Annotated in this window: 57 protein-coding genes and 1 pseudogene (2 of these 58 running past the window's edge); 29 read left to right on the top strand and 29 right to left on the bottom strand. The window is 71.9% G+C overall.

All coding sequences use genetic code 11. The annotated features are described in order from the left end of the window. The 6 genes and pseudogenes from ABZ801_RS29980 to ABZ801_RS29955 form a co-directional block, all read left to right on the top strand. On the top strand, positions 1 to 800 hold the end of the coding sequence (locus ABZ801_RS29980; RefSeq protein WP_360704079.1) for an acyl-CoA dehydrogenase. It extends 1327 nt beyond the left edge of the window; only the last 800 of its 2127 coding nucleotides appear in the window; its start codon lies off the left edge, out of view; its stop codon occupies positions 798 to 800. Between the two features lie 84 nt (positions 801 to 884). Beyond that, positions 885 to 2558, top strand: a complete 1674-nt coding sequence (locus ABZ801_RS29975; protein ID WP_360704076.1) for a hypothetical protein — start codon at positions 885 to 887, stop codon at positions 2556 to 2558. Next, a complete protein-coding gene (locus ABZ801_RS29970; RefSeq protein ID WP_344954525.1) occupies positions 2558 to 2689 on the top strand; it encodes a hypothetical protein in 132 nt (43 codons plus the stop codon). The genes ABZ801_RS29975 and ABZ801_RS29970 overlap by 1 nt, the downstream gene beginning before the upstream one ends. A gap of 36 nt (positions 2690 to 2725) precedes the next feature. Further along, positions 2726 to 3538, top strand: a complete 813-nt coding sequence (locus ABZ801_RS29965; protein ID WP_344954527.1) for a glycosyltransferase — start codon at positions 2726 to 2728, stop codon at positions 3536 to 3538. Continuing rightward, on the top strand, positions 3535 to 4848 hold the full coding sequence (locus ABZ801_RS29960) for a glycosyltransferase family 4 protein (RefSeq protein WP_360704072.1): 1314 nt from the start codon (positions 3535 to 3537) through the stop codon (positions 4846 to 4848). Before ABZ801_RS29965 ends, ABZ801_RS29960 begins: the two co-directional genes overlap by 4 nt. 22 nt (positions 4849 to 4870) lie before the next feature. After that, a pseudogene (locus ABZ801_RS29955) lies at positions 4871 to 7387 on the top strand (alpha-(1->3)-arabinofuranosyltransferase family protein); the annotation flags it as partial. Between the two features lie 1657 nt (positions 7388 to 9044). On the opposite strand, the gene ABZ801_RS29950 reads toward ABZ801_RS29955, so the two are convergent. Together ABZ801_RS29950 and ABZ801_RS29945 are read right to left on the bottom strand one after the other, a co-directional pair. Continuing rightward, entirely contained in the window at positions 9045 to 10337 is a 1293-nt protein-coding gene (locus ABZ801_RS29950; protein WP_360704070.1) for an acyltransferase, read from the bottom strand. Beyond that, entirely contained in the window at positions 10337 to 11134 is a 798-nt protein-coding gene (locus ABZ801_RS29945) for a class I SAM-dependent methyltransferase (protein WP_360704066.1), read from the bottom strand. The genes ABZ801_RS29950 and ABZ801_RS29945 overlap by 1 nt, the downstream gene beginning before the upstream one ends. Before the next feature lie 183 nt (positions 11135 to 11317). Between ABZ801_RS29945 and ABZ801_RS29940 the strand changes: the two genes are divergently transcribed. Then, the gene (locus ABZ801_RS29940; RefSeq protein ID WP_360704063.1) at positions 11318 to 12490 is read left to right on the top strand and encodes a DUF3068 domain-containing protein; all 1173 of its coding nucleotides are present in this window, start codon (positions 11318 to 11320) and stop codon (positions 12488 to 12490) included. 97 nt (positions 12491 to 12587) lie between these two features. Beyond that, entirely contained in the window at positions 12588 to 13703 is a 1116-nt protein-coding gene (locus ABZ801_RS29935) for a nitronate monooxygenase family protein (RefSeq protein WP_360704060.1), read from the top strand. A gap of 37 nt (positions 13704 to 13740) precedes the next feature. Here ABZ801_RS29935 and ABZ801_RS29930 read toward each other — a convergent pair whose 3' ends face one another. From ABZ801_RS29930 to ABZ801_RS29920, 3 genes are all read right to left on the bottom strand, one after another. Continuing rightward, complete coding sequence (locus ABZ801_RS29930) at positions 13741 to 13998, bottom strand: hypothetical protein (protein WP_360704057.1); 258 nt, start codon at positions 13996 to 13998, stop codon at positions 13741 to 13743. Further along, on the bottom strand, positions 13995 to 14657 hold the full coding sequence (locus ABZ801_RS29925; RefSeq protein WP_360704054.1) for a DUF6247 family protein: 663 nt from the start codon (positions 14655 to 14657) through the stop codon (positions 13995 to 13997). Before ABZ801_RS29925 ends, ABZ801_RS29930 begins: the two co-directional genes overlap by 4 nt. A 261-nt stretch (positions 14658 to 14918) precedes the next feature. After that, complete coding sequence (locus ABZ801_RS29920) at positions 14919 to 15539, bottom strand: helix-turn-helix domain-containing protein (protein WP_360704051.1); 621 nt, start codon at positions 15537 to 15539, stop codon at positions 14919 to 14921. 66 nt (positions 15540 to 15605) lie between these two features. Here ABZ801_RS29920 and ABZ801_RS29915 point away from each other — a divergent pair, with 66 nt between their 5' ends. Both ABZ801_RS29915 and ABZ801_RS29910 read left to right on the top strand, forming a co-directional pair. Next, positions 15606 to 15875, top strand: a complete 270-nt coding sequence (locus tag ABZ801_RS29915) for a hypothetical protein (RefSeq protein WP_360704048.1) — start codon at positions 15606 to 15608, stop codon at positions 15873 to 15875. A gap of 70 nt (positions 15876 to 15945) precedes the next feature. Beyond that, positions 15946 to 17037: an acyltransferase gene (locus tag ABZ801_RS29910; RefSeq protein WP_360704045.1), complete on the top strand. Its 1092-nt coding sequence runs from the start codon at positions 15946 to 15948 to the stop codon at positions 17035 to 17037. Between the two features lie 134 nt (positions 17038 to 17171). Here ABZ801_RS29910 and ABZ801_RS29905 read toward each other — a convergent pair whose 3' ends face one another. Both ABZ801_RS29905 and ABZ801_RS29900 read right to left on the bottom strand, forming a co-directional pair. Next, positions 17172 to 17699, bottom strand: coding sequence for a VanZ family protein (locus ABZ801_RS29905; RefSeq protein WP_360704043.1), 528 nt, complete (start codon positions 17697 to 17699; stop codon positions 17172 to 17174). A 73-nt stretch (positions 17700 to 17772) separates the two neighbouring features. Then, positions 17773 to 18138 carry a hypothetical protein gene (locus ABZ801_RS29900; protein ID WP_360704040.1) on the bottom strand — a complete coding sequence of 122 codons (366 nt, stop codon included), beginning with the start codon at positions 18136 to 18138 and terminating at the stop codon, positions 17773 to 17775. 123 nt (positions 18139 to 18261) lie between these two features. Here ABZ801_RS29900 and ABZ801_RS29895 point away from each other — a divergent pair, with 123 nt between their 5' ends. From ABZ801_RS29895 to ABZ801_RS29880, 4 genes are all read left to right on the top strand, one after another. Continuing rightward, positions 18262 to 19074 (top strand): helix-turn-helix transcriptional regulator, encoded by an 813-nt coding sequence (locus tag ABZ801_RS29895; RefSeq protein WP_360704037.1) that lies wholly within the window; start codon positions 18262 to 18264, stop codon positions 19072 to 19074. After that, positions 19071 to 19265 carry a DUF397 domain-containing protein gene (locus ABZ801_RS29890; RefSeq protein ID WP_360704034.1) on the top strand — a complete coding sequence of 65 codons (195 nt, stop codon included), beginning with the start codon at positions 19071 to 19073 and terminating at the stop codon, positions 19263 to 19265. The genes ABZ801_RS29895 and ABZ801_RS29890 overlap by 4 nt, the downstream gene beginning before the upstream one ends. A gap of 117 nt (positions 19266 to 19382) precedes the next feature. Then, positions 19383 to 19577 (top strand): DUF397 domain-containing protein, encoded by a 195-nt coding sequence (locus ABZ801_RS29885; RefSeq protein WP_360704031.1) that lies wholly within the window; start codon positions 19383 to 19385, stop codon positions 19575 to 19577. Positions 19578 to 19749: 172 nt separating this feature from the next. Then, positions 19750 to 20331, top strand: coding sequence for a Uma2 family endonuclease (locus ABZ801_RS29880; protein ID WP_360704028.1), 582 nt, complete (start codon positions 19750 to 19752; stop codon positions 20329 to 20331). Between the two features lie 209 nt (positions 20332 to 20540). On the opposite strand, the gene ABZ801_RS29875 is transcribed toward ABZ801_RS29880, so the two are convergent. Further along, positions 20541 to 21725: an MFS transporter gene (locus tag ABZ801_RS29875; RefSeq protein WP_360704025.1), complete on the bottom strand. Its 1185-nt coding sequence runs from the start codon at positions 21723 to 21725 to the stop codon at positions 20541 to 20543. Positions 21726 to 21996: 271 nt separating this feature from the next. Here ABZ801_RS29875 and ABZ801_RS29870 point away from each other — a divergent pair, with 271 nt between their 5' ends. Continuing rightward, positions 21997 to 22248: a hypothetical protein gene (locus tag ABZ801_RS29870; protein WP_360704022.1), complete on the top strand. Its 252-nt coding sequence runs from the start codon at positions 21997 to 21999 to the stop codon at positions 22246 to 22248. A 5-nt stretch (positions 22249 to 22253) separates the two neighbouring features. Here ABZ801_RS29870 and ABZ801_RS29865 read toward each other — a convergent pair whose 3' ends face one another. Continuing rightward, positions 22254 to 22970 carry a hypothetical protein gene (locus ABZ801_RS29865; RefSeq protein ID WP_360704019.1) on the bottom strand — a complete coding sequence of 239 codons (717 nt, stop codon included), beginning with the start codon at positions 22968 to 22970 and terminating at the stop codon, positions 22254 to 22256. Between the two features lie 602 nt (positions 22971 to 23572). On the opposite strand from ABZ801_RS29865, the gene ABZ801_RS29860 reads away from it, so the two are divergent. Next, the gene (locus ABZ801_RS29860; protein ID WP_360704016.1) at positions 23573 to 23824 is read left to right on the top strand and encodes a hypothetical protein; all 252 of its coding nucleotides are present in this window, start codon (positions 23573 to 23575) and stop codon (positions 23822 to 23824) included. 208 nt (positions 23825 to 24032) lie between these two features. Here the strand turns inward: ABZ801_RS29860 and ABZ801_RS29855 are convergent, their stop codons facing one another. Genes ABZ801_RS29855 through ABZ801_RS29845 form a run of 3 tightly spaced genes read right to left on the bottom strand, consistent with a single transcriptional unit; the run spans position 24033 to position 26451 of the window. Then, positions 24033 to 24815, bottom strand: a complete 783-nt coding sequence (locus ABZ801_RS29855; protein ID WP_360704013.1) for an ABC transporter permease — start codon at positions 24813 to 24815, stop codon at positions 24033 to 24035. Further along, positions 24812 to 25777 carry an ATP-binding cassette domain-containing protein gene (locus ABZ801_RS29850; RefSeq protein WP_360704010.1) on the bottom strand — a complete coding sequence of 322 codons (966 nt, stop codon included), beginning with the start codon at positions 25775 to 25777 and terminating at the stop codon, positions 24812 to 24814. The genes ABZ801_RS29855 and ABZ801_RS29850 overlap by 4 nt, the downstream gene beginning before the upstream one ends. Before the next feature lie 11 nt (positions 25778 to 25788). Further along, positions 25789 to 26451 (bottom strand): DUF4097 family beta strand repeat-containing protein, encoded by a 663-nt coding sequence (locus ABZ801_RS29845; protein ID WP_360704008.1) that lies wholly within the window; start codon positions 26449 to 26451, stop codon positions 25789 to 25791. Between the two features lie 261 nt (positions 26452 to 26712). On the opposite strand from ABZ801_RS29845, the gene ABZ801_RS29840 reads away from it, so the two are divergent. Next, positions 26713 to 27495, top strand: a complete 783-nt coding sequence (locus ABZ801_RS29840) for a helix-turn-helix domain-containing protein (protein WP_360704214.1) — start codon at positions 26713 to 26715, stop codon at positions 27493 to 27495. Positions 27496 to 27682: 187 nt separating this feature from the next. Here the strand turns inward: ABZ801_RS29840 and ABZ801_RS29835 are convergent, their stop codons facing one another. Continuing rightward, entirely contained in the window at positions 27683 to 28192 is a 510-nt protein-coding gene (locus ABZ801_RS29835) for a hypothetical protein (RefSeq protein WP_360704005.1), read from the bottom strand. 263 nt (positions 28193 to 28455) lie between these two features. Here ABZ801_RS29835 and ABZ801_RS29830 point away from each other — a divergent pair, with 263 nt between their 5' ends. Next, the gene (locus ABZ801_RS29830) at positions 28456 to 29760 is read left to right on the top strand and encodes a hypothetical protein (protein WP_360704002.1); all 1305 of its coding nucleotides are present in this window, start codon (positions 28456 to 28458) and stop codon (positions 29758 to 29760) included. Positions 29761 to 29821: 61 nt separating this feature from the next. Here the strand turns inward: ABZ801_RS29830 and ABZ801_RS29825 are convergent, their stop codons facing one another. Further along, complete coding sequence (locus ABZ801_RS29825; protein WP_360703999.1) at positions 29822 to 30457, bottom strand: TetR family transcriptional regulator; 636 nt, start codon at positions 30455 to 30457, stop codon at positions 29822 to 29824. An 89-nt stretch (positions 30458 to 30546) separates the two neighbouring features. Here ABZ801_RS29825 and ABZ801_RS29820 point away from each other — a divergent pair, with 89 nt between their 5' ends. Beyond that, on the top strand, positions 30547 to 31485 hold the full coding sequence (locus ABZ801_RS29820; protein ID WP_360703996.1) for a zinc-binding dehydrogenase: 939 nt from the start codon (positions 30547 to 30549) through the stop codon (positions 31483 to 31485). 130 nt (positions 31486 to 31615) lie between these two features. Here ABZ801_RS29820 and ABZ801_RS29815 read toward each other — a convergent pair whose 3' ends face one another. After that, positions 31616 to 32419: a crotonase/enoyl-CoA hydratase family protein gene (locus tag ABZ801_RS29815; protein ID WP_344954576.1), complete on the bottom strand. Its 804-nt coding sequence runs from the start codon at positions 32417 to 32419 to the stop codon at positions 31616 to 31618. Between the two features lie 143 nt (positions 32420 to 32562). Here ABZ801_RS29815 and ABZ801_RS29810 point away from each other — a divergent pair, with 143 nt between their 5' ends. The 6 genes from ABZ801_RS29810 (at position 32563) to ABZ801_RS29785 (ending at position 39509) form a co-directional block, all read left to right on the top strand. After that, a complete protein-coding gene (locus tag ABZ801_RS29810) occupies positions 32563 to 34128 on the top strand; it encodes an acyl-CoA synthetase (protein ID WP_360703993.1) in 1566 nt (521 codons plus the stop codon). After that, entirely contained in the window at positions 34118 to 35047 is a 930-nt protein-coding gene (locus tag ABZ801_RS29805) for an OB-fold domain-containing protein (protein WP_360703990.1), read from the top strand. Before ABZ801_RS29810 ends, ABZ801_RS29805 begins: the two co-directional genes overlap by 11 nt. A 22-nt stretch (positions 35048 to 35069) precedes the next feature. Then, on the top strand, positions 35070 to 36125 hold the full coding sequence (locus ABZ801_RS29800; RefSeq protein ID WP_360703988.1) for a thiolase domain-containing protein: 1056 nt from the start codon (positions 35070 to 35072) through the stop codon (positions 36123 to 36125). Continuing rightward, positions 36118 to 37275, top strand: a complete 1158-nt coding sequence (locus tag ABZ801_RS29795) for a thiolase domain-containing protein (protein WP_360703985.1) — start codon at positions 36118 to 36120, stop codon at positions 37273 to 37275. The genes ABZ801_RS29800 and ABZ801_RS29795 overlap by 8 nt, the downstream gene beginning before the upstream one ends. 23 nt (positions 37276 to 37298) lie before the next feature. Next, positions 37299 to 38894, top strand: a complete 1596-nt coding sequence (locus tag ABZ801_RS29790) for an acyl-CoA synthetase (protein ID WP_360703982.1) — start codon at positions 37299 to 37301, stop codon at positions 38892 to 38894. A 117-nt stretch (positions 38895 to 39011) separates the two neighbouring features. Further along, positions 39012 to 39509 (top strand): MarR family winged helix-turn-helix transcriptional regulator, encoded by a 498-nt coding sequence (locus ABZ801_RS29785; protein WP_360703978.1) that lies wholly within the window; start codon positions 39012 to 39014, stop codon positions 39507 to 39509. On the opposite strand, the gene ABZ801_RS29780 is transcribed toward ABZ801_RS29785, so the two are convergent. The 14 genes from ABZ801_RS29780 to ABZ801_RS29715 all read right to left on the bottom strand — a co-directional run bounded on the left by ABZ801_RS29780 (position 39506) and on the right by ABZ801_RS29715 (position 52048). Continuing rightward, complete coding sequence (locus tag ABZ801_RS29780; protein ID WP_360703975.1) at positions 39506 to 40084, bottom strand: TetR/AcrR family transcriptional regulator; 579 nt, start codon at positions 40082 to 40084, stop codon at positions 39506 to 39508. The genes ABZ801_RS29785 and ABZ801_RS29780 overlap by 4 nt on opposite strands. Positions 40085 to 40115: 31 nt before the next feature. After that, positions 40116 to 42275, bottom strand: coding sequence for a YhgE/Pip domain-containing protein (locus tag ABZ801_RS29775; protein ID WP_360703972.1), 2160 nt, complete (start codon positions 42273 to 42275; stop codon positions 40116 to 40118). Then, a complete protein-coding gene (locus ABZ801_RS29770; protein WP_360703969.1) occupies positions 42272 to 42964 on the bottom strand; it encodes an ATP-binding cassette domain-containing protein in 693 nt (230 codons plus the stop codon). The genes ABZ801_RS29775 and ABZ801_RS29770 overlap by 4 nt, the downstream gene beginning before the upstream one ends. Before the next feature lie 173 nt (positions 42965 to 43137). Then, positions 43138 to 43785, bottom strand: coding sequence for a Uma2 family endonuclease (locus ABZ801_RS29765; RefSeq protein ID WP_360703966.1), 648 nt, complete (start codon positions 43783 to 43785; stop codon positions 43138 to 43140). 30 nt (positions 43786 to 43815) lie between these two features. Continuing rightward, positions 43816 to 43974, bottom strand: coding sequence for a hypothetical protein (locus ABZ801_RS29760; protein ID WP_360703963.1), 159 nt, complete (start codon positions 43972 to 43974; stop codon positions 43816 to 43818). 258 nt (positions 43975 to 44232) lie between these two features. Further along, positions 44233 to 44697, bottom strand: a complete 465-nt coding sequence (locus tag ABZ801_RS29755) for a hypothetical protein (RefSeq protein WP_360703960.1) — start codon at positions 44695 to 44697, stop codon at positions 44233 to 44235. A gap of 120 nt (positions 44698 to 44817) precedes the next feature. After that, complete coding sequence (locus ABZ801_RS29750) at positions 44818 to 45702, bottom strand: hypothetical protein (protein WP_360703958.1); 885 nt, start codon at positions 45700 to 45702, stop codon at positions 44818 to 44820. A 112-nt stretch (positions 45703 to 45814) separates the two neighbouring features. Then, entirely contained in the window at positions 45815 to 46585 is a 771-nt protein-coding gene (locus tag ABZ801_RS29745) for a hypothetical protein (RefSeq protein WP_360703955.1), read from the bottom strand. A 161-nt stretch (positions 46586 to 46746) separates the two neighbouring features. Continuing rightward, the gene (locus ABZ801_RS29740) at positions 46747 to 47439 is read right to left on the bottom strand and encodes a hypothetical protein (RefSeq protein ID WP_360703952.1); all 693 of its coding nucleotides are present in this window, start codon (positions 47437 to 47439) and stop codon (positions 46747 to 46749) included. 378 nt (positions 47440 to 47817) lie between these two features. After that, positions 47818 to 48282: a PPOX class F420-dependent oxidoreductase gene (locus ABZ801_RS29735; RefSeq protein ID WP_360703949.1), complete on the bottom strand. Its 465-nt coding sequence runs from the start codon at positions 48280 to 48282 to the stop codon at positions 47818 to 47820. 110 nt (positions 48283 to 48392) lie between these two features. Beyond that, complete coding sequence (locus ABZ801_RS29730) at positions 48393 to 49067, bottom strand: TetR/AcrR family transcriptional regulator (protein ID WP_360703946.1); 675 nt, start codon at positions 49065 to 49067, stop codon at positions 48393 to 48395. 91 nt (positions 49068 to 49158) lie between these two features. Further along, entirely contained in the window at positions 49159 to 50349 is a 1191-nt protein-coding gene (locus ABZ801_RS29725; protein WP_360703943.1) for a lipid-transfer protein, read from the bottom strand. Further along, a complete protein-coding gene (locus tag ABZ801_RS29720) occupies positions 50346 to 50813 on the bottom strand; it encodes an OB-fold domain-containing protein (protein ID WP_360703940.1) in 468 nt (155 codons plus the stop codon). Before ABZ801_RS29720 ends, ABZ801_RS29725 begins: the two co-directional genes overlap by 4 nt. Beyond that, positions 50810 to 52048, bottom strand: coding sequence for an MFS transporter (locus tag ABZ801_RS29715; RefSeq protein ID WP_360703937.1), 1239 nt, complete (start codon positions 52046 to 52048; stop codon positions 50810 to 50812). Before ABZ801_RS29715 ends, ABZ801_RS29720 begins: the two co-directional genes overlap by 4 nt. Before the next feature lie 79 nt (positions 52049 to 52127). Between ABZ801_RS29715 and ABZ801_RS29710 the strand changes: the two genes are divergently transcribed. The 4 genes from ABZ801_RS29710 to ABZ801_RS29695 all read left to right on the top strand — a co-directional run. Continuing rightward, entirely contained in the window at positions 52128 to 53000 is an 873-nt protein-coding gene (locus ABZ801_RS29710; protein ID WP_360703935.1) for a LysR family transcriptional regulator, read from the top strand. 93 nt (positions 53001 to 53093) lie between these two features. Beyond that, positions 53094 to 53861, top strand: coding sequence for an SDR family oxidoreductase (locus tag ABZ801_RS29705; RefSeq protein WP_360703932.1), 768 nt, complete (start codon positions 53094 to 53096; stop codon positions 53859 to 53861). Positions 53862 to 53900: 39 nt separating this feature from the next. After that, positions 53901 to 54857 carry an LLM class F420-dependent oxidoreductase gene (locus ABZ801_RS29700; protein WP_360703929.1) on the top strand — a complete coding sequence of 319 codons (957 nt, stop codon included), beginning with the start codon at positions 53901 to 53903 and terminating at the stop codon, positions 54855 to 54857. Between the two features lie 122 nt (positions 54858 to 54979). Then, positions 54980 to 55228, top strand: partial view of a Fe-S cluster assembly protein HesB gene (locus ABZ801_RS29695; RefSeq protein ID WP_344954619.1) — the 5' portion only. The gene runs 39 nt beyond the window's last position; 249 of the gene's 288 nt are visible here — the first part of the coding sequence; its start codon is at positions 54980 to 54982; its stop codon lies beyond the right edge, outside the window.

The raw sequence follows: 55228 nt of genomic DNA, 5'->3' as shown, positions 1-55228 counted from the left end.
GCGAGATCGTCTGGTGCCAGCTTTTCAGCGAGCCGGGCGCGGGCTCGGACCTGGCCGCGCTGTCCACGCGCGCCGAGAAGGTCGAGGGCGGCTGGCGGATCACCGGGCAGAAGGTGTGGACGTCGCTGGCGCGGGACGCGCAGTGGGGCATCTGCCTGGCCCGCAGCCACCCGGACCGGCCCAAGCACGACGGCCTCACCTACTTCCTGGTCGACATGGCGTCCGAGGGCGTCGACATCCGGCCGCTGCGCGAGTGCACCGGCGACGCCGTCTTCAACGAGGTGTTCCTGGACGGCGTGTTCGTCCCCGACGAGCTGGTGGTCGGCGAGCCGGGGGAGGGCTGGCGGGTCGCCCGCAACACCCTGGCCAACGAGCGGGTCGGGCTGACCAGCACCTTCCAGCTCGGCGGCGACCTGCCCGGCCTGGTGCGGATGGCCCGCGAGCTGGGCCTGGCCGACGACCCGGTGGTGCGCGACGAACTGGGGCGGCTGGCCTGCGACGAGCACGCGTTCGCGCTGCTGGGGCTGCGCGCCACCCTCAAGCAGATCTCGGGCACGGACCCGGGCGCGACCGCCAACGTCCGCAAGCTCGTGGCGATGGAGCACGGGCAGCGCGTCACCGAGTACGGCTTCACGCTGCTGGGCGAGGAGGGCGCCCTGACCGGCGACTGGAGGTCCGACCTGCGCCGCCGCTGGACCCGGCACCTGCTGGCGTCCCGCGCGATGACCATCGGCGGCGGCACGACCGAGGTCAACCTGAACGTCATCGGCGAACGCATCCTCGGCCTTCCCCGCGGCTGAGCGGACGGACATTTCACAACGGTTCGCGCTAGCGTCGGACGTCTGATGACAGCGGGGGGACGGACCTGGCGGGCGGGGTGGCCCGTGCCCGCACTGACCGGGCTGGGGCTCGGGCTGCTCGTGCTCGGCCCGGGGCTCGCACCCGGGTTCGTGCTGTCGTACGACATGGTGTTCGTGCCCGACCCCGGGTTCACGTCGATGACGTTCGGAGTGACCGGGACGGTGCCCCGGCACGTCCCCAGCGACGCGTTCGTCACGGCGCTCGCCACGGTGCTTCCGGGGGGCGTGGCACAGAAACTCGTCCTGCTCGCCGTTTTCGTGATGGCGTGCGTGGCGGCGGCGTCGCTCGTCCCCTCGTCGCGGACGCTGCCGAGGCTGGCGGCCGGGATGTGCTACGCCTGGAACCCGTTCGTGGCCGAACGTCTGCTGCTGGGGCAGTGGGCGTTGTTGCTGGGGTACGCGGCGCTTCCCTGGGTGGTGGCAGCGGCGGCGGACGCGGACGCGCGGGGCGGCGGGCGTCGTCTCGTACGCGCGTTGCTGCCCGCGGCGATTGGCGGATTCGCCGCGTTGACCGTATCCGGCATCACCGCGTTGGTCGTGGCGTCGGCGCGGCGGCGTGGCGCGGGGGTGCGGCGGGTCGTCCTGGCGCTGGCCGTGCTGAGCCTGCCCTGGCTCATCCCGGGACTGCTGCGCGCCGGGGGTGTGCCCGGGGACGGCAGCGCGGTGGAGGCGTTCGCGGCGCGCGCGGACACCCCGTTCGGGACGCTCGGCAGCCTGCTGCTGCTGGGCGGCGTCTGGAACGGCGAAACCGTGCCCACCGCGTACGGGAACGTCGTCACCGCAGGGCTGTGGCTGGCCGTCGTGCTGGTGGCGTTGTTCGCCTACGGGCGGTGGTGCGCGAGCGCGGATGCCCCCTGGAAACGTGGTCTGACGGGGGCGGCGGCCGTCGGGTACGTGGTGGCCGCTCTGGGGGCTGTGGCGGCGCCCGTGCTGGAGGGGCTGATCGGGCTGTGGTCCGGGTTCGCGGTGTTCCGGGACGGGCAGCAGTATGTGGCGCCCCTGGCCGTCGTCGTCGCCGTGGGGCTGGGCGTGGCCGCCGACCGGGCCGCGCAAGCGCGCTTGGGCGTGGTCACGGGCTGCGCGGTGCTCGCCCCCGTGGTGCTGCTGCCGTCGTTGGCGTGGGGGGCGGCCGGGCATCTGCGCGCCGTCCACTACCCGGCCGACTGGGCGCGGGCACGCGACATCGTCCACGCCGACAAAGAGCCTGGGGCGGTGCTGCTGCTTCCCTGGGCCGCCTACCGGAGCCCGGAGTGGAACCACGGACGGCGCGTCCTGGACCCGCTGCCCCGCTACCTGCACCGCAGGGTCATCGTCAACGACGCCGTGACCGTGGACGGCACCACCGTCGCGCCCGAGGACCCGCGCGCGGTCCGCCTCGACCCGCTGATCAGATCGGGTGCCCCGCTGACCGAGGCGCTGCGCCGCGAAGGAGTCCGCTACGTCGCCGTCGACGACCCCGCGAACGCCCGCGCCGGAGCAGAACGGCTGGCCGGCGCCGAGGTCGTGCTCGACGGCCCTGACCTCGTCCTGTACCGCATCCAGGGGGCGGCGGACGTGCGGGACGCGCGGGTTCCGGCCGCGGCCGTCGCGGGCGCCTGGATCGTCACGAGTATCGCGATCGTCTGGTCATGTCTGGGCGCAGCCATTACTCTGGGCACCCCGCTACTCGGCCGTAACCCCCGTCGAAGGGTCGACTGATGCGCATCGCGATCTCCGCTCTGGTCGGCGTTCTGCTCGCAGCCGGTGCCTCGTTCGGCGCGGTGCAGCTGGCCAGCGCCTCCCAGAAGGACCCGGTCATCAAGCCGCTCTACAACTACGGCTCCCGCTGACCGCGGCGCGACCGCGGTCCGCCGTCCGGAGGCCCCATGGCCGCCCCCACCCCCGGCCCCGCCGTCCTTGAGATCGTCGTCCCGGCCTACAACGAGGCCGAGCGGCTTCCGGCGGGGCTGTCGCGGCTGTGCGCCGAGCTCGCCGCCCTGCCCCTCGCCGCGGGCGTCCTCGTCGTCGACAACGCCAGCACCGACGCCACCGCCGCCATCGTGCGCGGCTGGGACGGGCCCGTCCCGGTCCGGCTGCTGTCGTGCGAGCGGCGCGGCAAGGGCGCGGCCGTGCGCGCCGGGATGCTCGCCACGCGCGCGCCCTACGTGGGGTTCTGCGACGCCGACATGGCCACGGAACTGTCGGCGCTGCGCCGCGTGCTGGCGCTGCTGAGCGCGGGACGGCCGGTGGTCGTGGGGTCGCGGCGCCACCCGGAGTCGGTCGTCGACGGGTACGGGCAGCCGCTGCGCCGCCTGGGCGCCGTCACGTTCAACCGGCTCGTCCGCGACCTGGCGGACGGCGTGGCCGACACCCAGTGCGGCTTCAAGTTCTTCGCCGGCCCGCTGGCGCGCGCGGCCGCGGCCGACCTGCGCACGACCGGCTTCGCGTTCGACGTCGAGCTGCTCGCGCACTGCGTGCGGCGCGGCGCGTCGATCACCGACATCCCGGTGGTGTGGCACGACCGTCCGGGCAGCACGTTCTCGGTGCGCCGCCACTCGGTGGAATGCCTGCGCGACCTGCTCCGGATCCGGACGGGCCCGGCGGCGCGCTCCCGCCCGGGCCGGGTCAGGCTGCCGGTGCCCGTCGCGCGGGCGGAGGGCGCCCCGCTGCCGACCGTCTCGGGCGCCGGACGCGGATGAGGGCCGATCTGGACGGCCTGCGGCTGGCGGTCGTCAACTGGCGCGATCCCTGGCATCCGGCGGCCGGCGGCGCCGAACGGTACGCCTGGGAACTGGCGCGGCGGCTGGCCGCACGCGGCGCCCACGTCCGCTACGTGACGTGCCGCGCCCGGGGGCAGCGCCGCCGCGAGGCGGTCGAGGGCGTGCGGTTCGTGCGGATGGGCGGCCGGTTCACCGTCTACCCGCTGGTGCTGGCGTGGACGGCGGCGCGGCGCCGGTCCCTCGACGCGGTGATCGACTGCCAGAACGGCATCCCTTTCTTCACCCCGTGGGCGCTGCCCCGCCGCGTCCCGGTGTTCTGCGTGGTGCACCACGTGCACGACGCCCAGTTCGGTCTGTACTTCCCGGGGTGGCTGGCGCGGTTCGGCCGGTTCCTGGAGGGGCCGGTCAGCCGGTGGACGTACCGTCGGCACGCGTTCGTGGTCGTGTCGCCGTCCACCTTGCGCGCGGTGCGGGACCGGCTGGGCTGGGACGGGGCGACGTATGTCGTCCCCAACGGCGCCGCCACCCCTGCCCCCACGCCGCCCGACGGCCTGCCCGAGCGCGGCGACCCCGAGCTGGTGTGCGTGACGCGGCTCGTCCCGCACAAACGGACGCATCGCCTGCTCGACATGGCGGAACACCTGGCCGCAGCCCATCCCGGCCTACGCCTCCACATCATGGGCGACGGGCCCGAGCTGGCGGCCCTCACCGCCGAGGTCGCCGCCCGGGGGCTCAACGACACGGTGACGTTGCACGGCTACGTACCGGAGGACGTGAAGGCGGCTCTGGTGGCGCGCGCCGACCTGCATCTGAGCGCGTCCCAGGGCGAGGGGTGGGGGCTGAGCGTCATCGAGGCCGCGGCGCACGGCGTGCCCACGGTCGCCTACGACGTCGACGGCCTGCGTGACGCGGTACGCGACGGCGTCACCGGCTGGCTGGCCGCCCCCGACGAGCCGTTGGCAGACACCGTCGAACGCGCGCTCAAGGAGCTGGACGACCCGTCACGGCGAGAGCAGCTCGTCGGCGCGTGCCGCCACTGGGCGGGCGAATTCGACTGGGCGCGCACCACCGACCGGATGGCCCGCCTGGTGACCGCGGCAGTCCGCGCGGGGACGGCGGCCACCGAAGACAAGCGCGCGCTTGTCGTCGCCCACGACGATGCCGTGCAGGTCGTCGAGGGGCCCGTCCGCGACATGCTCCTGGCCGAACACGGCGGCACGGTACGGGTGCTGCGGACGGCGACCCCACTGGAACGCCTCCTCGGCCACCCAGAGGACGGTTCTCCCTGACGACTTCGCCGCCGAAGCGACGATGTGGGGAATCCGGAGAGGAACGGGGGGCGAGATGGTCGTGGGAGAGGTGGACGCGTCTCCCTCCGCCCTGCCGTCCGCCGCCGGGCCGAGCGCCGAGGACGCGGCGGCGCGGCTGCGCGACCGGCTGCGGGCCGCCGTGTGCTGCCTGGCCCTGACCGCGCTGGCGTTCTCCACCCGTCCCGGGATGATCCTCGCCGACACCAAGATCGACATGCCGGTGCGTCCGCTGGGGTTCCTCGGCCGGTCGCTGCATCTGTGGGATCCCGAGCAGTTCGGCCAGCTGCAGAACCAGGCCGTCGGCTACCTGTTCCCGATGGGCCCGTTCTACGTGCTCGGCGACCTGGCCGGCATGCCCGCCTGGATCACCCAGCGGTGGTGGCTGTCGCTGCTGATGTGCGCGGCGTTCCTCGGCGTCCGGAAGCTGGCCGCGCGGCTCGGCGTCGGCACGCCCGGGGGCCGCCTGCTGGCCGGGATGGCGTACGCGCTGGCGCCCGGCGCGGTGGCGGCGCTGGGGCAGCTGTCGTCGGAGTACATGCCGGTGGCGATGCTGCCGTGGATCGTCCTGCCGCTGGTCGGCGCGGTGCGGGGCGGCGGCCGGATCCGGGCGGCGGCCTGGTCGGGCCTCGCCGTCGCCTGCTGCGGCGGCATCAACGCCACCGCGACGGTCGCCGTGCTGGTCGTCCCCGTCCTTTACCTGCTGACCCGGCCGCGCCGCGCGCCCCGCCTGCGCATCCTGGCGTGGTGGTCGGCGGCGGTGGCGGCGGCGACCGCGTGGTGGCTGGTCCCGCTGCTGCTCACCGGCACGTACGGGTTCTCCTGGCTCACCTACACCGAGAAGGCCGCCACCACCACCGGCCCGACCGGGCTGGTCAACGTGCTGCGCGGCGCCGAACGGTGGATCAACTACCTGATCGTGGACGGCACGGTGTGGTGGCCGCTCGGCAACGGCCTGGCGCTCGACCCGCTGCCGATGGTCTGCACGGGCGTCGTCGCGGCGCTGGGCCTGGCCGGGCTGCTCGGCCGGCTGCTGCCCGAACGCACGTTCCTGCTGGTCACGCTGCTGACCGGGCTGGCGATCCTCACCCTCGGCCACGGCGGCGACCTGCCCGGCCCGTTCGCCGCGCAGTTCCGCGACCTGCTGGACGGGCCGCTGGCGCCGCTGCGCAACCTGCACAAGTTCGACGCGGTGGTGCGGCTGCCGCTGGCGCTCGGCCTGGCGCACCTGCCCGTCATGGCGGCCGCCGTGAGACGCGACCCCGGCGTCCCGTCCGCTCTCCGGACCCGTGCGCGGACGCTGCTCACCGCGCAGACCGCGGCGATCGTGGCCGTCGGCGGCATCGGCGTGACGGCGGTGCGGCACGGGCTTTCGGGGCCGGGCGAGTTCCCGGACGTGCCCAGGTACTGGCGGGACGCGGCGTCCTGGCTCAACGCGCGCGCCGGTCAGCAGGCCGTGCTGGCGCTGCCAGGGTCGTCGTTCGGCGAGTACCTGTGGGGGCGGCCGATGGACGACATCGTCCAGCCGCTGCTGTCGGCGCGCTGGGGCGTGCGCCAGCTCGTGCCCGCCGGTTCCCCCGGCTACACGCGCGCGCTGGACGCCGTCGACCAGCAGGTCAGGTCGGGGCAGGGCTCGCCCGGACTGGGACGGTTCCTGGGACGCATGGGCGTGCGGTACGTCCTGGTCCGCAACGACCTGCGCCGTGAGACATTGCGCGGCGCATGGCCCGCGCGCATACGCCAGACGCTCGACGCCTCACCCGGGCTGCGCAGGGTCGCCGCGTTCGGCCCGCCGGTGGGCGGCGCGGTCGTTGACGACGCGGTCTCGGCCCACGACCAGCGGATCGCGCCGCTGGAGGTGTACGAGGTGTCCGGCGCCGACGCCGTGGCCGCGCTCGCGGACGCGACCGGCCCGCCGCGCGTGTACGGCGGGCCGGAGTCGCTGCTGGCCATGGCCGACGGCGGCGTGCTGCCGCACCGTCCCGTCCTGCTCGATGACGACGCCTCCGACCTGCGCGGGCCCGCGGTTGTGAGCGACTCGCCGCGCCTGCTGCACCGCAACTTCGGCGAGCTGCACCACACCTCGCAGACCCTGACCGCCGCCGAACGCGCCAGGGCGTCCGACGTGCTCGACGACGGCTGGCAGCGTTACGCCACCGTTGCCGAGTACACCGGAATCCGTAACGTCACGGCGTCGTCGTCGGCCGCCGGAGCCGACGGGGTGGCGCAGGCGCACGACCCGTCCGCCGCCCCGTACGCCGCCGTCGACGGCGACCCCGGCACCGCATGGAAGACCGGCGGCTGGAACGGCCCGGTGGGGCAGTGGCTCCAGGTCGACTTCGAACGCCCCCGCGAGATCGGCGTGCTGACCGCCGCGTTCGTCCGCGACGACGCGCTCGGCCCCGCCGTCACGCGCGTCGCCGTGCAGACCGAACGCGGCGTCCTCGACCAGGCCGTCCGCCCCGAGAGCGCCCCGCAGCAGCTGCGCGTCCCGCCGGGCACGACCCGCTGGGTGCGGCTGCGCGTCACCGGCCTGGCCTCGCCGCCCGCGTTCCCGGCGCTGACCCGCGCGGCCCTGGCGGAGCTGTCCATCGACGGGCTGAGCATCGGCCGCACGTACCGCCTCCCGAACGTCCCGGCGTCCACGTACGTGATGAGCCGCATCCCCGGAGGCGCGCCCGGCTGCATGAAGGGCGCCCAGCGCTGGGTGTGCTCGGACGACCTCGGCGTCCGCGACGAGGAGGGCGGCGGCTTCGACCGCACGTTCACGGCCGGGGCGGCGGGCCGCACGCGGCTGTCCGGTACGGCCGTGCTCACCGACCGGCGTCTCATCAGGCAGTACACGACCTCGCGCGGCGGCCCCTGGGTGACCGCGACCTCCGTCATCTCCGGCCACCCCGTGGCCCAGCCGCGTTCGGCGTTCGACGGCGACCCCGCCACCACCTGGATCGCCGACCCCGACGACGCCGCCCCCGCGTACGTGCTGCGATGGCGCAGACCCCTGCGCGTCTCCACGATCACGCTGCGGCGGCCGCCCGGAGCGAACGGCCCGGTGCGCGTACGGGTGGAGGGGCGCGGCGGCCACAGCCGCGAGCTGGTGACCGACGCGCGCGGCAGGCTGACGTTCGCGCCGATGACCACCGACCGGCTGACGCTGACGTTCCCCCGCGACGGCCGCCTGCAGCCCATCCAGATCAGCGAACTGCAGGTTCCGGGTCTGCGCGCGCTGCCCGACATCCGGTCGTCGCCGTTGCGGCTGGACTGCGGCCTCGGCCCCGAGCTGCGGCTCGGCCGCACGACGGTGCGGACGCGGGTCGAAGGAACCCTCGGTGACGTGCTCGAAGGCCGCCCCCTGCGGTTCACCGCCTGCGGGCAGGTCGCTCTCCATCCCGGAGACAACCGCCTGACCTCCGTGCCGCGGGACGCCTACCGCGTCGAAACCGCCGTCGTCGGCGACGGTGCGGTGACGGCGGTCGACGCGGCGAACCGGCCCGTGCGCGTGCTCGAATGGTCGGCCGGGGCGCGCCGCGTCCAGGTCGACGCCGACCGCCGCTCGTTCCTCACCGTGAACGAGAACTTCAACAGCGGCTGGCGGGCCACCGTCGGCGGCACCGAACTGCGGCCCGTCCGGCTGGACGGGTGGAAGCAGGGCTGGGTCGTGCCCGCCGGGACGCACGGCGTCGTCCGGCTCACCTACGAGCCCGACCGCGCCCAGCGGGTCTCGGTGATGGGTGGGCTGGCGCTCCTGCCGGTCCTCCTGCTGCTCGCGCTGTGGCCGTCCCGGCGCCGCAGGCCGGCCTCCGGCCCGCTGCCCCCCGGGCTGGGCTGGCCCGCCTGGGCGGCGCTGGCATCGGCGGCCGGGCTGGGCGGCCTGATCTCAGGGCTGCCCGGGGTGGCGGGCGCGCTGCCCGTCGCGCTGGTGTGCGGCTGGGCGCGCACACGGGACGCCGCGTACGTCCGGATTCTGGCGTCGCCCTGGGTGGCCGCCGTGCTGATGCTGGCCGGCACGGGTTCTCTGGTCGCCTCGGTGTGGCCGAACGTCCTCGGCAACCCGGCGTCGCCGTCCGGCGCCCTGGGCAGCCTCGTCCCTCAGCTGCTCGGCCTGGCCATCGTCGGACGTCTGGCCGTCGAGCTGTGGCGGCCCGGAGCCCGCCGCCGGACCGACGACGCCATCCGGCTCAACTGGGCGGCACCGGACCAGCGGCCGCCTCGGTCCGGGCGTCCGCCGCGGGATCCGGAGCCTTCCGGGTCTTCCGAGCCTTCCGCCGAGCGTCCGCCCGCCGATCCCACGCCCGCGCCGCCAGCAGAACCGGACGCTCCACCAGGTAGTAGCTCGCCGTCGCCGCTGCGATGGACGCCGCCAGCAGAAGCGGAAGATCAGGCAGAAGATCGCCCCGGAACACCCGGTCGCGCCACTCGTACCAACCGACGATGATCAGCATCTGCCACAGGAACAGGCCGTAGGAGACGCGGCCGAGGAAGCGCATCACCGGGTTGCCGAGCGCCGCGCCGATCGCGCCGTGCCCGGGCGGCGCCAGCGCCACCGGCGCCACGAACGCCAGCGCGCACAGGCCGTTCAGCACCAGGTCGAACAGCGAGGTCCACAGCGCGTCGGGCGTCACCAGGTCCAGCGGACCCGTCACCGGAGTCGCGGCGATCACGTACAGCAGGGCCGCGCCGAGCCAGCACACGCCCCACGCGTCGGCCACCGCGCGGCACACGCCCGCCACCGGATGACGGGTGTCCGTCCGCGCCCACACCGTCACCACGGCCAGGGCCATGCCGATCGCGAACCAGACGAAGAACCGCGGCACCCACAGGCCCAGCAGCAGACGCGGCTCCGGCACGAACATCGCCACCGTGTAGGCCAGAGAAACGAACGCGTAGGCGGCAAGGCCGAACAGCAACCTGCGGGCACGCGCGTCGACGTCCCCGGACGGGGCGCGCCGCGCGTACCACCCCAGCACGGCCGCCGTCACCGGCAGCAGCGCGTACCAGGCGACCTCCACCGACAGGCTCCACATCTGCCCCAGGTGCGGCGGCCCCAGGCTCGCGCCCCACCACGGGTCCGGAAGGTACGTGTGCGTGAGCGTGAGCAGGAACCCCCACGTACCCGTGTCGCCGATGTGGTCCTTCGCCACCAGCAGCATGAAGCAGACGACCACCACCCAGTAGGCGGGCAGGATGCGCAGCGCGCGCTTGCGCAGATAGCCGCGCAGACTCGGGGAGGGCCGTCCGAGCAGCACCGCCGCCGCCCAGGGACGGTAGAGCAGCAGCCCCGAAAGCGTGAAGAACAACGGCACGCCCACCTGGCCGCCGTTGAACAACCAGTTGCCGCCAATGGCGCCGGCCGTACTGGCCACGTGGTAGACGACCACGGCCAACGCGGCGACCGCGCGCACCCCGTCGAGCGTGCTCTGATGCCCCGAGATCTGGGGCAGGCCATCGTCGTCGCTCGGCTCGCGGGCCATCAGCCCGCCCTGAGACGCCGGCGCAGCACCAGCACCAGATTCCACGACGCCACCTCACGCAGACCCGGAACACGCACGACTCCCTTGGCCCAGCGCGGGTGGTAGCGCGGGAACGCGTCCAGCACCTCCACGTCTCGTCGTGCACGCGCCCAGGCGAGAGCCTTGCCCGCCGTCACGGGATACAGGCTTTCGCCGTAACGGTTCTTGGGGGGACGGCCGTGCCTGCGTTCGTATCGCCGCGCCGCCCGCTCGCCCCCCAGGTAGTGCCAGGGGGAGGTCTCGTGCCCGCCCCAGGGCGACAGCCAGGGAGTGAACGCCAGGTACACGACTCCTCCGGGGCGGGTCACCCGAATCATCTCCGCGCCCATCCGCCAGGGATCCGGCACGTGTTCCAGCACGTTGGACGACACGCACACGTCAACGGCACCGTCCCGGAACGGCAGCGCGAGGGCGTCCGCCGCCAGCACGTTGCCCGCCGTGGGCACGGTGAGTTCCGCGACGTCGACGTCCATTCCGGCGCATCGGGCCCCGGCCGCGTTCAGCTCCCGCGCGAGCGATCCCGAACCCGTGCCCACGTCCAGTGCCACCGCCCCGTCGAGCCGGGCGTAGGCGGAGAGCTGCGCAACCGTGTCGCGTGCCAGGAGCCGATAGAAGCCGTCGGGGTCGTGCTGCTCACGGAGGAACGCGCGCAGCAGCCGCACCGAACGGGCCAGCGTCGCACGACGCGGGCGGGGCTGCTCCAGCGCGGCCGGGCGCGTCGGCGAGGCCGCGGACGGGGGGCGCTGCGCGGCGACCATGGCCCCGGAGCTTACCTGTCGGTAGCCTACCGGCGGGATGTCTCCTCAGTTCAGCGACCGAAGCTCGCTATTCAGGGCGTCCGAATATCGGTTCGCGGCATTGGTCTATTAGACGGACGGTTCGACAGGTCCGGTAGGGTGACGCGCACCACGCCGGACCCGGCGGTCCTCCCGGAGGTGTACGTGCGACGACCGGTCGGAATGGCCCTCATCGGCCTGGGCGCGTTCTTCCTGACGCTGGGCCCGCTGGTCCGGTTCTACGTGGCCGACAAGGTCGTCGTCGCGCCGCTCAACCGTTACGCGGTGACGCGGCTGGAGGCGCGCAACGCCACGTACTTCGACACCTCCACCCTCAAGACCCGCTCGGGCGCCACCCTGCTGGCCACCAACACCCTGCGCGGGGACGTGCGCGCCAACAACGGCAACGAGAACGTCGCGGTCTGGGACTCCACGACCAACGTCGTCGACACCGCGAACCCCGACAAGCCCATCCAGATCCAGGGCTACCGCATGGCCTTCGACCGCCGCACCTCCGAGCTGGTCAACTGCTGCGGCGTCAACGTCGACGGCGACAACAACGTCCGGATGTCGGGGTACGGGCTGCTGTTCCCGCTCGGCCACGTCGACAAGGTCGACTACCCGTTCTTCGACATGACGACCCGGCAGCTCGCGCCGATGCGCTACGACGGCGAGGACACCGTGCAGGGCATGACCGCCTACCGGTTCGTCCAGCAGATCCCCAACACCAGGACCTCGTCCCTGGACGTCAAGATCCCCGGCCGCATGCTCGGCCTCGGCAAGGACAGCCCGCCGCAGAAGGTCGACCGCTACACCCAGGCCACCAACACCGTCTGGGTGGACCCGCGCACCGGCATCCCGGTCCGGCACCGGCAGAACATCTACAGCACCGTCCAGACCCCCGACGGCCGCGGCCGCATGGTCGTCGCGCAGGCCGACCTGACGACGATCGAGCGCGACCAGCAGTCCCTGGTCGACCTGGCCGACGCCAACGCCCTCAAGATCACCGCCGTCCGCGGCTACCTGCCGTTCGGCGCCCTGGCCGCGGGCCTGATCCTGCTGGCCGTCGGCGGCCGGCTCGCCCTCACCGCCGCCCCGGGCCGCCCGGCCGCGCCCCTGCCGCCCCGCCGCGCCGACGGCCGCTTCAAGACGGTGCCCGCCGCCCCCAAACCCACCGCGGGAGCCACGGCCGCGACGACCGTGACGGCCGCGACGGTCGCCAAGCCTTCCGCGGGCGACGCCGCGTCCGGTGCCGCCCCGCCCCGCGGCCCCGGCGAGCAGGACCCGCCCCGCCGCCCACCGGCCCCGCCCGGCTCCTATGCCGCCCGCCACCGCTGATACCCGTTCTAAGAAAGGCTTCCAACGCCGACCGGTGACCACAGCCCACAACTAGAACCTGTTGCAGTTTCGGTGTCCGGCGCCTAAGGTCGAGGCTGTGCGGACCCGAGTCACCGAACTGTTCGGCATCGAGTACCCGATCTTCGCGTTCAGTCACTGCCGCGACGTGGTCGCGGCGGTGAGCCGCGCCGGCGGCATGGGCGTCCTCGGCGCCCTGTACTTCACCCCCGAGGAGCTCGAACTCGAGCTGAAGTGGATCGACGAGCACGTCGGCGGCAAGCCCTACGGCGTCGACGTGGTGATGCCCGCCAAGTACGAGGGCGCCGACGTGGGCGACGCGGCCGAACTGCTCGGCAGGCTGCAGGGCATGATCCCCGACCGGCACCGGCAGTTCGTCGAGGACCTGCTGGCCGAGCACGGCGTCGAACCGCTCGGCGAGGAGGGCGCGGGCAAGGTGCTGCTCGGCTGGACCGACGCCACCGGCCGTCCGCAGGTCGAGGTCGCCCTCAGGCACCCGATCGCGCTGCTGGCCAACGCCCTCGGCCCGCCGCCCGCCGACGTCGTCGAGCAGGCCCACCGGCACGGCGTGAAGGTCGCGGGCCTGGCCTCCAACGCCCGGCACGCCCGCAAGCAGGTCGAGGTCGGCGTCGACATCATCGTCGCCCAGGGCACCGAGGCGGGCGGCCACACCGGCGACGTGTCCACCATGGTGCTGATCCCCGAGGTGGTCGACGCGGTCGGCGCGGACACCATCGTCCTGGCCGCCGGCGGCATCGGCCGCGGCCGTCAGATCGCCGCGGGCATGGCCCTGGGCGCCGACGGCGCGTGGACCGGCTCCATCTGGCTGACCGTCGACGAGGCCGACACCCCCGAGCGGCAGCGCGCCAAGCTCCTGGAGGCCACCTCCCGCGACACCGTCCGCTCCCGCTCCTGGACGGGCAAGCCCGCCCGCATGCTCAAGACCGCCTGGACCGAGGCGTGGGAGAGCGACAAGTCCCCCGGCCCCCTGCCGATGCCCATGCAGTTCATGCTGATCTCCGACGCCCTGCGCCGCATCAACCGCTCCGGCGACGGCGAACTGGCCACCTTCCCCGTCGGCCAGATCGTCGGCTCCATGAACCAGGTCAAACCCGCCGCCCAGGTCGTCTACGACCTCATGGAGGAATACGTCGAGGCCATCGAACGCCTCAACACCCTCACCACCACCGACTGACAACCGGCGGGGCGGCCCACACCGCCCCGCCCCTCGGTCAGCCTGCCCAGAGAAGGTCGATGATCCTTAGGCGTTCGGTCTCCTCAATGAGGAGAAAAGTGAGGATTCCTTCGTGGTTCTCGCCGAAAAACGCGTGCCGCACGAGGGACTGACCTGGCGATGCGGGCACCGCGTCCCAAGGGGACTCCAGGAGGTCCAGGATTCTCTCGAGCAGCGGGCCGTCTCGCACCTCCGTGGGCAGGCCATGCAGCTCGTGCAGCGCACGACCGTGGAACCCGTCGAACTTGTAGGTCACAGCTTTCCGGCCCAGCCGGGAACCTGGTCGGCGCCGAAGAATTTGTCGTCCCGGCCTTCCAGGGCGTCCCGGACCGCCTCGTCGTAACCGGGACGCGCGTAAGCCATCGCCCTCAGCCGCCACTGCTGCAGTACCTCGCGAATTCGCGCGAACTCGGCGAAGTCATGCGCGGCCTCCAGCGCGGCGTCGTAGTCCGCCCGGAACTCGCCGCGATACCGGTCAGGCAACAACCGGAAGATCGCGGCTGGGTCGTAGCCGGGGTCGTGCGGCTGCTCGGGCGCGGGGTCCACGGGCTGAGCGGTCATGGCTGCCAGCGTACTCATCGGGGTGCTCTCGTCCTGGGCCGTCGCCGGCCTCGTCATCACACTCTGGCGCCGAAGATACCAGCGCAGATAGCGCTCTGAAGTCATATCGCTACATCTGGTGGCGGTCCCCCTCTCGGCTCCTGTCCCTCGCTGGCGCTTTTCCTGGCGTCCGGCCTCGCGGCCAACATCACCGGATCGGACTACGTAGTCGACGGCGGCACGATCAAAACCGTCTGACGCGCGCATCGAGAGCCGAACCTGTACGCCGGAGGCGGGGTCCGCCGCAGGGATGTCCGGCTCCTCCACCACGGCCTGCCGGCCGCCATGAGCCTGGGCCGGACCATCGGCGAGCATCTCTCCTCGACCCTGCCGTACGGTGACGTGGTGAGCCATGACGCGAGGGTTCTCCTGCGGGGGTTCCGTGGGCTTCCCCTCCTGTCGGCCGCCCTCGCCTGCTACCTGCTCGACCGCGGCCTCCGCTTCCGCCGATGACCGTCTGCCGGCGGTGCGGCTGCGGCGCGCCGCCGGCCGGTTGGCGTGGGTCTTCTGGGAGGCGCTTGCACCCGGGTGCTGGACCGGCCGGCCGGCAACAGGTCCCTCCTGAGGCGGCGGCTCTCAGGCGTCTGCGGGTGGGGGGAGCAGTGCGGTCAGGACGGTGGCGAACGCCCGCTCGATGACGTCGGCCGTGACGGCTTCCGGGTCGGCGAGGTGCTCGTTGACCAGGCCGTTGGTGAGGCAGTGCAGGATCAGCCCGGCCAGCTCCGCGGGCACGGCCGGTGCGGTTCCGGTGCGTTCGGTCGCCTCGGCGATCGCACGGGCGGCCGCGTCCCGCTGCGCGCGGCGCATCGGGGTCAGCACGGCCCGTGTCTTCTCGTCGCGGGCTGCTCGGGCGGCGAATTCCAGGCCCAGCTGGCCGCGCCCCGTGTCCCCGACGATCCGCGCGGTGATCGTGCGGGCGACCCGGTCGATCACCGTGGCGGGGTCGCCGTCGAGCTCGGCGGTCACGGTGGCCAGCTCGTCCTCGGCGCCCTTGCCGAGGATCGCTCCGAACAGCTCCCGCTTGCCGCCGAAGTTGGAGTAGACGGCACCCTTGGTGAAGCCGGCGGCGTGGGCGATGTCCTCGATCCGCGCGTCGGCGTAGCCGCGTTCGGTGAACACCCGCACCGCCTCGGCCAGCAGCCGCCGCCGCACCTCCTCACGTGGCACCCGCCGGGCGGGCCCTGGGCTGTCGGTCACGGCCGGAGTATAGCATACTAAAAGTATCGAATACTTTCGGTATCGAATCCTGTTCATCACTTCTCATTGCCGGCCCCTGGCGGCAAGGACCGGGGCGACCTGGACCTGCGGCCTGCCGACGTGGACGAGGTCCAGGTGGCCCGCCGGTTCGACCGGTGGGCGCTGATCGGCGGCGAGCTGGCCGCGACGTGGGAACTCGGGGGCGAGCGCCTCGCCCTCGCCACCGACCGCGGCGCGCTGGTCGGCGGCTGCGGGGTGCGCTACCGGATCTTCGTCCCCAAGGACCTCGCGCTGCTCGCTCGCGGTCCGCACCGGCAGCGGCGCCATCACCCTTGACGCCGCGACGGGCGGCTGACCCCTGGCGCTCGATACCCAAAGTATTGAATACTTTGAGTATCGAGTTCGAGTGGAGGCGTCTCAAGTGCGCAAGAACCACATCGACTGGTTGAGGAACCTCGGAATCCTCTTCCTGTTCCCGTACCACGCGGCCCGGGTCTTCAACGAGGACGCCTCGTTCTACGTCAAGGGGGAGGTGAACGCGGCGGCGTCCGTCCTGGTCCAGCTCTCGTACTGGTTCATGCCGCTGCTGTTCCTGCTCGCGGGAACGTCCAGCCACTACGCGCTCCAGCGCAGGACGGCGCGCACGTACGTCGGCGAACGGGTCTCCCGCCTGGTGGTGCCGTTCGTCTTCGGGGTGCTGGTGGTCGTACCGCCGCAGGCGTACTACGCGAAGCGGTTCCACCGCGGCTACGAGGGAAGCTACTCGGAGTTCCTCTGGAGCTACTTCACCGACTTCTCGGACTGGTCGGAGTACGAGGGCGGCATTTCGCCGGCGCACCTGTGGTTCATCCTGTTCCTGTTCCTCATCTCGGTCGCGCTCGTGCGGCCGATGGCCAGGATGGTCGCCTCCGGTCACTCGGCCGGCTGGATGCGGCACCCGCTGCTCATCGTGCTGCCCGCCGCCGGCGTCGTCGCGCTGTCCCTGCTTCCGGACGTCGCCGGAAAGAACATCTTCGTGTACGCCGCGTACTTCCTGCTGGGCTTCCTCATCGCGACCGACGACGCGATCATGGCCACGATCCAGCGGTGCCGGCGGCTCTACCTGCTGGCGGCGGGCGTCGGCGCGGTGGGCGTCCTCGCCGACCCGCACGCGCCCGCCCTCCTGGGGGAAGCGTGGAAGCAACTGGCGTGCTGGGTGACGCTGCTGGCGATGCTCGGCTACAGCCACCGGTACTTGAACGGGACGTCCAGGTTCATGACGTACTTCAATCCGGCGGCCTTCCCCGTCTACGTCCTCCACCAGACCTATCTGGTGATCGTCGCGTACTACGTGCTGGGGCTCGCGGACGGCGGTGTCGTCCCGTACGTCCTGATAATGACCCTGTCGTTCGCCCTGAGCATCGCGACATACGACCTCGTCCGCAGGGTCAACCCGGCCCGCGCCGTCTTCGGCATGCCGCGCCTACCGCGCCGGGAGGTCAGAACCGCAGGCCGCTGATTCGTCCGTCGTACTCCAGGCCGGAAGCGAGGACGGCGACGCGGCACACGCCGCCGTGTGCCGTGACCAGGCTCATCGCTCCTCCCCCCGGGCGAGCGAGGAACGCCTCGCAGCCGACCGCCGGCCGGGACCACCTAGGTGACCGGCTCCGCGCACCGTCGGCGCCACCACGGGCGGGACACCAGCGCGGCCAGCACGGCACCGAGCGTGTTGATCAGGACGTCGTCGGCCGACGAGACCCGGCCGAGGTCCAACGTCCACTGGGCCGTCTCGATCGCGACCGAGCCGGCGCACGCGATCACGCCGACCGCCGTCGCACCGAGCCGCCACCGGAGCGGAAGGAAGAACCCGAGCGCCGCGAACACCAGCAGATTCCCGACCACCTGCACCACGGCCGTGTCGGCGGACCCCCGGAGCACGTCGTACAGATCGACCAGCGGCACCAGGCGCACGCTTCTCGGCTCCGAACCCGGGGTCATGACCATCCACAGCCACGGCAGGGTCCCGGCGACGAGACCGACCTCGGCGATCGCGCCCAGCCACCGGCCGCCTCGTCCGCGGTGCCCCGCCGTCGCACGCCACCACACCACGGCGGCGCACAGCGGCAGCCCCAGGACGGAGACGAGGATGACCTGCCCCCAGCTCTGCCACACCTGTGCCACAGGCCGATGATCGCGCATCGCACGCCGCCGACGGCATGCCGTCAGCGAGCGGTAAGGCGCCTGACACCGCCGCTCAACCCGGCCGCCAGCCGCGCGAAGGCCACCACTTCGCCTCGTGCACCTGCCCGTCCCGCACGGTGAGAGCCGCCGCCAGGGTGAGCGCGGCGTCCCTGGCGTCGTCGGGGTCCATGACGTCCTCGGCGTCGCCGAGCAGTTCCCCGGACGGGTGAAAGCGGAACTGCCACCGGCGGCCGGTCTCGGCCGTCCGCACGCACACCACCAGCAGGGTCGGCCCCATCTGTGCGGGGTCCCAGCAGCGCAGCAGCGCCGGACGCAGGGTGTAGTCGATGATCCGCGCCCGCATGCCCACGTCGTCCAGCGCCCCCGCCAGCGCCAGCAGCTTGACCCTCCGCAGCCGGCGCGCCTCCTCGGAGATCACTTGTAGCCTCCAGGTGATCGTGTCGTCACTTTCCGTGAACCGCCCTCAAGGCTGCTGGCGCGGACCTAAGGTCCGGAAGTACGTGAGCAGATACACGCCCGCGGTAGATACGAGGAGCCCCCCATGGAGCCCGAACAGCGCGATTTCGACCCCAAGGGAAGCTGCGCCGCCGCGTTCGTCCAGCGCATGCGCCGCTACCGCGAACGCGACGGCCTCAGCCAGGCCGAGGTCGGCGCGGCCTGCAACGTCTCCCCCAAGACCATCTCCGCCGTCGAGAACCTCCGCCGCCTCCCCACCCTCGACGTCAGCGTCAAACTCGACCACCTCCACGAGACCGACTACTTCGAAGAGCAGTACTGGCACGTCATCCGCGAAGCGGGCCTGTCACTCACGTATCGCAACTACTCCGAACAGGAGGCCCAAGCCGACTCCATCCGCGTCTACGAGCCGCTGAACGTGCCAGGCCTGTTTCAGAACGAGCAGTACGCCAGACGGGTGCTCAGCGCGGGGCAGCACCCGGACAACTTGGAACAGGCCGTCGCTGTTCGGATGGGCCGCCAAGACATCCTGCGCCGAGAAGAGCCACCGTTCATCACGGCACTCATCAGGGAAGCTGCGCTGAGAGAAACTGTCGGCAGCCCGGAGGAGATGCAGGAGCAACTTGCCTACCTGCTCAAAGTGGCCCACGACCCCCGCAACACCGTGCAGATCATCCCCAGCGGCGCGCCTGTCTACGTCCCTAGCGGCTTCACCATCCTCGGTTTCGCGGAGGGTGACGACGTCGCCTTTGTGGAGGGCGCTGTAGGACTGGGGCGTGTGATTGCAAGGCCTGTCGATGTGCACCGTCTGGCGGTACGCTTCGACATGATCGGGGGTGAGGCGCTCCCCGTTGGAGAGTCCGAAATGCTGATCAAGTCCATCATGGAGGCGCTATGAATCGCTCCGCTCCCCTCTGGCGTAAGTCCAGCTATTCGGGCGAAGACACTAGTAGCAACTGCGTCGAAGTCGCCGTCCTGTCCCCGCTGGTCGGCGTCCGGGATTCCAAGGACCCTGACGGCCCTCACCTGCACCTCACTCGTTCCGCGTTCGCTGCTCTCCTCTCGCAGATCAAGTCCGGCGTTCGCTGAGGTTGCGGTGGTCGCTCGCCATGGGAAGAGATGTGGGCCGCGACCGCTGACGGCGGCTGGAGCTGATCGAGGAGTGGTGCTCCAGGTGGCGAGTCTGGACTCGATCACGGAGACGCTATGAAGCACACCGTCCCCCACTGGCGCAAGTCCAGCTATTCGGGCGATAACGTCAACAGCACCTGCGTTGAGGTCGCCGCCCTCGATCCGGTGATCGGTGTCCGGGATTCCAAGGACCCCGACGGCTCTCACCTGCACCTCACCCGCTCCGCGTTCGCTGCTCTCCTTTCGCAGATCAAGTCCGGCGTCCGCTGATTCGGCGATTCCTCTCTCACTCCGCGTAGCCGGACGCTAGGGTGACTACCCGGCGTGTCGAGACAACTACCGAGAGGTGCCCTCTATGTCGGGTGGCGCTGGAGGCGCGGCTCACCGCATGTCCTCGGTCTCGCTCTCTATGCTGGGGAGACAGCGAGAGGGGGGGTGTGGCATGGCCGAGCATGCCCCAGAGTGTGCGGACGAGCTGGCTCGTCTCGATGCCTTCCACAACCTGGACACGCCGGAGGGGTACCGTGCGGAGTTCATTGAAGGGGAGATCATCGTGTCGCCGGCCCCGTTGGGAGATCATGAACGGATCTTCTCGCGCATTACCCGACAGGTGATTCACAAGGCCGTTACCCCGATGGATGTATCCGGTCACAAGGGGCTGCTGCTGAAGCGGGGAAATCGGTGTGCAAGGAATTATCTTATCCCGGACGGCGTCTTCGCCCCGCTCGAACTCGACTTGTTCAGAGACGCAGAGTCGTGGATGCCGCCGCTCGGGGTTGCGATGGTGTTCGAGGTGACCTCAGGTAACCCGGACAGAGATCGTGGCGTCAAGCGGCATTGCTACGCCAAGGGCGGAATCCCGCTCTACCTGCTGGTCGACCGTAGTGACGAGGAGGCTTCGCTGTTCAGCGAGCCGGACGTCGACAAGGAGGATTACCGCGAGGTCGTGCGCGTGACCTTCGGTAAGCCGCTCTCTCTTCCAGAGCCCTTTGATTTCGCGCTCGAGACTTCAGACTTCGCGTGACCGGCGACCCGCGTCGCTGACGCGTTCGACCGGTCGCCGGCCAGGGCCCGTCCAGGCAATCGGCCGCTGCCCCCCACGTGCCATCCCGCTGATCAGATAGCGACACAGTCGGCGGTGACCGCCTACTTTGACATCGCCCTGCTCGGCGGCCACCACGGGCAAGATGGTGAGGTCCGTCCGGCCGTCCTGTGCCATTCGCTGAGCAGCCGTTAGGCGGGAGCGAAGCGTGTTCGGAGGAGTACGGTCATTGTCATGAGGGCGGCTGTGGCGCCGCCGAGCAGCATGACCGTCGACAGGGACGTGCGGTCCACGACGATGCCTCCGACCAGGGCGCCGGTGGAGAGCGTCGCCTGAAACGACGCCGTGAACAGCACGGACGCGGCCTCCGGCGCGTGGGGGGCCGACTTGGCGAACCACGTCTGCGAACAGACCGGAACGGCGCCGTAGCCGACGCCCCACACGATCAGCAGCGCGATGGCGCCCGCGTCCCATTGCCCGAGAAGAGGAAACGTCAGCGTGGCGAAGGCGATGAGACCCCCGGCGACACCGAAGGCCGCGTGCGGGTGACGGGCGACGGCCGCACCCGACAGGAAATTGCCGAGGATTCCGGCGACGCCGTAGGTCAGCAGGAACACCGTGATCAGCCCCGATGACACATGCGTGACCCGCTCAAGGAAGGGCGTCACATACGTGTAGGTGCCGAAATGCGCCATGACGACCAGAAAGGTCACCAGCAGCGCGAACCGGGTGCCGACGTTCCGGATCATGCCGCGCAGCACGTCGAGCCGGGTGGCCTGTTCGGCGGGCAGCGGCGGCACCAGCACGGCGAGCGCGACGAGCACCGCCGTGGACAACACGCCCATCACCACGAAGCTGACCCGCCACCCTGCCAGGTCCCCGATCAGCGTCCCGAGTGGCACACCGAGGACCGACCCCAGCGGGACGGCAGAGAAGATCACCGCGGTCGCGCGGCGCGTGGAGTCTGCGGGCACCAGCCGGTTCGCCAGCCCGGCGCCGATCGACCAGAAGCCGCCGATGACGATCCCGACCAGAACACGCGAGACGAGCATCGCCCAGTAGTTCGGGGCGGCGGCCGCGATGAAGTTCGCCGACGCCAGCAGGAACATGCAGGCGCACAGCATCAGCCGGCGGTCGACCCGCGCCGTGGCGACGGTGACCGTGGGGGCCGCGACCGCCGCCAGGTATCCGGGCATGGTCATCATCAGTCCGGCCGTCCCGTCGGAGACGGTGAAGCCGGAACCGATGGACGTCAGCAGCCCGATCGGCAGGATTTCGGTGGTGACGATCGAGAAGATTCCCATCATCACCGAGAGCACCGCCGCCCAGCCTGTCGTTGACGAGCGGGACGACGTGGCGGTGCCGACTGTGGACATCGATTCCGTCCTGTGAGTGAGGAAGCGCCAGTGGAAGCGCATCCCACCCAACAGTCGTCACCGGCGAAGATCTGGCGGGTTTGCGCCGTCATCCTGCCCGCCGAAGGATGATGTCGCGTTCCCGCGAGCCGGACGTCCAGTCACTGCCCCGCGACGATCAGGGCGCGTCCCGCGGGTCCGGTCGCCGTCCAGCGAGACCCGGAGAGGGGACACCGCCGGCGCAGCGGAATGCGGTCCGCCTCCGGGACGTGGAGCGGTTCTCCCGGACCTGATGGCCGAGGCCGCCGGCCTGCGCGACCCGGCCGACCTGCTCGGGCTGCTGGCCAAGGCGAGCCCCAAGGTCAGAGGGCGCTGCGGCGACAGTGGTCGAGTGCTGCGTCATCCAACCGTTCTGCAAGCGGGCTTCGCCGGGATACTTTTCGGCGAGCGCTCGCAGCAGGTCGGCCGCCGCCGCGTCTCTTGTACGGCCTGGGCTCCACGTGAGGCGTTTCAAGGTCGGCACATCCTGGGCAAGGCTCGCTGATTCGCTCACCTTGCCCACCGCGGGGAGAACTCCACATGGAACTGGTCCCAGCCGTGCTCCACCAGATCCGGCCAGTCGTAGAAACTGCGGCAGACGTGGTAATTGCAGCCGCCGGGCAGGTAAAGCTCCGTCGCGGCGCGGGGCGGCCCGTCGGTGGTGACGGCGAAGATGTGCCGTGCCGCCTCCCGGAACGCCGTCGTGCCGCCCGTCAGGAAAAGGGTCTCCGCGTAGACGGCCTGGTGAAGCAGGTTGCCGTGCCTGGGATGGCTTCGTTCTGACGGGTCGAACTCGTGGTCGGCCGGCAGGTCTCTTACCGGGATGCTCGCGGTGCGCAGCTCTCGGGGAGCGTTTCCCGCGTTGATGCGCTCGCGCAGTTGCTTCCACCGCGAGGGCCGGAACTGCACCGCGCGATGCGCCAGTACGAGGTCGAATGGCTTCTCGTTGTACCAGCCGATCCCGGGAGCAGTCGGGGTGGTGCGCATCGGCAGGTAGATCAGGGATCGCGGGGATCGGGCCGCGAGCAGCATCAGGGTGCCAACGCGTCGGCCGTCCGGCCGGTCCACGTACATCTCGTACCAATGCGGAGCCTTGTAGAGCGCCCCGTTCTTCAACGGTCTGGCCGGTCGGATCACCCGGAAAGCCGTGCCGTCGAGCCGCCCGCGCTGGACAGTGACCTTGAGCTTCAGGTCGTCGCGCGTGAGGGCGGCTCGCGAAGCAGCCATCCAGTTGCCTCCTCTTATATTTCGGGCTCCCATCGGCATTGTCTCGATCACGGGCGAGGAGGACCACTCGATTAACAGGGGGCGGCCCCAGGTCGAATCGAACATGCGGGGAGTCGCCGCGTTGGACGGGAGCCGTGTCGTCGCGTCATCGTACGATCAGGCGGTCAGGTGAGGAACGGAGCGGGGATGAGAGGCAGAGGGCTGTTGCCTGGGCGGTGTGATGTCTGCCGTGGTTGGACCCGTGGCGCCCACGAGTTTCCCGGCTCCTTTCTGATGGTCAATACGTCGGCCGGTGAGCGGGTCGCGGTGTCGCGGCGGATATGCGGCGGCTGCTGGCAGCGGCACCTGGATCTGGAACCGGCCAGAGAAGAGGAAGAGCGGCGGCGGCACGGCAAGCGGGTCGACGGTTACCGGCGGTGGCTGGAGAAGGCTCCGAATCGAGTTCCCGCAGCCCCCGACATGACGCCTGACCTGGTTGAACGGCATTGGACGCCGCTGGCGACACACCGCCGCGGCCGGGGCAGGAACCGGCGGGGCGCCCCTTCGAGGATCTCGTCCTGGAGCGAACCGTGTGGTCCGGAGCCGGCACCGAACACTGGGGCATGGAGATCGATGTCGCCGCTGCCGACTTGGCGCTGCACGAGTCGCGCGGTGCCGGCCAGTTCCTCCAGGGGCCGCGCCTCGACGACGAACTGGAGGTCGGTCCGCGGCGCGGCCACAGGGACGCGCTCAGGATGCTGTACGGGTTCGACGGCGGGACCCGCCTTGAGTATCGAGGCAGCGTCTTCCGCATCGACTCGGATCGGATCCTTGTCGATTGGAAACTGCATGAGACGTATGACTTGTCTCGCTGACCCGTGGCCGTCACCCGGTCGCGCTGGCCGCAAGGCGGCGGCCGCCTCACCGAGGTGAGCGCGGGCCATCTGCTCGTGCCGTCCACGGCCGGGCACGATGGACGGGATCATCACGGGGCCGGGTGGTGGGGCAGGCGGGCTCACACCTTCAAAAGCTTCAGGGCCGTCAGACCGGGTGGTCTGACGGCCCTGTTCGGCCGGGTCATGGTCAGGCCTTGTTGAAGGTGTTCTTGGCCCAGAGGTAGGAGAGGGCGGCGATGCCGGCGCACCAGGCGGTGGCGATGGCGGCGCTGTTGCCGATCGGGGTGCCGAGGAGGAGGCCGCGGACGGTCTCCATGATCGGGGTGAAGGGCTGGTACTCGGCGAACCAGCGCAGGACGGTGGGCATGGAGTCGGTGGGGACGAAGCCGCTGCCGAGGAAGGGCAGGAAGACCAGGGGCATCGGGGCGTTGCTGGCGGCCTCGGGGGTCGGGGACTTCAGGCCGAGGGCGACCGCGAGCCAGGTGATGGCCAGGACGAAGAAGGTGAACAGGCCGGCGGCGGCGAGCCATTCGACGGGGGTGGCGTTGGGACGGAAGCCGATGGCCAGGGCGATGCCGATGACGACGGCCGTGCCGAGGAGCTGCTGGATGACGCTGGCGACGACATGGCCGGTGAGGACCGACGCCCGGGAGATCCGCATGGTGCGGAAGCGGGCGATGATGCCCTCGGTCATATCGGTGGCGACCATGACGGCGGTTCCGGTCGCGGCCGTGGCGGCCGCCATGAGCAGGATGCCGGGGACGACGTAGTTGACGTAGGCGTCGCGGCCGCCGGGGCCGCCGCCTAGGCCGTTGCCGAGGGTGCCGCCGAAGACGTAGACGAACAGCAGCAGGAGGATGACGGGCGTGATGACCAGCTGCACGGTCATCGACGGGTAGCGGATCAGGCGCTTGAGCTGGCGCCGGACCATGGTGGAGGAGTCGCGTGCGGCGAGGGTGAGGGTGCTCATCGGAGGGCCTCCTTCTGCTGCTGGCCGGTGAGGGTGAGGAAGACGTCGTCGAGGTCGGGGGTGTGGACGCTCATCTCGGCGACGTCGATCGAGCGTTCGTCCAGCAGGGCGAGCAGTTCGCGGACCGCGCGGACGCTGCCGTCGCTGGGCACCTGCAGGGTGAGCGCCTCGGGGCCGGTGGCTTCGGCGCCGGCCCCCGCGCCGACCAGGTGGCGGGCCGCCTCCAGCTGGTGCGGGTCGGCGAAGGTGAGCTGGATGTGGCCGCCGGGGATGAGCCGCTTGAGCTCTTCGGCGGTGCCCTCGGCGATCAGCCGCCCGTGGTCGAGCAGGGCGATCCGGTCGGCGAGCTCGTCGGCCTCCTCCAGGTACTGGGTGGTCAGGAAGATCGTGACGCCGCCGGCGACGAGGTCGCGGACGATGTTCCACATGGAGCGGCGGCTGCGCGGGTCGAGGCCGGTGGTGGGCTCGTCCAGGAAGATCAGCCGCGGGTCGCCGACCAGGGTCATCGCCAGGTCCAGCCGGCGTTGCATTCCGCCCGAGTAGGTGGCGGCGGGCTTGCCGGCCGCGTCGACCAGGTCGAACCTCTCGAGCAGCTCCCTGGCCTTCTTCCTGCCCTCGTGCTTCGGCAGGTGCTTGAGGTCGGCCATGAGGAGCAGGTTCTCCTCGCCGGTGAGCAGCTTGTCGACGGCCGAGTACTGCCCGGTCACCCCGATCGCGCCGCGCACGTCGTCGGCCTGACGGTTCAGGTCGTATCCCGCGACCCGGACCTCGCCGCCGTCCGCCCGGATCAGCGTGGACAGGATCTGCACGGTGGTGGTCTTGCCGGCGCCGTTGGGGCCGAGCAGGGAGAAGATCGTTCCTTCGGGGACGGCCAGGTCGACGCCGTCCAGCACGACCTTGTCGCCGTCCTTGCCGCGGTAGGACTTGCGCAGCCCGTTCGCCGCGATGGCCAGGTTCGTCATGTGCTGCTCCTTCAGAGGCTGCGGGCGGCGATGTCGCCGTAGGAGGTGGTGGCGTGGATGTCGAGCTCGGCGGTGCCGTCGTTCTTGAGGGCGTTGGTGACGCGGCCGTGGCCGGTGCCGGCGTCCAGGGAGGCCGAGACGCCGGGGGCGGCGCCGACCGAGATGTCGCCGGACTGGGTGCGGAGCACGACCTTGCCGCGCACGGCCTCGGCGATCCGGATGTCGCCCCTCTGGGTGCTGATCTCCGCGGGGCCGCCCAGCCGGCCGACCTCGACGTCGCCGTCGGTCGCGGTGAGGCGGACGCTCGCGGCCTCGTCCAGCTTGATCTGGTGGTACGCGCCGTCGAAGGCGACGTCGCCGAGGCGGCCGACGGTCCGGAACTCGGCGCTGCCCGCCTTGCCCTCGACCCGCGAACCGGCGGGCAGCTGGATCGTCACCTCGATGGCTCCGGAGGGGCCGAGGTACTGGTTCTTCGCCGAGCTCTCGATCCGCAGGACCCCGTCGGCGTATTCGACCCTGGTCTGCTCCGCGGCCTTCACGTCGCGGCCCTTGGAGGCGTTCGCGGGCAGGACCTCCACCGCGGTGTCGTCCCGGTCCGCGGCGATGACCTGGATGCGCCCCGCGGGGACGTCCAGGACGGCGGTGATGGGGGCGGGGGTGTCGAAGCGGTGCATCGTGCTCTCCCTTGCGCTTGCGGCTCGTTGTTTCGAACGATGGAAACGCTACGTTGCTTTCCAAATCTCTACAACAACGACTTTGCATTGGAGTGACGTTTATGCAGGTCAGAGCGTTGAAATCATTGCAACAGTCTATCGCTTAACGCAATGACAGTCCTGTCGATCGTTGCAATGCAGTGAAGGTGAACGCTATGGTGCAGGCGTCAGGGAACAGCGAGCGGCGCCATGGAGCACCCGTGGGGCATGAAGGGGGTCGTGATGCCGGGAGGCAGGCTCACCCAGCAGGAGCGGCAGCAGATCGCGGCGGGGCTGGCCGACGGCCTGGCCTACGCCGAGATCGCCCGCCGTCTCGACCGGCCGACCTCCACGGTCACGCGTGAGGTGATGCGCAACGGCGGCCCCACCGCCTACCGCGCCGACCTGGCCCACCACGCCACCCAGCGCCGCACCCGCCGGCGCGGGCCCGCCTCCACCCGAGGGGCGCAGTCGGCCCCCCTGCCGCACGGACGCGACGCCGAGGCCGTGCGCGAGTTCGAGGAGGTTCTCACCACCGTCTTCATAGCCTCGGGCATGCCGAGGATGACGGCCCGGGTGCTGGCCTGCCTCTACACCACCGACTCCGGCAGCCTCACCGCCGCCGAACTCGTCCGGCACCTCCAGGTCAGCCCGGCGTCCGTCTCCAAGGCGATCACCTTCCTGGAGGAACAGGACCTCGTCCGCCGGGAACGCGACGAACGCCGCCGCGAGCGCTATGTCGTCGACGACGACGTCTGGTACCAGTCGATGATCGCCAGCGCCCGGTCCCTCGCCCAGGTCGCCGAGACCGCACGGCAGGGCGTCGGCATCCTCGGCCCCGGCACCCCGGCCGCCGCCCGCCTGGAGGGCGCCGCCCGTTTTCTCGACTTCGTCGGCGAGAGCACCGTCCGCGCCGCGGAGCAGGCCCGCGAGGTCCTCCACACCAGAGCCGCCACGAGCTCGGGCGGCACCGCCGAGCCGAGTTCGGATCACGGACGGAATGCCGTCCCGACGGCAACAGAATGAGACGAAGCCGGCCGCGCCGTCTTTCACCCTTGTGGATCGCCCGCACCCCGGTCGCGGTCATCCAACCGTCGCCCGAAAACATTTGCTCTTCTGGACGGCGCAGCGACCTGGACGGTCACCGTTCAGAGGTCTCGTGCATTAAGTGGCCCCTATTTTGGGGTCGGGGTCACGTGCGAGAGAACGCCACCTATCCGACGGACTGTGAGCCTCCCGGGCCCAATGCGATCGGACGATGGCTCAGTGCCGCGTCGACGATCTGCTCGGCGGAGGCGTCGCCCAGTTCGGCCGGCGGCCAGTAGATCAGGTCGCTCGCGGCCGGGTGGGGCACGTTCGCCTCGAAGAGCCGCAGGTAGTAATCGGTCTCCGGGTCGGCGGCCAGGATTCTTCGGACGATCTCGGCGAGCTCGTCACGGCTGATGTCGGGCACGCGCGCAGGCGCCGGCCGGGCGGCTTCCCTGGCGAACTCTTCAAGATTGCGGGACCGCCAGTAGTGGGCGAAATCGTCGGCAGTGTAGTCGTGCCCCGTCATCTCGTTGAACGCGGCGATCGCCGCCTCAGTCGGTTCACGGTCGTCCAGCAGACCCCTGATTCTCCCGATCTCACGACTTATCTCCGCAAGGCGCTGCGGGGCGACAGACGGCGGCAGGAGTTCTGGGCGCAAATCCATTCCCGTATCCTCGCCCGAGACAACCTCCATCACCATAGCGGGTCAGGCGCCGTGGTAGGAGAAGGCCGCCCACAGGTAGGGGTGCCGTGAAGGCCGTCAGCATCACCAGCCGAGCGACGAGCCGGTCGGCCGACAGGTCCCGTGCGGTGAGCATCTCGCCGCCGGTCAGGACCAGGCCGCAACGTGGGCGCCTGCCTGGAGACCGGAACCGGGTTGTTGCCGCCCTTCGCACGCGATTTGATCGGCGTGGTGGCGCGGTGCCGAGGACGTTCGGAAGCGAAGTTGGGGGTGCCATGGGCGGCGGCGACCTGCCCTCGTCGGCGAACACGCGGGAACGCATCGCTGAGCTGGTGACCTGGCCGGAGGTGCGGAGCGAGTCGCCGGAGAGCGTGGCGCGGCGGCTGTCGGATGTCCCCGTGGACGCGCTCGTCGACGTCGTCGTCGATGCCGGCGAACCCGGGTGGCGCAGGCGGGCCTGCGCGCAGGCGTTGCTGGGCCGCGTCACCGTCGATCGCGCGATGGGACTGGTGGATCGTGTCCAGGGCAGCGACCTCGGCGGTGACCTGCGCGCGGCATTGCTCGACATCCTGAGCGTGTCGGGCCGGCCGGGCTCGGACGAGGTGTTCCGGTGGCTGCGGGAGCAGGAGGCGAGCCTGCGTGAACGGTGGCCGTACGGCTTCGCCGACAAGGTGCTCGCTGAGCGCGCGAGGCTGGGCGACATCAGCGCGGCACGCCCGCTCGCGGTACTGGCGGCGGAGCCGTGGCGGCATAGGCGCGTGGCCGGTGAAGAGTCGATCGACGCGCTGGTCGAGGCACATGGCCTTCCCGCCGTCCTCGCCGAGTACGGGGCCGACTCGCCCGAGACGCTCGCGACCCGGGGATCGTCGGTGGCCGAGCGGCTGCTCGGGCTGAGGCTGCTGTGGCGGCGAGGCGGCGACATCACGGCTTCGCTGGCCGACGACTCCGTCCTCGTCGCCAGGGCGGCGTACGAGCTGATGGCCGGGACCTCCGGTGACGACGACGCGCTCCTGGCGATGGTCGAGGAGCGACGGCCGGGACACCTGTGGGCGCTGGCGGTGCTGCATCGGCGCGGCCATGACATCCGGGCCGCCTGGGAGGCGCTCGGCCCGCCCCGCGTCGAGTTGCCGGGCGTGCCGTCCGACGTGCGCGAGGCGATCCTGCGCGAGTACGCACCCGGCCAACGGGGCACGGATCCGCGCTGGCTGCTCGAAGCCGCATGCCTCGAACCGGAGGCCGCCGACGAGGACGTGCTCCGGCGTGCCGTGGACGAACTCGACGCCGCCGGGCTGCGGCCGGAGAAACCGCGCCCCGCGGCCGAACATCAGGGTGTGGGGTCAGGCACCTACCACGTCATCGCCACCACGGCGGGGAAGATCCGGGTGAGCACGCTCGGGCCCTTCTTCTCCCTGATCGGTGAGCACGAGGACGCCAGGGTGATCACGGCCATGCGGGCGGCGGGGCTCCGGCACATCGACGGCGACCTGGCGGCGACGCGTTTCACCGGGCTCCACGTCTACTACTTCGGCGCCCGCGAGCCCCTCGACGTGGGCACCTTGCTGTTCTACTGGCAGGACTAGAGGTCGCCTGCACTCGTAGACGGGCATCCGGCCGAGACGCCGACCGGTGGGGCGGGGTGGGTCAGCCGACCGTCATGGTGACGGTGCCGGGGAGCGCGGCGAAGGCGTCGCGGAGGCGGGCGGCGAGGTCGTCGCGGTCGGCGGGGCCGGGACGGGACGTCCAGCCCTCCAGCGCGCAGTGGAAGGCCGCGACACTCATGTCGATGGCCAGCCGAAGCCTCAGGTCGTGCTGGTCGGACAGGCCGAAGCGCTCGCGCAGGGTCGTGATCGCGGCGCGGCTGGTGCGGTCGCAGAACTGCAGGCCGTGGGCGTTCATGGAGGGGGTCCGGTCGGCCAGGCGGCGGCTGAGCAGGACCCGGTCCGTCCAGCCCTCGGCGGGCATCCGGTCGAGCGCCGCCAGCAGCGCGTGCTGCAACAGCGCCAGGAGCGGGCCGCGCTCCAGGGGCCGGGTCCGCAGTTCGTCGAGGAAGGCCGTCCACAGGTCCTGGGTGGGCGCCATCGCCACGTCTTCCTTGCTGTCGAAGTAGCGGAAGAAGGTCCGCTTGGACACCTCGACGGCGGCGCACAGGTCGTCCAGCGTCGTGCCGTCGAACCCGTTCGCCGTGAACCGCTCCAGGGCGGTGTCGATCAGCGCCTGCCGGGTGCGGAGCTTCTTGCGTTCGCGCAGCGGCAGCTCACTGGGGATCACGGTGCTCATCGCCCCCGAGTGTATCTCCCGGCGGCGTTCGCCTCCTGTAGGCTTTCGCCACTCAGTGGCATTTACCCCTTGGTGAAGGCAGGATTCTCATGCGTGCATTGATCGTGGACCGTTCCGCGCCCGGCGGCCTGCGGCTCGGTACGGCGCCCGACCCCGTACCGGCTCCGAACCAGGCGCTGATCAGGGTGACGGCGACCTCCCTCAACTACGGCGAGGTGGCGTTCGGCATCGCCGGGTCCCCGGAGGGGACCGTCCTGGGCTGGGACGCGGCGGGGATCGTGGAACGTGCCGCCGCCGACGGCTCCGGCCCGGCCGCCGGGACGCCGGTGGTCACGCTCGGCGCCGACGGCGCCTGGGCCGAGCTGCGCGCCGTCGACACCGATCTCATCGGAACGGTGCCCGCCGGCGCCGACCTCGGTGCGATCAGCACCGTCCCGGTGGCGGGCGCCAGCGCGCTGCGGGCACTCCGCCGGATCGGTCCGATCCTGGGCAGGCGCGTGCTGGTCACCGGTGCGACCGGTGGAGTGGGACGGTACGCCGTGCAGCTCGCCCATCAGGGCGGGGCCGAGGTGGTGGCCTCCACCGGCGACCCGGCGGCGCACGGCGACGGCCTGCGGGCCCTCGGCGCGGACGAGGTGGTGTCCGGCCCCCACGAGGTCGCCGAGCGGGTGTACGGCGTGGTGGACATGGTGGGCGGCGACCAGCTCGTGGCCGCCTACGAACGGCTGGCCGAGGGCGGCACCCTGGTCGCCGTCGGCCACTCGACCGGCGGCGGCGAGAACTTCCCCTTCGGCGCCCTCTTCGGCAACGAGGGACGGCACGACCGCTCGATCGTCAGCTTCTACCTGCTGGACGAACCCGGCCTGGCGTCCGACCTGGCCTGGCTCGCCGCCCGGGTCGCCGCCGGCCGGCTGGACCCGCAGATCTCCTGGCGCGGCTCCTGGGACCGGGCCGCCGAGGCGGTCGAGGCCCTGCTCGGCCGCCGCCTGCACGGAAAGGCGATCCTGGAGATCGAGCCGGGCTCGTAGGACGCAGCTCCGCAGGACACGAGGCCGCCCCGCCGAGCGGACGGGCGGCCTCGACTCCGGCTGCCGCAAGCCCGGCGCAGTGGCGCGGGGCGTGCAGGTCCGGGAGGCGCCGAAAGCGGGGGGCGCCTGGTCAGTGGCCCTTGTAGACCGGGGGGCGCTTCTCACGGAAGGCGCGGGTGCCCTCCTTGGCGTCCTCCGAGCCGATGACGGGCCAGCCGAGTTCGTCGGAGATCTTGAGGGCCTCGGACTCGGGCAGGTGCTCGGTCTCGCGGTGGACGCGGAGGATGGCCTGGACGGCGAGGGGGCCGCAGGCGGCGATCTGGTCGGCCAGCTCGCGGGCGGCGGCCAGGGCGCCGCCGGGCGGGACCACCTTGTTGATCAGCCCCATGGCGAGCGCTTCCCGCGGGGTGACGGAGCGGCCCGTCAGCAGGAGGTCCATGGCGTGGGCGTAGCCGATCTGCCGGGGGAGGCGGATCGCCGAGCCGCCCATGGGGAACAGGCCGCGGCGCGCCTCGTACAGGCCGAGGGTGGCGTCCTCGGCGACGACGCGCAGGTCGGTGCCGACGAGGAGTTCGGTGCCGCCGGCGACGGCGTAGCCCTCGATGGCGGCGATCAGCGGTTTGGTGGGCCGGCCGTCGCGCAGCAGGCCCTTCCAGTGGAAGTCGGAGATCTGCCGCATGCGCTCGGCGACGCGCGGGTCGGACGGCGGGGCGCCCATCGCCTTCAGGTCGGCGCCCGAGCAGAAGTGGCCCTCGGCGCCGGTGAGGATGCCGACGCGGACCTCGGGGGTCTCGGAGATGTAGGTCCAGGCGTCGGCGAGGCCGACGAGCATGGTCGAGCTGAGCGCGTTGCGGGCCTCGGGCCGGTTCATGGTGACGGTCACGACGTGGCCGTCCTGCTCGACCGTGCAGTGCTCGGTGGAGATGGGCAGCATGGTTCCCTCCTAAACGAGAACGGATTCTAGTAACAAGATCGGCGCACCGACAGGGCTTGCTCGGACAAATGAGAACGTGATCTACTTTTTCCGCCGGGCGTCCGCGTCCGGAGAGATCCGAGGCGATCACCGAGGGAGAACCGATGGGATCGTTGGGCTTCTGGCGGCTGGCGCAGGCCGATCCCGGGTGGGTCGCGGCCGTCGACCCGGACGGCACCGAGTACACCGCCGGTGAGCTGCTGGCCCGGGCGAACCGGCTCGTCCACGGGCTGCGCGGGCTGGGGCTGGGCAAGGGCGACGGCGTGTGCGGGCTGGTGCCCAACGGCGTGGACGGCCTGGTGCTGTACCTGGCGGCGCTGCAGGCGGGCTGGTACTACACGCCGGTCAACTGGCACCTGACGGGCCCGGAGATCGGCTACATCGTGGCCGACAGCGAGGCCAAGGCGTTCTTCGTCCACGAGCGGTACGCGCGGGAGGGCGCGCGGGCCGCCGAGGAGGCCGGGCTCGACCCGAGGCGCAGGTTCGCGTTCGGCGACGTGCCGGGGTTCCGGTCCCATGAGGAACTGGTGGACGGGCAGCCCGACACCCTGCCCGACGACCGCAGCAACGGCGCCACCATGCACTACACGTCCGGGACGACCGGGCGGCCCAAGGGCGTGCGGCGCGCGCTGGCCGGGATGGACCCGGACGACAGCTACGAACTGCAGACGTTCCTGCTCACGCTGTTCGGCATGGGGCCGGGGCGTCCCGCCGGGCAGCCGCCGCAGGCGCACCTGGTGACCTCGCCCAACTACCACACGGCGGTCACCCAGTTCGGCGGCAGCGCCCTGCACATGGGGCACACGCTCGTCTACATGGACCGGTGGGACGCCGAGGAGTGCCTGCGTCTCGTCGAGAAGTACGCGATCACCAACACGCACATGGTGCCGACGCACTTCAAACGGCTGCTGTCGCTGCCGGAGGACGTGCGCGGACGGTACGACGTGTCGTCCATGAAGTGGGCGATCCACGCGGCCGCGCCGTGCCCGGTGCCGCTCAAACAGCAGATGCTCGACTGGTGGGGCGACTGCATCTGGGAGTACTACGCCGCCACCGAGGGCGGCGGGACGATCGCCAGTCCGGAGGACTGGCGCAAGCACCCCGGCACGGTCGGCAAGGCGTGGCCGATCAGCGAGCTGCTGATCGTGGACGACGACGGCAACGAGGTCCCCCCGGGGACCCCGGGCACGATCTACATGAAGATGGCCGGGGTCGAGTTCGAGTACAAGGGCGACCGGGAGAAGACGGAGAAGAACCGCCTGCGCGGCTTCTTCACCGTGGGCGACGTCGGGTACCTCACCGACGACGGATTCCTGTTCCTGTCCGACCGCAAGGCCGACATGATCATCTCCGGCGGCGCCAACATCTACCCGGCCGAGATCGAGAACGAGATCATCCTGCATCCCAAGGTCGCCGACGTCGCCGTGTTCGGCATCCCGGACGAGGAGTGGGGCGAGCAGATCAAGGCGGTGGTCGAGCCGGCCGAGGGCGTCGAGCCCGGGCCCGGGCTGGCCGACGAGATCCTGCGGTCCCTGGAGGGACGGCTGGCGAAGATGAAGTGGCCCAGGTCGATCGACTTCATCGACGCGATGCCGCGCGAACCCAACGGCAAGCTGCTCAAGCGCAAGCTGCGCGCCCCGTACTGGGAGGGCCGCGAAAGTGTCATCTGAGGCCAATCATGTTCTGGAGTTCCCCGGCGGTTACACGCGGTCGGTGGGGCCGGTCATCGGACGGTTCCTGACCGAGCTGCGCGACGGCCGCCTGGTGGGGGTGCGCACCGCGAACGGCCGGGTGCTCGTCCCGCCCACCGAGTACGACCCGGACGACGGCGAGGCCGTGACCGGCGAGTTCGTCGAGGTCGGGCCCGCCGGGACGGTGAAGAGCTGGTCGTGGGTGCCGAGGCCGCGCGCCACGCACCCGCTGGACCGTCCGTTCGCGTGGGCGCTGATCCAGCCGGACGGCGCCGACACCGCCCTGCTGCACGCGCTGGACGTGGGCGTGTTCGAGGAGGGCGCCGACCCGCCGCGCTTCCTCAAGACGGGCATGCGCGTGCGGCCCAGGTGGCGAGGGGAGCGCACGGGCGCGATCGGCGACATCGAGTGCTTCCGCCCCGAGGTCACGATGATCAACGCGCCGACGCGGCTGGAGTACCGGCTGCGCGCCGGCCGCGCCCTCGACCGGTTCCTCGAAGGCATCGCCGAGGGCCGCCTCCTCGGCCACCGGTGCCCGGTGTGCGGGCAGGTCATCGTGCCGATGAAGGGCCTGTGCCCGCGTGACGGCGTGCCGACCACCGAGGAGGTGGAGGTCGCCGACACCGGCACCGTCACCACGTTCGCCGTCAACAACCTGCCCGACCCGCGCGCACCCGAGGTGCCGTTCGTGTCGGCGTACATACTGCTGGACGGCGCCGACCTGACGATGCTCGCGCTCGTCGCCGGGATCCCCGCCGACCAGGTCCGCATCGGCATGCGCGTCAAGGCCGTGTGGCGACCGCGCGAGGAGTGGGACAAGACCATGGCCAACATCAGGTGGTTCGAGCCCCTCGACGAGCCCGACGTCCCGTTCGAACGCATCAAGGACTACGTGTGACCCGCGGCCGGGAGGCGAGGCCATGAGCAGCGAGGCCATGAGCAGGGAGATCGCGGTGGTCGCGTTCGTGCAGACGCGGCATTCCGCGCAGGACGACGGGCTGGCCGAGGTGGAGATGCTCGCGCCCGTCATCAGCGAGATCAAGGAGCGGACGGGCCTGAACAGGTTCGGGTTCACCTGCTCGGGGTCGTGCGACTACCTGGTGGGGGCGCCGTTCTCGTTCGTGTCGGCGCTGGACGCGGTGGGCGCGTGGCCGCCGATCTCCGAGAGCCACGTGGAGATGGACGCGGCGTGGGCGCTGTACGAGGCGTGGGTGCGGCTGCGGCACGGCGACGTCGACACCGCGCTGGTGTACGGGTTCGGCAAGGGCAGCCAGGGCGTCCTGCCGGAGATCTTCACCCAGCAGCTCGATCCGTACTACCTGGCGCCGCTGGGCGTCGACCAGGTGTCGCTGGCGGCGGTGCAGGCCCGCGCGTACCTGGAGCGGGCGGGCGCCAAGGAGGACGACCTGCGCGCCGTGGCCGCCAGATCGCGGGCGGCGGGCCGCGACAACCCGTACGCGCTGCACCTGCCCGACCCGGGCGACGAGGGCTACGAGGTGGCGCCGCTGCGGCCGTCCGACGTCGCGCCCGTCACCGACGGCGCGGCGGCGATCGTGCTGGCGGCCGGCGACAAGGCGCGTGAGCTGTGCGAACGCCCCGCGTGGATCACCGGCATCGACCACCGCGCCGAGGCGCACTCGCCGGGCGCGCGGGACCTGACGCGGTCGGAGTCGACACGGATCGCCGCGCGGAAGGCGGGCGCGGACGGCGTCCAGGTCGCCGAGCTGCACGCGCAGTTCAGCCACGAGGAGCTGATCCTGCGCGAGGCCCTCGGCCTGGACGACGCGGTGGCGGTGAACCCGTCCGGTGGGGCGCTGTCGGCGAACCCGGTGATGGCGACGGGCCTCATCCGCATCGGCGAGGCCGCCGCCCGTGTCCACGACGGGACGGCCACACGCGCGCTCGCCCACGCCACATCCGGCCCGTGCCTGCAGCAGAACCTGGTGTGCGTCCTGTCGGGAGAGAGCAATGGGTAACCCGTGTGCCGTCATCGGGGTGGGCCAGACCACGTACAAGACCAAGCGGCTGGACGTGTCGGTGGCCGGGCTGGTCCGGGAGGCGGCGCGGCGCGCGCTCGACGACGCGGGGCTGACGTGGAAGGACATCGACGCGGTCGTCATCGGCAAGGCGCCCGACCTGTTCGAGGGCATGGTGATGCCCGAGGCGTACCTCGCGGACGCGCTCGGCGCCCACGGAAAGCCCATCATGCGGGTGCACACGGCCGGGTCGGTGGGCGGCAGTACGGCGATCGTCGCGGCGAGCCTGATCCAGGCCGGGGTGCACGACCGGGTGCTGACGGTGGCGTGGGAGAAGCAGTCGGAGTCCAACGCCACCTGGGCGTTGACCGTCAACACGCCGTTCTCCACGTCGCTGGTGGTGGGGGCGGGCGGCTACTTCGCCCCGCACATCCGCGCGTACATGCGCAGGTCGGGCGCGCCCGACCACATCGGCACGCTCGTCGCCGTCAAGGACCGGCTGAACGCGCTGAAGAACCCGCACGCGCACCTGAAGATCCCCGGCATCTCGCGGGAGATGGTCGAGTCCACGCCGATGCTGTGGGAGCCGATCCGCTACCTGGAGACCTGCCCGTCGTCCGACGGGGCCTGCGCGATGGTGCTGGCCAGTGACGACGCGGCGAAGGCCGCGCCGAATCCGCCCGCCTGGGTGCACGGCACCGCCATGCGGTCCGAGCCGATCTTCTTCGCCGGACGCGACACCGTGAACCCCCAGGGCGGCAAGGACTGCGCCGCCGACGTCTACCGGCAGGCCGGGATCACCGACCCGCGCCGTGAGATCGACGTGGCCGAGGTGTACGTGCCGTTCTCCTGGTACGAGCCGATGTGGCTGGAGAACCTGGGCTTCTGCGGCGAGGGCGAGGGCTGGAAGCTCACCGAGTCGGGCGCCACCGCGCTGGACGGCGACATCCCCTGGAACGCCTCGGGCGGCGTGCTGTCGTCCAACCCGATCGGCGCGTCCGGGATGATCCGGTTCGCCGAGGCCGCGCTGCAGGTGCGCGGCATGGCCGGGGACTACCAGGTGGACGGCGCGCGCCGCGCCCTCGGGCACGCCTACGGCGGCGGCGCCCAGTTCTTCGCGATGTGGATCGTCGGCTCCGACAAACCCTGAACCGCCCCGCGGGAGGCGCCCCGATGGAGTTCAACTACGCCGATCTGTTCGAGGGAGTCGCCGACGCGATCGGGGAGCGCGTCGCGCTGGTGTGCGCCGGCCCCGACGGGGACGGTCCCCGCCTCACGTTCGCCGAGCTGGACGCGCACGCCAACCGGCTCGCCCACCACCTGGAGTCGGCGGGGGTGCGGGCGGGGCAGCACGTGGGCGTCCAGCTCTACAACTGCCTGGAGTACGCGGCCGCGATCCTGGCCGCGCTGAAGATCCGCGCCGTGCCGATCAACGTCAACTACCGGTACGTGGAGAACGAGCTGCTCTACGTCTACCGCGACTCGGACATGGTGGCGCTGCTGTACGACGTGGAGTTCGAGGAGCGGGTGGCGGCGACCGTCCCGCGGGTGCCGGCGCTGCGGCACCTGATCGCCGTCGGCGGCCCGCCCGGCGTTTCCGGGGCGGTGGCCTACGACGAGGCGTTGCGCGGCCAGCCGGAGACGCGCGGGTTCCCGCCGCGTTCGGCGGACGACACGTACATCATCTACACCGGCGGCACGACCGGCATGCCCAAGGGCGTCATGTGGGGCATGAAGGACATGCTGCTGGCGTTCTACAACCCCACGCAGCCGCGTCCGGACCGTCCCGAGGACGTGGTGGAGCAGGCGCGGGCGGGCGGCCCGCTGGTGATGATGCCGGTGGCGCCGCTGATGCACGGCGCCGCGCAGGTGGCCACGTTCATCGGCTGGTTCATGGGCGCCACCATCGTCTACCTGCGGCGGTTCGACCCGGACGCGGTGTGGCGGACGATCGCGCGGCAGAAGGTGAACTCGCTGACCGTCACCGGCGACGCGATGGCCCGGCCGATGGCCGACGCGCTGGCGCGCGGGTCGTACGACACCTCCTCGCTGCTGGCGTTCGTGTCGACCGGCGCGATCCTGACCGGGGCGGTGCGCGACCGGCTCGGCGAGCTGCTGCCGGGCGTCGTCATCATGGACCGGTTCGGGTCGACCGAGTCGGGGTCGACCGCGGAGGCCGTCGCCGGCTCCACGCCGGAGAAGGGGTTGCGGTTCTCGGCGGACGTGGACGACCTGGCCGTGCTGGACGACCGGCTCGAACCCGTCAAACCGGGTTCCGGTGTCATCGGGCAGGTCGCGCGCACCGGGTACATCGCGCGCGGCTACTACAACGACCCGGAGAAGACCGCCCGCACGTTCCCGGTCGTGGACGGCAGGCGCTGGCTGCTCACCGGTGACATCGCCACCGTCGAGGCGGACGGCAGCATCGCGGTGTTCGGGCGCGGCTCGCAGGCCATCAACACCGGCGGGGAGAAGGTGTTCCCGGAGGAGGTGGAGGCCGTCCTCAAGGGGCATCCCAAGGTGTTCGACGCCGTCGTCACCGGCGTCCCGGACGAACGCTGGGGGAGCCGTGTCGCCGCCGTCGTCCAGCCGTACGGCGACGAGCGTCCGACGACCGAGGAGCTGGACGCGCACTGCCGGACGAACCTGTCCGGTTACAAGGTGCCGCGCACGTACGCGTTCGTCGCGGAGATGAAGCGTTCGCCCGCGGGCAAGGCCGACTACCGTTGGGCCCGGCAGGTCGCCGAGGCGGCCGACCGGTCCCCCTGAGCCGGTCGCGCGCCCGCGTGTAACGGGGATCCGCCGAGCGACTAGGATGGCGTCACAGGAGTGACTCTGAACAAGAGTCTCTCGCTATCCGAGTTTTTCGGTGGATGAGGTGAGGGCGTGTCGACCCCGGAGCGCGACCGGCTGGAGCGCGAGCTGCAGGAGGCCACCCAGCGCAGCACGATGTGGACGGTGCTGCTGCACCATGCCACCGCGTCCAAGGCGGGCCTGAACGTCACCGACGCGCAGGCCATCAACGCGCTCGTCCTGGACGGCCCGCAGACCCCCGGACGGCTCGCCCAGCTCATGGGCATCACCACCGGCGGCGCCATCACCGCCGTCATCGACCGGCTGGAGAGGGCCGGCTGCGTCAAGCGCACCCGCGACCCCGACGACCGCCGCCGCGTCATCGTCGAGCCGGTGCCCGAGAACGTGGCGCGCTTCTCCCGCTACTTCGAGCCCATCGCCCGCCACTTCGGCGAACGCGTCGAGGGCTGCTCCGACGAGCAGCTGCGCTTCCTGCTCGACTGGGTGCGCGGCATGAACGCCACCATGCCGGACGTCGTCGACGAGATCCGCCGCCTGGAGGACCGGCCCGAGGACCGGCCCGAGGACTAGCCGGCGATCCGGCCGCGCAGCAGGTCCATGAGGGTGGCGTGCACGTCCTCCAGCGGCCGGCCCGGCTCCAGGGTGCGCCAGTGCAGCGCGACCGTCAGCACCATGCCGAACACGGCGGCCGCGGCCGTCTCGACGTCCAGGTCGGCGCGCAGGTCCCCGACGGCCACCGCCGAGCGCAGCACGTCCGCGACGACCCCGATGGCGCGTTCGCGGATCAGCAGGGCGGCCTGGTGCCAGGCGCCGCCGCCCGACCGCCACGCCTCGGCGATCAGCAGCCGGGCGAACGGCTCGTGCTCGCCGATGAACGCCAGCTCCGCGCCGACCACCGCCTCCAGGGCGTCCAGCGGCGCCCGGCCCGCGGCGGCCTCGCGCAGGCGGGCGCCCAGCCGGTCCACGCCGTAGTCCAGCAGCGCCGTGAACAGCGCCGCCTTGCTGCCGAAGTTGTAGTAGACGGTGCCCTTGGCGACACCGGCGCGCTCGGCGATCTGGTCGACGGTGGTCGCGGCGAAGCCGTGCTCGGCGATCAGCTCGACCGCCGCGGTGAACAGCCGCTCCCGGGTCGCCGTCCGGCTCATCGCTCTTCGCTCCCGCCTGTCCGTCAGCGCGTCACAGTTTCAGCGCGGGGTGCAGCCGCTTGACCGTCCACACCCGGTTGTGCCGCGCGGCCAGGGCGGTCAGCGCCAGCCCCCCGGCCAGGAACGCCGCCAGCACGGCACCACCCTGCCACACCGCGGCCGGGTCGCCGCCCGCGATCAGGTGCCGGACGGCGCGCACCGCCCACGGCATCGGCAGATACGGCTGGATCGCCTGGAAGAACCCCGGGCTCGTCTCGATCGGGTACGTGCCCGCCGCCGAGGTGAGCTGCAGCATCAGCAGCGCCAGCGCCACGATGCGCCCCGCCGGGCCGAACCGCGCGTTCACCCACTGGATCACGGCCAGGAACGCCGCCGAGGCCAGCGACAGGAACGCCACCAGGCCCACCCAGTGCCGCGCGTGCAGCCCCAGGCCGAAGTGCAGCACCGCCAGCACGACGCCGACCTGCCCGATCCCGATCGTCACGGCGGGCAGCCATCCGGCGAGCGCCACCCGCCACCCCGGCGCCGTGCCCGCCAGCGCCCGCGGGTTCAGCGGACGCAGCAGCATGTAGACGACCATGCCGCCCACCCACAGCGCGAGGGGCACGAAGAACGGCGCGAAACCGGTGCCGTAGTTGGCGACCTTGTTGTCGTTGGTGCTGGCCAGGCGCACCGGGCTGCTCATCATGTCGGCGCGGGCCTGCCGCTCGTCCTTCCCGTACGCCGGGACCCGCCCGGCGCCCTCGTGCAGGCCGTCGGCCAGCTCGCGGTTGCCGTCGGAGATCTGCGCCAGCGCCGTCCCCAGGTCGACCGCGCCGCCCGACAACCGTCCCAGCCCCGACTGCAGCTCGCCCGCGCCGCCCGACAGCGTGCCCAGCCCGCCGGTCAGCTGGGACGCGCCCGACAGCAGCCGGCCCGTGCCGTCGTTGACCTGTGCCGCTCCGGCCGCGGCCTGCGCCGCGCCCTTGCCGAGCCGGTCCACGTCCCGCCGCGCCCTGTCGATGCGGTCGGCCAGCGCCGGCGCGTCCGCGGCGATCTTGCGTGCCGAGCGCTCCACGGCCCTGGCCTGTGTGGCGACCTTGCGCAGGTCACCGGTGTGCTCGCGGACGTAGGAGTCGACCTGCCGGGCCACGGCCACCACCTCGCCGGCGGCCTGCCGCAGCTCCTGCCGGGTGTCCGCGGGGATCTCGGGGTGCTCGCGAAGCGTCCGCTCCAGGTCGGCCTGCGCCCGCTCGGCGCGCCGCACGGCCTGGCCGGTCTGCGCGGGGAGCGTGTCGGCGGCGTCGGCGAGGGCGTCGGCGGCGTCGGCCACCGCCAGCGCGCCGCGCCGGATCTCGGGGGCGTTCTCGCGCAGCAGCGGGACGGCCACGTCAGCGGCCTGGTCGACCCGCGCGACGAGCTGCTGCACGCCCGCGTTGAGCTGCCGGTTCCCTTCCGCGAGCCGCTGGGTGCCGTCGTGCAGCGTGTCCAGGCCCGAGGTGAGCCGGCGGCTGCCCGACCGCGCCTCGCCGATGCCGTTCTTCAGCTTCCCGGCGCCCTGCTCGGCCTCCTGCGCGCCCTTGGCGAGCCTGTCCGCGCCCTGTTCGGCCTGGCCCGCGCCGTCGGCGAGCCTGCCCGCCCCGTCGGCCGCCCGGCCCAGCTCGCCGTGCAGCTTCCCGAACGACACGAAGATCTGGTCGAGGTAGCCGCGGGTGGCGTCCTCGCCCGCCGCCGCGCTGATCTCCTTGAACGCCGACTCCGCCAGCGTGCCGATGACGTAGTTGTTGGCGTCGTTGAGCTGCAGCCGCAGCGCCGCGGCGGCGGGCGTGCCGTCGCCGGACGGCGCGGCGATCCGCGCGCTGAAGTCGGACGGGATCGTCAGCGCCATGTAGTAGCGGCCCGACCGGACGCCCTCGCGCGCCTCCCGCGCGTCCACGGTCCGCCAGTCGAACACCTGGCGCCTCTTGAGCTCGGCGGCCAGGTCGGCGCCCGCGTGGACGGTCCGGTCCCCGGCCTTGGCGGGCCTGTCCTCGTCGACCAGCGCGACCGGCACGTGGCTCAACCGCGCGTAGGGGTCCCAGAAGGACCACAGATACAGGCCGGCGTACAGCAGCGGCAGCAGCACCAGCGCCGCGAGGGCGATCCGGGTCAGCCGGTTCCGCTGGAACCGCCGCAGCTCCAGCCCGGCCGTCGACACGGCGGGCAACCTCATCGCAGGGCCTCCTCACGGGACTCCGAAAGCCGCACGACCTCGGCCAGTCCTTCGGCGGGCGCGGCGTCATGGCAGGCCGCGACGATCGTGACGCCGGAGTCGGCGAGCGCGCGCAGCCGCCGCCACAGCTCCCGCTGCCGCTCGAACGGCAGCCCCTCGTCGACGTCGTCCAGCAGCAGCAGGCCCGGCTCGCCGACCAGCGCGAGCGCGGCGCCGAGCAGCCGCGTCTGCTCGGGCGTCAGGTCGGCCACGAGCGTGCGCGGCGCGACGCCCAGGTCCACCCGCTCCAGCGCCCGCCGGATGCGCGCCTCCCGGCCGCGCCACCGGCCCAGCAGCCCCTCCCGCAGGTCGAGCGCCTCGCTCACGTGCTCGCGGACGGTCAGCGCGGGATCGAGTTCGTTGACGCCCGGCACCACGCCCAGCGCCGCCCGTCGCCGCACCTCGCCAAGGCCGCGCCGCCGCCCGTCGAGCAGGACGGTGCCCGACGCGGGTTTCATCCGCCCGCCGAGGGTGAGCAACAGGGACGTACGACCGGAGCCGGCGACCCCCGCGACGGCGGCCAGCCCGCCCGCCGGGACCTTCAGGTCCACGTCGCGGAACACCCAGCCGCGCGGCCCGCGCACCGACAGGCCCCTGGCCTCGACGGCGAGCCCCCCGGCCGGGCGCCCGCCCGTCGGCTCCGATGTCATGACGGCTCCCCTCCGGCGTTTTTAGACTGACCAGTCAGTGCAAATTTAACCCCGGAAGTCGCCCGCCCCATCCCGCTCGCACGGTGAACTCGGCCACAGAGACACGAAAACGCCCGCCCAGCGAGCTGGGCGGGCACCTCGCACGAATCGGTCAGCCGACGGGAAGCGGCCGGTCAGTCGACGCCTTCGTCGAGTTGCTCCCATGTAGCGCTGACCGCGAAGGGGACCAGTGCGTCGATCGCCGGGGCGAAACTGTCGCTCTCGCGGTCGGTGATGTGCGACGAATACGTCCCGTCGGATGCGAGCTTCAGTGTCTCGATGCTGACCGCCGGGCCGTCGTCTTCGGCCATCCGGATGATCCAGTAGTGCGGTATGCCGAACCGTGCGTAGTCGGCGCGCTTTTCGATCAGGTCGGCGGTGACCGTCGTGGGAGAGACCACTTCGACGACCAGCAGCGTATCGCCGATCATCGGCTTTCTCTTCCATCGACCTCGTGGCTCTTTGACACAGCGGTAGACGATGACGTCCGGCCGCTTGTAGTGCAGCGGCACCTCCGACACCAGCATGTCGACGTCGCGGTTGACGCGTAGACACGGCTCCTTGTGGCGCCGCTTGGCCTCCCCGTCGAGCAGCGCCCTTTCAACATTGCGAGCGATCGCGTTGTGGTTAGGAGACGCCGCCTCGCAGTGGATGATCATTCCATCCCGGATTTCGACATGCTTGGCCATCTCCTCGGGCATGGAGAGGTACGCGTCCATGTCGACGGGAAAGACGTAGGTCTTCGGTGAAGCCCAGTCGAAAAATGGCGACGATTCCGACAACGCCGTCTCCCCTGGTCGATGCCTGCCCGCTCATCGTATGCCAGCGCAGGAGCCGGAGGCGCTCCACTGATCGGCGAGTGCGTCGCCGACCTGTGCGGCCCCGCCAAGGGAGACGACGTTCTCCTCCAGGAGCTCGCTCTCCCCGTAGTCGGCGCAGCGTTCGCGGTCGTCCAGGTCCTGCACCAGCATCGGCGCCGTGACGAGCCCGGTCTCCGGATCGGTCGCCGTGCGGGCGCCGGGGAGGACTTCGACGCCCTCCTCGCCGATCTGCGGGCGGCGCCGCGCGAGGACCCCGTCGGGCGGTTGCGGCGCCAGATCGCCGCGATCGACGCGCCGGAGATCGGCCCTCCGGCATTCCGGGCGTCGCCGCGCAGGGGGCGGCGGCCGCCTGGGCGGTTCTCGCGGCGGCCCCCTGAACCGGACGGCGGGCGGGCCGGGCGCGGACGTTCAGGCGTGGTCGGTGCGGGTGTAGGTGACGGTGAAGTCGGACGTCCAGGTCGTGCCGTCCTCGGAGGACTCCCAGCGGGCGTGGATCGTGTCGGCGGCCGGGTTCAGTTCGCCGGTGAAGCGCTGGTGGAAGCCAGGGGCCGCACGCCACATCCGCCAGACTCCGTCGGCGAACGTCATCTGGTAGACGCGGTGGACGCCGCGGCCGTCGGCGTACAGCATGGTGAACTCGCCGGTGGCGTCGTCCAGCCCGATGAGCGTCGTGGTGGGGAACGGGGCGTTGTCACGCCACGCCTGGGGCGCGGTGGGCGGGAGCTCGTCGATGTCGGAGTACTGGCGCAGGTAGGCGCCGTCGTCCTGCCAGGTGAACTCCGTCCAGGCGGAGCCGAGGCCGGGGACGTCCGGCCGGACCGTCCAGCGGCCGACGAGCGGTTCGAGGCGTGCGAGCGCGGTCGTGTGCGTCATGCCCATGCTGACCATCGGCGCGGTCGGAACTCATCGCGTGCGGCCGGAATTCATCGCGCGCGGCGGTGCTCCCGCCGGGGGGAGGGGACGACGGGAGCACCGCGGGGGAGGAGGAGCGCGTCAGCGGGCCTGCTCGGCCTTCGTCTCGATCTTGGACTGGGCGGCGCGGAGCTTGGCCAGGCTGGTGAAGGCCGACGTCTCGCTGTAGCCGCGGAACTTGGCCATCGTCTCGAAGACGGCGGTGCTCGTGCCCGCCTTGGCGGGCAGTCCGGCGCGGAAGTCGGCGATGCCGTTGAGCAGCCCCCACGGGCCGCAGCCCGTCGACTTCGGCACGCTGAAGGCGTTGTCGACCACCGTGGAGGTGAACACGGTCGGGTCGTCGGGGTGCGGCTCGATGCCCCGGCCGGTGATCGGCTTGTTGGGCGCCGGCGGGTTGGTGGTGCCGAAGGTGAGGTTCAGCGTGATCGGGTCCTTGTCGGAGCCGACGTAGCAGGTGTCGCCGAGCAGCGGGTTGATGTTCTTGATCTTCAACCGCATCCGGTAGGCGATGTTGGGGTCGTCCTCCGGGCTGACCTGCGGGTCCCCGGCCAGCTGCGACTGGGCGTGCAGCTCCAGGAACGGCAGCACGTCGGAGCCGGGGATGCCGAGCACCCCGCCCGGCACCTTCAGCGGCTCCCCCTTCAGCGGCCGGAACACGAACTTCTGCTCCAGGGTGACCGGGTCGAAGCCGTTGGCGTAGGTGAGCGCGAGCGGCTTGTCGATCTGCTGGTCGATGTTGCCGAACTGGAGCCGACCGCCGGTGATCACCACGACGCTGCACAGCCAGAAGTTCGGGTCGGCGCCCTCGGGCAGCTCGCTGAGCGCGGGGCAGTCGTTCAGGTTCACCTCCGGCGGGATCGGCGCGGCCTCGGCGCTCGCGGGCGGCGCCGTCGCCACCAGCGCCGACGCGGTGATCGCGGCCGCTGCGGCCGCCGCGGCCCGCCGCCGGTTGAACGGTCTTGTCATCTGTGCTCCAAGGGGGTCGTGGCCCGCACGCCCGGGGGGAGCCGGGACGTGCGGGCCGCAGGCGCGGACGGGCCGCGCCGGTTCCGGTGCGTTCAGCGGGGAGACCTGGGTGTCAGCGCCGCAGCTCGGTGTACGGCTTGGAGCTGACGTACTGGTTGAAGATCGCCGCGTTGTGCCCCGCCGCCGCGGGCAGGCCCGCGTACAGGTTGATCGCCCAGTTCATCGATCCGCCCGCGCCGCACTGGCTCGCTCCGGGCACGGCGAAGGCGTTGTCGACCACGGTCGTCTTCAGCACGGGCGGGTCGTCCTGGACGACCTCCGGCGGGGAACCGGAGATCGGCTTGTTGGGCGCCGGCGGGTTGGTGGTGCCCACGGTGAGGTTCAGCTTGATCGGGTTGCCGTCGGTGCCGATCGAGCAGTTGCCGCCGAGCAGCGGGTTGATCACGCCGAGCTTCAGGTTGAGCTGGAGGTTGCCGTCCTTGAGCCCGACCGACCCGGCGTAGCGCGGCTGGGCGTAGACGGCGGTGACGAACGGGTCGCCGAAGATGCCCGGCTGCACCAGCATCCGGTCGGCCTTGAACCCGCCGAAGACGACCTTCTCCTCAAGGGTGACGGGGTCGAAGCCGTTGGCGTAGGTGAGGGTGATCGGCTTGGTGATCTTCTGGTCGAGGCCGCCGAGCTGGAACGTGCCGCCGGTGGTGATCGCCACGTTGCACAGCCAGAAGCTCGGGTCGGCGCCCGCGGGCAGGTCGGGGCAGGCGGCGAAGCTGAAGTCGGGGACGTCCTCGGCCGCGGCGGGCGGGGCGAGGACGCCGCCGGCCAGCCCGGCGCCGAGCAGCAGGCCGGACGCCGTCGCCAGCAGGCGCCGGAGGGGTGATCTCATGCGTGCTCCACGGGACTCGGGGTGGGAGGGAAGGGAGGGGACGGGCCGCCTCGGGGTGAGGCGGCCCGTCCGTCACGGGACGTCCGCTGCGCGGGCGGCCCGTCGGTTGCGGGACGCGGTCACGGGTGCCGCGTCCGTCCCGGGGATGGGCGAGGGGTCGGTCAGGGGCCGACCTGCAGGTCCGCGCCGCTCGGGTGCGCGAGGATCTGGAAGTTGCCGTTGGCGGAGACCGAGGCGGGGCAGCGGGCGTCGGGCGCCGGGCTGGTCCGCCGCTGCAGCGACTGGCCGGCGAGCTTGCCCTGGCCGTGGGTGTTGGTGATCACGGGCCGGTTGGGGTTGTTCCGGTTGAACAGGTCCAGCACCAGGGGGGTGGACGTGGTCAGGCCGTAGTGGCAGGTCAGCGACGGGATGCCCAGGGTGGGCAGGGTCAGCACGGCCTGGATGTGGACGTTGGGGTTCGGCGCGAAGATGGTCAGCGTCGAGTCCCGGCCGCCCGAGACGGGGGCGTAGTCCACCTGCCCGCCGGTGTAGGGCAGGCCGATGGCGGTGATCGTGGTGGTGCCGCCCCGGTTGTTGGTGCAGCCGGACAGGTTGACGGTCTTGAGCGAGCCGCCGGTGCCGTTGGAGTTGGTGTAGGCGTCGAGGGTGCCGCTGGTGCAGGTGGTGACGATCGAGCCGAGCGCGCTGACACCGGTCAGGGTGACGTTGCCGAGGTTGGTGGCGCGCACGTCACCGCTGTAGGGGGTGCCGTCGGCGGTGGTGATCGTCGCGGACGCGAGCGCGGCGGTGGCGGACGCGATCACGAGCGCCGAGGCGCCCAGGGTGGGGAGAGCGAGTCTGCCGAACTTTTTCATTCCTGCCTCACTTCGGGCTGACGGAATGGGGGACGAGAACGACCTCCGGAACGGTCTGGGCCCCGGCCGTCCCGGTGATCGGGGGCATTGGGACAGAATCATGAATGATGGTGTTTATCAAGCGGTCCCTACTGGCCGGTAAGTTCGCGGCTCCATTTGTTCGGGCAGTAATCCGGATTCGTGGCCGGGCGTTATCGGTGACGGTCCGGCGTGAACCAGGTCACGTTCCGTATGGCGCCGCAGGTTGATGTGGCCTTCGTCACGCCCGATTTCGGGCACGCCTGCTCTCTCCGCCGCGTGCCCGGCCTGTCCGCAAGCGGCCACCCCCCACCCCGCCCCTCCCCGCCCGCGCGCGCGGGGCGCTTTGCGGACGGACGGTTACCCCTCGGCGAGGCGGGCGGGGAAGCCGCCGGTCGCGACCGGGCCCCACCGTTCGGGGGTGACGCGGATGATGGACTTGCCCTGCTTGATCATCGCGGCGCGGTACTCGTCCCAGTCCGGGTGCTCGCCCGCGATGTTGCGGTAGTACTCGACCAGCGGTTCCACGGAGTCCGGAGTGTCGATGACCTCAGCCGAACCGTCCACCTGCACCCAGGGGCCGTTCCAGTCGTCGCTCAGCACGATCAGGCTCACCTTCGGGTTCCGCCGGGCGTTGCGGGTCTTGGCGCGCTCGGGGTAGGTGGAGACGACGATGCGTCCGGAGTCGTCGACGCCGCACGTCACCGGAGAGCCCTGGACGCCGCCCTCGCCGCGGGACGTCAGGAGGATCGCCCGGTGCCGGGGCCGCACGAAGTCCAGCAACTCGTCCAGATCAACGGTCGTGTTGGTTGCGATCTGAGCCATTTCGAGCCCCCATTCCAGTCGAATGTCCGCCTCATGTTGGCATGCGCGGACTGTGTGCCCGTCCGGCCGAAGGGGGATGCCGCCGGCCTCGTGTCCTTCGAGGACGCGGGTCACGGGGCGGGGGTCGCGCCGGGCCCCCAGCGGTCGGGGTCGGGGACGGCGAAGGCGGCCAGCAGGCCGGTGAGCAGGCGGGGGAGTTCGGCGGTCTCGCCGCGGCGGATGCGGGTGTAGGCGACCTCGTAGATGCCGCCGACGATCGTCTCGGCCATGAGCTCCGGCTCGGGGTAGTGGGGGAACAGCTCCCGCATGTTGTCCACCACCACCTGGGCGAACGCCTGCTTGGCGGCGTCCCGGCGGGCCGCCGCGGCCGGGCCGGCGGCCAGGCACTCCACGATGCAGGTGCGGGCGGCCAGCGGTTCGGCGGCCAGGAACTCCAGGAAGGCGGCCAGGCCCGCGCGCAGCCTGCCGTCGGCGTCCGTCTCGCCCTGGTAGGCGTGGGTGACGTGTTCCATCAGCCGTTCCACGGTCGCGTCATAAGCGCGGAGAAAGGCGTCTTCCTTGTTCTTGAAATGGACGTAGAAAGTGGCCCGGGAAACTCCGGCGCGGGCGATGATGGAATTGACGGTGAGTTGTGCGTAGCCGGCCGTTCCGGTGACCTCGATGACGGCCGCGACGATGCGGGCCGTCTGGTGCTGGGCGACGAAGTCGCGGGACAGGCGGTGCCGTCCGGAGGGCAGCCTGGCCAGGTCCCGCGCCCGCCCGGCACCGCCCTCTGCCTCGGTCATGTCTCCCCCGACGCCCCGCACCGGCCCTGTCCGGCGATCTTCTCACGCCCGGCGGGACGGCGGGCCGGCGTCGGCCGGGCCGCGGCGGGGCTCAGCGGACGGTGATGATGGCCGAGCCGTGTCCGAACAGGCCCTGGTTGACGGCCAGTCCCACGCGGGCGTCGTCCACCTGGCGGCCGTCGGCGCGGCCGCGCAGCTGCCAGGTCAGCTCGCACACCTGCGCGATGGCCTGCGCCGGGACGGCCTCGCCGAAGCACGCCAGCCCGCCGGACGGGTTGACGGGCACCCGGCCGCCCAGCGCGGTGGCGCCCGAGCGCAGCAGGTGCTCGGCGCCGCCGGGCTCGCACAGGCCGATGTCCTCGTACCAGTCCAGCTCCAGCGCCGTGGACAGGTCGTACACCTCGGCCAGCGACAGGTCCTCGGGGCCGACGCCCGCCTCCACGTAGGCGGCGTGGGCGATGGACGCGCGGAAGGGCCGGTCCGGCGGCGGGACGGCCAGGGCCGAGTCGGTGGCGAAGTCGGGCAGGTCCGGCACCGTCTTGGGGAAGGTCGGCGTCACCGTCGACAGGCCGCTGATCCGCACGGGGGACGTGACGCCGCGCGAGCGCGCGAAGTCCATCGAGGACAGCACGAGGGCGGCGCCGCCGTCGCTGGTGGCGCAGATGTCCAGCAGGCGCAGCGGGTCGGCGACCACGGGGGAGGCCGCGACCTCCTCGGCGGTCACCTCCTTGCGGTAGCGGGCGTTGGGGTTGGCGAGCCCGTGCCGGGCGTTCTTGACCTTGACGGCGGCGAAGTCGTCGGGCGTGGCGCCGTGCACGGCCATCCGGCGCCGGGCGTACAGGGCGAAGTACACCGGGTTGGACGCGCCGAGCAGGCGGAAGCGCAGCCAGTCGGGGTCGTCGGGACGGTCGCCGCCGACCGGCCGGAAGAAGCCCTTGGGGGCGGCGTCGGCGCCGACGACGAGCGCCACGTCGCACAGGCCGGCGAGGATCTGCGCGCGGGCGGCGTTGATCGCCTGGGCGCCGGACGCGCACGCCGCGTACGAGCTGGAGACGCGCGCGCCCGACCAGCCGAGCGCCTGGGCGAAGGTGGCGCCCGCGACGAAGCCGGGGTAGCCGTTGCGGATGGTGTCGGCCCCGGCCACGTACTGGACCTCCGGCCAGGCCAGCCCGGCGTCGGCGAGCGCCGCGCGCGCCGCGGACAGGCCGTACTCGACGAAGTCGCGGCCCCACTTGCCCCAGGGGTGCATGCCCGCCCCGAGGACGGCGACGTCGGCGCTCATGCCCGCCTCCCGCTCGGCCGCCACATCCAGACGGTGTACTGCGTCTCGTCGTCCTCGTACAGGACGCCCTCGGTGAGCTCGACCTCCATGCCGACCGCCAGGTCCTCCGTCGCGACGTCCGGGACGACCTGGCCGAGCACGACCATCTGTTCGGCCTCCAGTTCCACGGCGGCGATGGCGAACGGGCGGAACGGGTCGGCCGCGACGTACGGGGGCGGGGGCTTGTAGCGGGCGTCGGTGTAGGACCAGATCCGCCCGCGCGGCGACAGCGCGTGCTCCTCCAGCTCCGAGCCGTCCTTGGGGCCGGCGCAGCCGGGGTTGCGGCAGGCCAGGTCGTTGCGCGGGAAGTAGGGGGTGCCGCAGGCGGTGCACCGGGTGCCGAGCAGCCGGACGCCCCGCCCGTCCGGCGCGTCCGCGGTGGTGAACCAGCCCTCGACGGCCGGACGCCGTTGTTCAGTGCTCACCGCCGAAGCTTAACAAGCAAGCGCCCGTTCAAATCAAGGGTGACGGCCAGGGCGACGGCCACCAGCGCCAGGACGTACACGCCGGTGCCCGTCCAGCCCGAGTGCTCGTAGGCCAGCCCGCCGGCCGTGCCGCCGACGCTGCTGCCCAGGTAGTACGCGCACAGGTACAGGGCGGACGCCTGGGCGCGGGCCGTCGTGGCGCGGGCGCCGACCCATCCGCTGGCCACCGAGTGCGCCGCGAAGAACCCGACGGTGAACACCAGCAGGCCGGCGCCGACCAGCGGCAGGGACGACGGCAGCGTCAGCGCCAGCCCGGCCGCCGTCATCAGCAGCGCCCCGAGCAGCACGGGACGGCGCCCGACCCGGTCGGCCAGGCCGCCGGCCCGCGCCGAGCCGATCGACCCGCCGACGTACATGACGGAGATCAGCCCGACGACCGCCTGCGGCAGGTGGAACGGGGCGGCCAGCAGCCGGTAGGTGAGGAAGTTGTAGACGGTCACCATGCCCGCCATCAGCACCAGCGCGATCAGGTAGAGCCCGCGCAGGTCCCGGTTGGCCAGGTGACCGAGCAGGGCGCGGTGCTCGATGCGGGACGGGCGGAAGAACCGCGACGGCGGCAGCAGCGCCCAGAACAGCACGGTGGACGCCAGCACGACCAGCGCGACGGCCGCCACCGCCCACCGCCAGCCGACCGCGTCGGTGAGCGTGCCGGGGATCACCCGGCCGAGCAGCCCGCCGAGGGACGTGCCGGCGATGTACCGGCCCATCGCCCCGCCCAGCGACCCCGGGTCGACCTCGTCGGCGAGGTAGGCCATCGCGACCGCCGGGACGCCCGCCAGCGCGACGCCCTGGACGGCGCGTACGGCGGCCAGCGCGCCGAACGTCGGGCACAGCGGCAGCAGCAGTCCCACCACGGTCGCGGCCACCGACGACACCAGCATGACGCGGGTGCGGCCGAAGCGTTCCGACAGCGAGCTGACCGGGATGACCGCGACCGCGACCGCGCCCGTGGCCAGGGACACCAGCAGGCTGGCCCGGCTGGGGGAGACGCCGAAGTCGCGCGACATGTCCGGAAGCAGTGCCTGGACGCAGTACAGCGACATGAACGTCGACAGTCCGGCGGCGAACAGCGCGAGGTTGACGCGGCGCAGGCCCGGCGTGCCCAGCCGGTGACGTTCGGCGGTGGCTGGATGAGCGGGGGCGGGGTCGGCGGGGGCGGCGCTGGAAACAGACATCCCTTCAAGGGTGGGACGACCGGCGGTGATGCGTCCAATGAGCCTTTGCACGTCAATTCATGCGCGGTATGCATGAAGGGTGGATCTGACGACCGTTCGCTGGTTCCTGGCCGTCGCCGACCACGGGCACGTGACGAACGCGGCCGCCGAGCTGCGCGTCTCCCAGCCGGGGTTGTCGCGGGCCATCGCCCGCCTGGAGCGCGAGCTGCGCGTGCCGCTGTTCGACCGCGTGGGCCGCACCGTCGTGCTGAGCCGGTACGGGGAGGTGTTCGCCGAGCACGCGCGGCGGCTGGTGGCCGAGGAGGAGGCCGCGCGGCGCGCCCTGGCGCAGGCCGCCGATCCGGACCGCGGCGAGGTGTCGCTGGCGTTCCTGCACACCCAGGGGCCGTCGTTCGTCCCCGACCTGATCCGCCGTTTCCGCGAGCGTCACCCGGGGGTGTCGTTCCGGCTGCACCAGGACCGGGCCGGTCTCGTGGCCGCCGCCGTCCGGGAGGGACGCTCCGACCTGGGCATCACCAGCCCGCGTCCCGACGACCCCGAACTCGAATGGGGCCCCCTGGTGACCGAACGGCTGCGGCTGGCCGTGCCCGCGACGCACCGGCTGGCCCGGCGGCGGCGGGTACGGGTCGCCGACGTGGGGGACGAGCCGCTGGTCGGCCTCCGGCGCGGCGCCGGGCTGCGCACGATCTCCGAGGAGCTGTTCGCCGAGGCCGGGATCCGCCCGGAGATCGTGGTCGAGGCGGAGGAGCTGGGAACGGTGCGGGGGCTGGTCGCGGCGGGGCTCGGCGTGGCGATCGTGCCGCCCGCCGACGATCCGCCCGGCGTGCGGCACGTGCCGCTGGACGACCCGGGGGCGACGCGCACGATCGGGCTGACGTGGGCGGCGGCGCGGACCCGTCCGCCCGTCGTGGAGCGGTTCCGCCGTTTCGTCCTGGACGATCCCCGGGGCTAACTGACTCGTCAGTCACTTCGCTACAGTGACAGGAAACCGAGTCGGATTCGGCCGCTACGGCGATCGTCCGTCACCGAGCAACGAGGAGTGCGCATGCGGACCGGACTGGAGGGAAAGACCGCGCTGGTCACCGGGGCGTCCCGGGGCATCGGCAAGGCCATCGCGACCGCGCTGGCCGCCGAGGGCGCCAACGTCGTGCTGTCCTCGCGCAAGCAGGACGCGCTGGACGCGGTGGCCGAGGAGATCAGGGCGGCGCACCCCGGCGTGGGCGTGCTGGCCAAGGCCGCGCACGTGGGCGACGCCGACCAGGCCGCCGCCTGCGTCGACGCGGCCGTCGCCGAGTTCGGCGCCGTGGACGTGCTGGTCAACAACGCCGGCACCAACCCCTACTTCGGCCCCATGGTCGACATCGACCAGGCCCGCGCCGACAAGACCGTGCAGGTCAACCAGTTCTCGATCGTCCAGTGGACCGGCCTGGTCTGGAAGCGGTCGATGAGCGCGCGCGGCGGGGCGATCGTCAACATCGCCTCGGTCGGCGGCCTGGTCACCGAGCACGGCATCGGCTACTACAACGCCACCAAGGCCGCCGTGATCCACCTCAGCCGGCAGTTCGCCATGGAGCTGGCGCCGAAGGTTCGGGTCAACTGCATCGCGCCCGGCCTGGTCAAGACGCATCTGGCGCGCGCGCTGTGGGAGAACAACGAGGAGCAGATCAGCAAGTACATGCCGCTCGGCCGGATCGGCGAGCCCGAGGACATCGCCAGCGCCGCGGTGTTCCTGGCGGGCGACGCCGCCTCCTGGATGACCGGCCAGACCATCGTCGTCGACGGCGGGTCCAGCATCCGCCCCTCCATCGCCTGACCCCGCCGACACTCCGGAACCGCCGGAAAGGAGACGCGCATGTCCCGCTGGGGCCTGACCATCCCGATGACCGGGGTGCCGCTGGCCGAGCACCGCGAGATCGTCGCCGGGCTCGCCGACCTCGGCTACACCGACGCCTGGTCCGCCGAGACCAACGGAGCCGACGCGTTCACCCCGCTGGCGCTGGCCTCGCAGTGGGCGCCGCGGCTGCGCCTGGGCCCGGCGATCGTGCCGGCCTACACGCGCGGCCCCGCGCTGCTGGCCCAGCACGCCGCCACCCTCGCCGACCTGGCGCCCGGACGGTTCGTGCTGGGCATCGGCACCTCGTCCGAGGCGATCGTGCACCGCTGGAACGGCATCGCGTTCGACGAGCCGTACAAGCGGGTCCGCGACACGCTGCGCTTCCTGCGCCGCGCGCTGGCGGGGGAGAAGGTCACCGAGGACTACGCCACGTTCTCCGTCAGGGGTTTCCGGCTGGAGAAGGCCCCCGGCACCCCGCCGCCGATCGTGCTGGCCGCGCTGCGTCCCGGCATGCTGCGGCTGGCCGCCCGCGAGGCCGACGGCGCCATCACCAACTGGCTGGCGCCCAAGGACGTGCGGACGGTGCGCGGCGTGCTCGGCGACGAGCCGGAGCTGATCGCCCGGCTGTTCGTCTGCCCCACCGCCGACGCCGACGAGGCCCGGAGCGTCGGCCGCTGGATGATCGCCGCGTACATGACCGTCCCGGTCTACCGGGCGTTCCACGAGTGGCTGGGACGCGGCGAGGCCCTGGCGCCCATGAACGAGGCGTGGGCGGCGGGCGACCGCAAGAAGGCCCTGGAGCTGATCCCGGACGAGGTGGTGGACGACCTGATCGTGCACGGCCCGCCCGAGGCGTGCCGCGAGCGGATCCGCGAGTACGTCGACAACGGGCTCACCACGCCCATCGTGGCGGTCGTCCCCGGCGGCGGGCTGTCGCCCGCCGAGGCGGCGCGCGCGCTGGCCCCCGGCGCCTGACCGGATATTTCGGCGGGGCGACGTTTACGGCGGCGGGTGACCGGGGAGGGTGGGGCGAACAGGTTCGCGGGGCCTGTCCCGCCGACCTGCCTGGCCAGAAAACGAGACGTGAGGAGCCCATCGTGCTCACGCTGACCAGTGGGGCCGTCCAGGTCATCCGCACCGTGACCGCCGACCCCGAACTGCCGCCGGAAACCGGGATCCGCATCGAGTCCGGTGTCGACGGCTCGGACGCCCTGCGCCTGTCCGTCGCGCCCGCCCCCGAGGAGGGCGACCAGATCGTCGAGGAGGAGGGCGCCCGGGTCTACCTGGAACCCGACGTGGCGCAGCTGCTGGACGACAAGACCCTGGACGCGCAGGTGGACGCGCAG

This window comes from Actinomadura sp. NPDC047616 (assembly GCF_040642915.1).
GTDB lineage: Bacteria > Actinomycetota > Actinomycetes > Streptosporangiales > Streptosporangiaceae > Spirillospora > Spirillospora miaoliensis.
This window is presented reverse-complemented; position numbering and strand designations above follow the sequence as displayed.

Coding starts and splice junctions, on each gene's coding strand:
- ABZ801_RS29960 (WP_360704072.1), top strand. CDS start 3,535: ATGAGGGCCGATCTGGACGGCCTGCGGCTGGCGGTCGTCAACTGGCGC.
- ABZ801_RS29840 (WP_360704214.1), top strand. CDS start 26,713: ATGCCGGGAGGCAGGCTCACCCAGCAGGAGCGGCAGCAGATCGCGGCG.
- ABZ801_RS29750 (WP_360703958.1), bottom strand. CDS start 45,702: ATGACAAGACCGTTCAACCGGCGGCGGGCCGCGGCGGCCGCAGCGGCC.
- ABZ801_RS29795 (WP_360703985.1), top strand. CDS start 36,118: ATGGGTAACCCGTGTGCCGTCATCGGGGTGGGCCAGACCACGTACAAG.
- ABZ801_RS29880 (WP_360704028.1), top strand. CDS start 19,750: ATGGCCGAGCATGCCCCAGAGTGTGCGGACGAGCTGGCTCGTCTCGAT.
- ABZ801_RS29700 (WP_360703929.1), top strand. CDS start 53,901: ATGTCCCGCTGGGGCCTGACCATCCCGATGACCGGGGTGCCGCTGGCC.
- ABZ801_RS29730 (WP_360703946.1), bottom strand. CDS start 49,067: ATGACCGAGGCAGAGGGCGGTGCCGGGCGGGCGCGGGACCTGGCCAGG.
- ABZ801_RS29810 (WP_360703993.1), top strand. CDS start 32,563: ATGGGATCGTTGGGCTTCTGGCGGCTGGCGCAGGCCGATCCCGGGTGG.
- ABZ801_RS29845 (WP_360704008.1), bottom strand. CDS start 26,451: ATGCACCGCTTCGACACCCCCGCCCCCATCACCGCCGTCCTGGACGTC.
- ABZ801_RS29835 (WP_360704005.1), bottom strand. CDS start 28,192: ATGGAGGTTGTCTCGGGCGAGGATACGGGAATGGATTTGCGCCCAGAA.
- ABZ801_RS29715 (WP_360703937.1), bottom strand. CDS start 52,048: ATGTCTGTTTCCAGCGCCGCCCCCGCCGACCCCGCCCCCGCTCATCCA.
- ABZ801_RS29830 (WP_360704002.1), top strand. CDS start 28,456: ATGGGCGGCGGCGACCTGCCCTCGTCGGCGAACACGCGGGAACGCATC.
- ABZ801_RS29870 (WP_360704022.1), top strand. CDS start 21,997: ATGGCCGAGGCCGCCGGCCTGCGCGACCCGGCCGACCTGCTCGGGCTG.
- ABZ801_RS29850 (WP_360704010.1), bottom strand. CDS start 25,777: ATGACGAACCTGGCCATCGCGGCGAACGGGCTGCGCAAGTCCTACCGC.
- ABZ801_RS29800 (WP_360703988.1), top strand. CDS start 35,070: ATGAGCAGCGAGGCCATGAGCAGGGAGATCGCGGTGGTCGCGTTCGTG.
- ABZ801_RS29965 (WP_344954527.1), top strand. CDS start 2,726: ATGGCCGCCCCCACCCCCGGCCCCGCCGTCCTTGAGATCGTCGTCCCG.
- ABZ801_RS29740 (WP_360703952.1), bottom strand. CDS start 47,439: ATGAAAAAGTTCGGCAGACTCGCTCTCCCCACCCTGGGCGCCTCGGCG.
- ABZ801_RS29855 (WP_360704013.1), bottom strand. CDS start 24,815: ATGAGCACCCTCACCCTCGCCGCACGCGACTCCTCCACCATGGTCCGG.
- ABZ801_RS29745 (WP_360703955.1), bottom strand. CDS start 46,585: ATGAGATCACCCCTCCGGCGCCTGCTGGCGACGGCGTCCGGCCTGCTG.
- ABZ801_RS29705 (WP_360703932.1), top strand. CDS start 53,094: ATGCGGACCGGACTGGAGGGAAAGACCGCGCTGGTCACCGGGGCGTCC.
- ABZ801_RS29945 (WP_360704066.1), bottom strand. CDS start 11,134: ATGGTCGCCGCGCAGCGCCCCCCGTCCGCGGCCTCGCCGACGCGCCCG.
- ABZ801_RS29860 (WP_360704016.1), top strand. CDS start 23,573: ATGGAGATCGATGTCGCCGCTGCCGACTTGGCGCTGCACGAGTCGCGC.
- ABZ801_RS29885 (WP_360704031.1), top strand. CDS start 19,383: ATGAAGCACACCGTCCCCCACTGGCGCAAGTCCAGCTATTCGGGCGAT.
- ABZ801_RS29950 (WP_360704070.1), bottom strand. CDS start 10,337: ATGGCCCGCGAGCCGAGCGACGACGATGGCCTGCCCCAGATCTCGGGG.
- ABZ801_RS29755 (WP_360703960.1), bottom strand. CDS start 44,697: ATGACGCACACGACCGCGCTCGCACGCCTCGAACCGCTCGTCGGCCGC.
- ABZ801_RS29825 (WP_360703999.1), bottom strand. CDS start 30,457: ATGAGCACCGTGATCCCCAGTGAGCTGCCGCTGCGCGAACGCAAGAAG.
- ABZ801_RS29725 (WP_360703943.1), bottom strand. CDS start 50,349: ATGAGCGCCGACGTCGCCGTCCTCGGGGCGGGCATGCACCCCTGGGGC.
- ABZ801_RS29735 (WP_360703949.1), bottom strand. CDS start 48,282: ATGGCTCAGATCGCAACCAACACGACCGTTGATCTGGACGAGTTGCTG.
- ABZ801_RS29970 (WP_344954525.1), top strand. CDS start 2,558: ATGCGCATCGCGATCTCCGCTCTGGTCGGCGTTCTGCTCGCAGCCGGT.
- ABZ801_RS29875 (WP_360704025.1), bottom strand. CDS start 21,725: ATGTCCACAGTCGGCACCGCCACGTCGTCCCGCTCGTCAACGACAGGC.
- ABZ801_RS29770 (WP_360703969.1), bottom strand. CDS start 42,964: ATGACATCGGAGCCGACGGGCGGGCGCCCGGCCGGGGGGCTCGCCGTC.
- ABZ801_RS29780 (WP_360703975.1), bottom strand. CDS start 40,084: ATGAGCCGGACGGCGACCCGGGAGCGGCTGTTCACCGCGGCGGTCGAG.
- ABZ801_RS29820 (WP_360703996.1), top strand. CDS start 30,547: ATGCGTGCATTGATCGTGGACCGTTCCGCGCCCGGCGGCCTGCGGCTC.
- ABZ801_RS29790 (WP_360703982.1), top strand. CDS start 37,299: ATGGAGTTCAACTACGCCGATCTGTTCGAGGGAGTCGCCGACGCGATC.
- ABZ801_RS29815 (WP_344954576.1), bottom strand. CDS start 32,419: ATGCTGCCCATCTCCACCGAGCACTGCACGGTCGAGCAGGACGGCCAC.
- ABZ801_RS29775 (WP_360703972.1), bottom strand. CDS start 42,275: ATGAGGTTGCCCGCCGTGTCGACGGCCGGGCTGGAGCTGCGGCGGTTC.
- ABZ801_RS29865 (WP_360704019.1), bottom strand. CDS start 22,970: ATGGCTGCTTCGCGAGCCGCCCTCACGCGCGACGACCTGAAGCTCAAG.
- ABZ801_RS29890 (WP_360704034.1), top strand. CDS start 19,071: ATGAATCGCTCCGCTCCCCTCTGGCGTAAGTCCAGCTATTCGGGCGAA.
- ABZ801_RS29925 (WP_360704054.1), bottom strand. CDS start 14,657: ATGCTCGCCGATGGTCCGGCCCAGGCTCATGGCGGCCGGCAGGCCGTG.
- ABZ801_RS29760 (WP_360703963.1), bottom strand. CDS start 43,974: ATGCTGGTGCAGGACCTGGACGACCGCGAACGCTGCGCCGACTACGGG.
- ABZ801_RS29895 (WP_360704037.1), top strand. CDS start 18,262: ATGGAGCCCGAACAGCGCGATTTCGACCCCAAGGGAAGCTGCGCCGCC.